The organism is Anoxynatronum buryatiense (genome assembly GCF_900182905.1).
In the GTDB taxonomy this organism is placed as follows: domain Bacteria; phylum Bacillota; class Clostridia; order Peptostreptococcales; family Tindalliaceae; genus Anoxynatronum; species Anoxynatronum buryatiense.
Genome location: NZ_FXUF01000022.1, coordinates 1 through 45,151, shown reverse-complemented (window position 1 = coordinate 45,151; position 45,151 = coordinate 1). Strand labels below are relative to the sequence as shown.

The following is a 45,151-nucleotide window of genomic DNA, read 5'->3' as shown; positions in this document are numbered from 1 at the left end:
TATTCGTTGAGTTTATTGCTTTAATCTATTTGTCTTACGTGAAAAAGAAGATGCAGGATGCTGGCCTTTTCACCAAATGGACCCTCCAGGGTCTCCTGGATGAACTTGACTCAATTGAGCTGTTTGAATCACCTGAGCATGGTCGCCTCCTGGGTGAAGTGACACAGAAACAGAAAGATATTTATATAGCGTTAGGTGTGGATCCGCCCTCGTTATAAATTCCGGGAATGCAGGTTCTATGGTCACGCGAAGTAAGTTGCCCTATTTATTGCTATTTCCAACGATGACGCTATATGGTGTCTTTTTTGTCTTTCCCTTTCTGTACTCCCTGTTCATCAGTTTCAGTGAATGGCATTTGCTGACAGGGGACATGACCTTTGTGGGGATTCAAAACTATCGACAGCTGGCTGGCAGCCACATCTTCAAAAAAACCATTGGTAACACACTGATGTATGTGATGACCACCATGCCGGTTTCCATAGTGTTGGGGCTGATGTACGCCCTGCTCATTGAACAGACAAAGAAAGCCAAGGCCCTGTACCGGTTTGTTTTCTTTATCCCGGTGGTGATCTCTGTGGCGGCAGCCAGCCTGTCTTTCAGCCTGCTGTACAATGCCCGGCACGGTCTTATTAACCAGGTGATGTCTCTGGTGGGAATTCAGGGGCCCAATTGGCTGAACGAATCAAAAAGTGCGCTGCTGGCCCTGGTGATTCTGGGCATCTGGCAGTCTTTCGGCTACAATGTGATCCTGTTTATAGCAGGCATCCAGCAGTTGGACAAAGAAATCTATGAAGCAGCGGCCATTGACGGTCTCTCGCCTTTCACACGCCTGACCCGTCTCACATTGCCCCTGCTATCTCCTGTCACCTTCTTTGTTTTTGTCATGACGACACTGTCTTCTTTTCAGGTGTTTGCAACGGTGCAAATACTGACGATGGGTGGTCCCAATAATGCCACCAACATGATGGTGTTTTTTGTCTGGCAGGAAGCCTTCAAGTTTTTCAATACCGGTCTGGCAACGGCGGCAGCCACAGTGCTGTTTGTGGCGACGATGATCCTGACACTGCTGATGGTGCGAATCGTCCAGCGAAAGGTTCATTATCAGTAAAGCAGGTACAGGATCAGTCAAGAAAAGTGCATGAGCAGTCAAAAAAATGCACTATCAATGCACTATCAAAGAGGAAACATGCATGATCAAGAAAGAAACACTCATGATCAAGAAAGAAGCATTCAGCATCACCACAAAAGAAACATCGAGGTGTTAACACGATGAACCAACATCGATTGACAGGCTGGTGGATTCACGCCATTCTCATGATCACCGCCATCCTGATACTGATACCATTTCTTTGGATGGTCAGCATTTCCCTGTCGGACTACGGCGCTGTTTTTCAACGTTTCCTGCTGATTTTCCCCACTTCGGTCAGTTTAGAAGGGTATCGGCAGGTACTGGAAAATTCGCCGTTCATGCGCTGGTTTTTCAACAGTGTTTTTGTGGCCGGCTGCCTGACCGCAGGGCAGCTGACACTGGGAGTGCTGGCGGCTTATGCCTTTGCCCGTTATCGGTTTAAAGGCAGTGAACCACTGTTTTTCTTTGTCTTATGCACCATGATGATTCCACCCCAGGCCATTCTATTTCCACTTTTTATGGTGATTAATGCCTTCGGCTGGGTGAACACCTATCAGGGAGTCATCGTGCCTCATCTGGCCAGTGGCTACGCCATTTTCGTTCTGCGTCAGTTTTTTCTCCAGATTCCCAGGGAACTGGATGAAGCTGCCCGCATTGACGGTTGCCACGGCTTTCAGGTGCTGTACCACGTGTATTTGAGAAGTGCAGTGCCTGCGATTATTTCTGTCGGGCTGATTCAGCTGGTGCGCAACTGGAACGATTATTACTGGACACTGGTGGTATTGAGAGATTCTCAAAAGATGACTCTTCCCGTGGGAATCGTCGCTTTTCGCGACGAAACCCTGGTGCAGTGGGTCCCCACCATGGCTGCGGCCACTCTGTCGGTGTTGCCGGTGCTGGTGATTTATGTGCTGGGACAGCGGTACTTTGTTCAGAGTCATGTGCACAGTGGCATTAAGTAGTCAGCCTTTCCGTAAACGCCTGTTCCATTGGATGCCAAACGAAAGAGTGAGTGTCATACCATGTGAATGGGTGACAGACGAAAGAAATAGATGATAGACGAAAGCGTGTGCGACAGATGATAATGCATGCGACAGACAAACTGATGACACAAAACAATCAATCATAGACGGATTCCACAGATAGCAGCTATTTGAAGGTTCACCAACCCAACGAGATCAAAAGGAGTGTGTGACAATGTTCTTTAAAGACATCAACCCGATCAATCCGATCAATCATGTCAATCATGTCAATCCGATCAACCCAATCAACCGGATGAAGTCGTTTAGGCTGGCTGCACTCGTGCTGGCAGTGGCCCTGTTTCTGTCGGCCTGCACCTCAGGCACAGTCCAAAACCAAGCCAGCGACACCGCTGCCACCGGCAGTGATACAGGTACATCGGCACCGGCGGCTTCAGCGGCACCGGTGAGCACCGAGCCCATCACCCTCACCTTTCTTCACGTTTTCTCTGGCCCCCGGGAAGAAGCCATGAATGAAATTGTACAGGGCTTCAATGATTCTCAGGATCGTATTCGCGTGGAACACGAAATGGTGCCCGGCTGGTACGGCGGCCTGTTGGAGCAGCTGCAGACACTGGCGGTTGCCCGGCAGCTGCCGGATCTCACCATTATGGGACTCTCAAGCCACAATTTCATGAAAGAAGGCCTGGGAGCTGTCAGTGTGCAACCCTACATTGAACAGGAAAACACTGATCTCAGCGATTTCTTCCCCAACATGCTGACCCTGGGTCAAGATGAACAGGGAGAGCAGATCGCCATGCCCTTTGCCATCAGTACACCGCTGATCTATGTCAACAAAGATCTGCTGGAACAAGCGGGTATTGACTACGTTGATCAGCCGGAAAGCTGGGAGCAAGTGCGGGAGTGGGCGAAAAAAGCGGCGCAACCATCAGCGGGGCTTGCGGGCATTGGGTTCCAGCTGGATTATGACACCTGGCAGTTTCAGACCCTGGTGGAATCTTTCGGAGGCCAAATGGCGTCACAGGAAACCCAAACCATTCACTTCAATGATGAACCGGGACAGCGGGTGATGGACTTCTGGCTCACCATGATGCATGAAGAGGGTACCTATCCCAACATCAGCGGTTCTGAAGCCGCAGAAAACTTTATCAACGGGTCATCGGTCATGATTGTTGCCACCACAGGTAATCTGGTGAACTTCACTGCAAATGCCGATTTTGATTTGGGCATTATGCTGCTGCCCACGTACGACAACATGGTCAATCGCAATCCCCGGCGTGTTCCCGCAGGTGGCAGCAATCTCTATATCATGCCCTCTGACCCAGAGCGGGAAGCTGCTGCCTGGGAATTCGTCAAATATGCCACATCACCTGAGGCAGGCGCCATTATTGTGGAAAAAATGGGTTATATGGCTGCCCGAAAAAGCCTGATTGAGCCGAATGGTCTTCTCAGCGCATACATGGCCGCCAATCCCCAGGCCACCCGGTCGTATGATCAGCTGGAGGACCTGGGAAACTGGTACAACTGGCCGGGGGTGCATGGTGCCAGAATTGACAGCCTGATGCTGGATGCCTTTGCCGCTGCGTTTCTGAAAGAGAAAACCGGCGAAGAGGCTCTGAATGGTGCCGCAGAAGAAGTCAGACAAATACTGGGGTGGTAGGCATGAAACAAAAAGTGTGCATTCTCTGCACTTCTGACCTCCACGGCCAGCTCATGCCATCCGGCAACCCTGCCGTGCAAACCGGCGAAACCCAGCCTCTCAGCAGTCTGGCTCAGATTGCCACCCTCATTGAAGCCAAACGGCAACAGGGTGACCCGGTGCTTTACATTGATAACGGTGATGCCATTCAGGGATCAGCGCTGGTGCATGTATATGGCAAAGACGGCCCCCTCGAAAACCACCCCATGGTGGAAGCACTGTCCCAACTGAAATGTGACGGTGCCGTCATCGGAAACCACGAGTTCCACTACGGCCTTGAGGCACTGCAACAGGTGGTGGCCCTCTCTCCCTTCCCCTGGCTGTCGGCCAACTGCGTTCACAGGGAAACCGGGGAACCGGCGGTGGGGTTGCCTTATATCATCCGAAAACTGGGATCGGTGACCGTTGCGGTCATCGGTCTCACCACCCGGGTGTTTCGGCAGGTGGACGAACACATCGTTCTTGAAGATGAAATTGACACTCTGGCTTACTGGATCAAACGCATCAAAAACAATCATGAGGTGGATGTGGTGGTGGTCGCCTACCATGGCGGCACACAGCGGCATGAAATCACAGGGAAATCCCTGCCCAAGCCGGAAGAAAACCGGGGGCTGGAAATGCTGGCAACCTTTCCGGAGATTGACGTGCTTCTCACCGGCCACCAGCACCGCCGGTTCGTTCAGAAGTTGGGGAGGCAGGTGGTGGTGCAGCCGGGAGCCCTGGGAACCGGCCTGGGGGCAGTGACCCTGCACCTGAGCCGGGGAGCGGCGGATGACCCCTGGACCATCACATCTGTGGAAGCAGGCGTGCTGACGGGTGACGATTCAGAAAGCCTGCAGCTGTTGGAAAATGGGGAGCTGACCGTACCACCGGCAATCAGCCTGATCGATCGGTTGGCCGCCTTCGAAAAAGAAGCCCTAAAATGGGAATCAGAGGTGGTTGCGAACCTGACAACCCCCTGCCCCATCAATGATCTGCTGATAGATATATGCATCAACGAACATCCCCTGGTGCAATGGATGCACGGAATTTTGATGGAAAGAGGCAGCACAGAGATGTCGGTACTGTCGGTCTCCAACAGCTTGTTTAAAGGATTGAAAGCAGGTGCTGTTACCCGGGGTGACCTTCTTCGCTTTTTCCCCTTTCCCGACGACCTGTGGGTGGTGCAGATAAAGGGTGAAGCTATTTTGGCCATGCTGGAGACCGCCGCAACCATTTTTGAACCAGATGACACCAGCCCTGTGGGCTGCCGCATCAACGATGCCTGGCGAAGCCCCATGGTGCGCATCCATGACTACCAGTTGTGGAAAGGCATCGATTACACCTTTGACATTGAGAAGTCCCCCGGGCGGCGACTGACTGCCTGTACCTTTCAGGGAAAACCCCTTGACCTCGAAACCCTTTACACAGTCACCACCACCACCTTTATGGCGCACCAAATGGCTTATACCCATGGCATCGACCCCTTCATCAAAGTGAAGCAGATCCCCGGCAATGTGCCGGATCTTCTGATGGAAGATGCGGCGAAGGGTGGATTGAATCAGGTGCAGGTGGTTCAAAACCGGCAGTTCCTCACAAAATCCGGGTCAGTTCACTTCGCTTCATCAGGCAATCATTTAATCTGACGAAACCATAAGGCGTCAGGTACACCCCCACAGAACATCTAACGAGCATGTATCATGTACCTACCAAGCATCAAGGAGGAAGTCCCATGGCAAGTCTGGCACTGAAAAACGTGACCAAAAAATATGGCAACACAGTGGCGGTTCAAGATTTTTCACTGGATATTCAGGATCAGGAATTCGTGGTTTTCGTCGGCCCCTCCGGCTGCGGCAAATCCACCACCCTGCGCATGATCGCCGGGTTGGAAGAAATCACCGAAGGAGACGTGTATATAGGCGAAGCCCGGGTGAATGAAAAAGCGCCCAAAGATCGAAACATCGCCATGGTATTTCAAAACTATGCCCTGTACCCCCACATGACCGTCTACGAAAACATGGCCCTGGGGCTTAAAAATCAACACGTTAACAGAGATGAAATTCATCGGCGCATCTTGGAGGAGGCCAGGATTTTGTCTCTTGAAGAACTGTTCACCCGCAAGCCCAAAGAACTTTCCGGCGGACAGCGCCAGCGGGTGGCCATCGGAAGAGCCATTGTGCGCCACCCCAGCGTCTTTTTGATGGATGAACCCCTCTCCAATCTTGACGCCAAGCTGCGGGTGCGCATGCGGGCAGAAATTGCCTCGCTCCACAAAAAACTACAAACCACCTTCATCTACGTCACCCACGACCAAACAGAAGCCATGACTCTGGGCGACCGGATTGTGGTGATGAACAACCGCACCATTCAGCAAATCGGCACCCCCGACGAAATCTATGAACAGCCGCAAAACCTCTTTGTGGCAGGCTTTATCGGATCGCCGGCCATGAATTTTCTGGAAGGAACCCTGATACAACAGCATCACACAGTGGCTTTGCAACTGGAGAACCAGGCGTTGCCCCTGATCCCTCACCAGGGTAAAAAGCTGCTGGAGCAAGTGGGAAGCAGCGGGCGGGTGATTTGCGGTATTCGACCGGAACATCTCATGCTGGAGGCCGCCGGTGTCGCATCAACATCCAGCCAGGAGCAGCATCACCAGGACCCAAGCAGGCAAAGCGAAGGGATTTCGTCGTCAATAACCGGTGAATTTGCCGGTCTCTCAAGCCAGATCAGCCTCATGGAAAACATGGGGCGGGAGATGGTGATGCATTTGCAGTGGGGAACCGACCGGAACCTTGTCATCGTGGGAAACCGGGAACTAACCTTTCAGGAGGGCCAGCAGGTGCGTTGTCAAATCAATATGGAGAAAGCCCATTTTTTTGATCCTGTCGCTGGAACGCGACTGAAATTTTAAGGAATATTTCAAAGAGCAAAAGCCTGCAGGGGAGCCTGTTTGATAAGCGAATCAAACAAGCGTCAATGCAGGCTTTTTCATGAGGCATTAAACTTTTTCATAGGCATCAGGCTTTTTCATAAGGCATTAGACGTTTCTGTCTTTTCTGAAAACTGTCCGATATTGGATAGATTTGAATGATAATGATCATTATAATGAAAATGATATTCGATATCGGTTGAAACGGCTGTGAGTCTCAGATTTCAATTATTCTCGACGAATATCTATGGAACAAAGAGACTTAGATAACATGTTTTATCAGGTTAAAGAGAAAGAGATGACAGCGCTGGTAGGTCTTGCGGGGGCCACGGCCTAATGAAAGGAACGAGGCATATGACAGAAAACACAACGAGGAATCGTCCCAAAGCCATCATTGTGGCGGGACCACCGGCTACGGGAAAAACGGCAGTAATGCTGCATGTGGTGCAGAGCTTATTGAGGAACGAACAAAAAGTGGCGGTGGTTAAAGTAGACTGCCTGGAAACGGAAGACGATAAAAAATATGCGGAGCTGGGTGTTCCAGTGGCCATTGGATTGAGCAATGATATATGCCCGGACCACTTCTATGCTGTGAATTTTGAAGAGATGATTTCATGGGCAGAAGAAAAGGAATCTCAAATATTAGTTATTGAAACGGCAGGGTTGTGTCATCGCTGTGCGCCGGGTATAGACGGAGTACTGACCTTTTGTGTGGTGGATTGCCTGTCCAGCATCAAAACACCTCAAAAAGCAGGACCAGTCGTCACCACCTCAGACGTAGTCATTGTGACAAAGGGAGACATGGTGTCTCAGGCGGAACGAGAAGTTTTCAAAGCCAGAATCAGAGAAATAAATCCCAAGGCCCTGATTACTGAAGCGAACGGCTTGACGGGTAGTGGTTGTGAAGGGCTGGCGGCCATTGTGAATCAAGAATCGCCTCTGCAGGAGATCAGTGATTCACGGCTGCGCTATCCTATGCCTACGGCAATCTGTTCGTACTGCATGGGGGAAAAACGTCTTGGCAATAAGCATCAGCACGGAGTGGTCTATAAGATGGATTTTAACACACGTGGAGGTGGGCTGTATGCTTAAGGAAATAACAATACTTGGAGGATTTCAGAAAAACGGAGAACCCGAAGCAGTACGAGAGGTGAGCATTAAGGTTGGACAGGTATACAGCATTGTGGGATTTACTGGTTCGGGCAAGAGTCAGCTGATTAATGATATTGAGCAAATATCTCAAAGAGATTCAATTTCCAGGCGCCAAATTCTTCTTGATGGCAATGCGCCGGCAGATAATGCCATGAGCAGATACGAAAAGAATTTAGTGGCCCATCTTTCACAAAATATGAATTTTATTCTTGATATGAAAGTGAGAGAGTTTTTAATCATGCATGCGGGTTGCCGTGGCTTTCAAGAACCTGATAAAAAAGCAGATGAGGTGATTGAATGCGCGAATACCTTTGCAGGAGAAGCGATTAAGCCTGGCGAAAATTTGACCCGGCTGAGTGGCGGGCAGTCCCGATCATTGATGATCGCAGATGTTGCGATTAACGGAGATTCGCCGGTTGTGCTCATTGATGAAGTGGAAAACGCTGGGATACATCGACTGAAAGCGATGGAAACACTAGCGGCACAACAGAAGATTGTGCTGGTCGTGACCCATGATCCGTTACTGGCTTTGCTGGGTGAGAAGCGTATCGTTATGGGAAATGGAGGAATGCAGCGTGTTCTTGAACTGGCATCAGAAGAAAAATCTGTGCGAAAGATGCTGGAGCAGATGGCAGGTGTCATTCAAACGGTGCAGGATCAATTACGTCAGGGAGAAAGAGTGTCTGTATGTTCGCTAATGTGAGCGTCCATTTAATCGACCATCACCCGGCAAGGCAAAGCGTCAATGCAGCTTTCAGCAAAGTTGCAATAGCCTTAATCAATAATGGAGGGAGAATGAAGGATGAACAATCAGCCTGTGAATAAAGATATAAAAGTGTATTGGAACAACCCGGCATGCCTTAACAAGGCGGTTAAAGAGAGATTGGATGCGAAAGAATCGGAGTGGAAGGTGAATAGTAGGGGAACCGTTCTTTTTGACTATTATGGATTAATTGAAGAGATGTTAATGGATGAGAGGCTTGAGCGGGATCTAAATGAGGGAGGCATAGGGGCTGACATAGTTGTGAGCACAGACATGCAACTGTTCCATCGCAAAGACATGCTTTTGGGTAACCTGCATCTCTTTGAGTCGATTAAGGACTGGTTTCCAATTCGCTCTGAATTTGCGGAGATGTCGCATCCCCAGGGCTATTTCCAGCCTTCGTTGCTTGTGCCTGTGGTCATTATCAAAAATGATGAAATGCTAAAAGAAACAGGAGAGATCCTTGGTTGGGAGGATTTACTGGATCCGGCCCTGGCGGGAAAAGTAGCAATAGCAAGCACAGACAAACCAGCCGGAAAGTCAGTTTTGAAAGGATTCTGGTATTTATATGGCGAGGAAGGCTTGATGAAAGCGAGGCATAACTTTAGCGTTTTAAGCAATCCCGCAGCGATATTTGATGCTGTGGATCGGGGAGAATATCCTTTAGGTATTGTTCCGTTGCTTTTCGCTACTGGTGCAGGCAAAAGTGGTCACGTTAGTCAAATTTGGCCTAAGGAGGGTCTCATGGTAATCATTTCTTACGTTGCTGTGAGGACCGGAGCTGGGCTTGAAGCAAAGGAATTACTTATGGAGAGTCTTTATTCAGAAGAGTTGCAGCATTTATACAGTCAACGGGGATTTATGATCCCGGTTCATGACCGCGTTGAACCTAAACAGGAATTGAAAGAGCAGAAGACGCGTTTCATATATCCCGACTGGGAGTGGGTTGAAAAGAACGATATGAATGTACTGGAATAAAACATGATCATATACTAACGCATTCCGGCTATTAATAGGTATTCATTCAATCAACCTCCGCATATCATTTTGTGCGCTTCGACAACGCATATAAATTGTATGCGGAGGTTATTGTTGTTTCGAAGACTATTTAACCCTTCACAAAAAATACGCTCACTCTGGATTCTCGTCAACACCTAACGATCTCTATCTGCCTCAACCGGGGAGACGGAATGAGTGAAAGAGGGAGGGAAAAGAGTATGCAAAATATAAATGATAATGATTGACAAAATCAATTAGATGGGGTAGAATTCTGTTTAAGTCATTGCTTAATCAAATTAATTTGAGTCAAAGTCGAACTCAAAACCCACCAAACATCGCCAATGATTTCACCAAAAGTCACCAAACATTACCGAACATCACCAAACATCACCAAACATCAAGATGTTAACACCTCAGTACCGCATCATCAGCTGTCAATCTCAGTTCAAAAGTGCTGGCGTTCAGCGAACTGAATCAGCCAATGCAGCCGGTGAAGTTAATGAAGTCAGTGAAGTCAGTGAAAGGAACGGAGCGATACGCATGGAATCCTTATTACGCACACTGAAAGCACTGGCAGATGAAACCCGGCTGAAAATGGTGATCATGCTGCTGGAAAAAGATTACTGTGTCGGCGGCCTGGCGAGGCACTTGAACATCTCCAAGGCGGCAGTGTCCCAGCATCTGAAGGTGCTGCGGGAAAGCGGCCTGGTGGTGGGTGAAAAAAGAAGCTATTATGTTTTCTATGCAGTGCAAAAAGAGCAGATCAACGGCATCTCCCGGGAACTGGAAGCCATCGCCCGCCAGGAATACCAGACGCTTTTCAAGGATCATGGCTGTCGTCACGATGGTTCCTGCGGCTACGGGGCCAACCTGACAGAAGACCATCATCAACCCAAGAAATGCGCAGGAGGATGAGCCATGGCGGTGAACAATGAAATGGTGTTGACGAAAATTCAGGAGCTCTATCAGTCGCTGTACGAGCATGACGGTTTCAGCGAAATGAAAATTGAAATGCGCTTTCTGAAAAAAGGCCAGAAAGAAATCATTCTTCACTGTGGCAAACAATATCGATATGTGGTTGACTGGCCGGAAAAATAAACGGCCGGAAGGCGGTTCTGTGAGTGAACCCTTCCATGAGGCGGTGCGAAAAAAGCATTGTCATCAGGAGGGTTCTTTTTTGTGGAGGAGGGAAAGATCACATGCTGGAAGTTCGTCAATTGGACTTTGCCTATGGAAAAAAGCGGGTGCTGCATCAAATCGATCTGCAGGCACAGCCGGGAGAAGTGATCTCCCTGTTGGGGCCCAACGGTTCAGGAAAATCGACCTTGCTGCGCAACCTGGCGGGGCTGTTGAAGCCCGATGCCGGCACCATTACCCTGCGGGGGGATCCCCTGAAAAAACTGGGACGCCGGGAAATCGCCCGACAGCTCAGCTTTCTTCCCCAGGGGCAGGAACCGGTGCAGCACATGAACGTGTGGGAGCTGGTGGCCAGAGGCCGAAGCCCCCATCAAAGAGCCGGCTGGATGATGACCAGTCAAGACAGGGAAACCGTTCAATGGGCGCTGGACTACATGGCTCTCGCTCACCTGGCCCACAGGAACGTGGCCGACCTTTCCGGCGGCGAGCGTCAACGGGCCTGGATTGCCATGGTGCTGGCCCAGGATACCCAGCTGGTCTTGCTGGACGAGCCGGTCACCTATCTGGATATCAAACACCAGTGGGATGTATTGGAGGTGATTCAGGATCTGAAAGAATCCTTTCATAAAACCGTCATCACCGTTTTTCATGACCTGAACCACGCCATGGCCGTTTCAGACCGGGTGTATCTGTTGCGGCAGGGAGAGGTTTTTGCCCAGGGACCGCCAGAAACAGTGATTACCCACAGTGCCATGCATGATGCATATGGCATACATGCCCAGGTATGCCGGGTGCAGCACTGCTGTCACCCGGTGGTGGTGCCCGCGGGCATCAAGCCTGGAAAATGCCGCCGAAACAAGGCGGCCGGGTAAATCAAACAATGGAAAACAGCAGAACACAGCAGAACACAGCAGAACACAGCCAGTATCATCAACAACACTGATTGAATCCATAACCGAGAAGCGACAACCGAGAACTGATAACCAAAAAGCGACAACCGAGAACTGATAACCGAACGGAGGAAATGACATGAAATCAACGAAAAAAACCTTACTGATCCTCTTGCTGCTGCTGACCCTGCTGGTGACAGCCTGCGGCACCACATCAAGTGCACCGGCTCCGGCAGCTGAGGCACCGGAAGAAACACCTGCTGCCGAGTCTTCCGCCGAAGCCGCTGATGGAGACGCAGCGGCAGCAGCCGAAACAGATCTTGCTGCTGGGCGCACCATCGAAGACCACCTGGGCCGGCAAGTGGAACTGCCAGACCAGCCTGAACGGGTACTGGCCCTTACCCGCAATTTTATGGAAGAACTTTTTGAACTGGGCATTACCCCCGTGGGCAAAGTGGAAGAGTACAAGAATCGCCAGGAAGGTATCGACCTTCCCAGCGTGTCCAACCAAAACAACCCCAACCTGGAAGCCATTGCCGCTCTGGCACCGGAGCTAATCTTCGCCAACACCCGGCAACATGCCGATTTGCTGGAATCGCTGGAAGAAATCAGCGGGGCAGTGGTGTTCATTGACCCCAATAAGGTGATCGACGACCCCCTTGTCTCCCGTATTCTTTTCATGGCAGAAGTGTTGAACCGAAAGGCAGAAGGGGAAAACTACATCGCCCAACTGGATGCCGTCACAGCTGAGTTGCAGGCAAAAGTCGCTCCTTTAGGGTATGAGACCGGCCTGATTCTGGAAATCGGTGATAAAGTCACCGCCGCACAGCCCACCGGCTTCTTCGGAGCACTGCTTCACCGCATGAACATTGAGAACATCGTTCCCCTGGGGCTTCCCGGCTCCGGCCAATCCACCTGGGTTGACTTTGATGCCGAAACCATTCTGGCCGAAGATCCCGACATAGTGCTGCTTCGAGCCTCAGGCAACGACAAAGACGAACACAAGCAACTGTTGGAAGACTTCAAAAACAACCCCGCATGGAGCGAACTGTCAGCGGTGAAAAATAACCAGCTATTCATACTGCCGGCTCAGATTGCTCCCGGCAATATCAGCAACGAAGAAGCCCTGCGAAGAACCGCTAAAATCATTGGAGCAGGAGAATAGACCGGATGAACACCGCCATAGCTGAACAGGTGCTGAACGCAGTCAGAAAGAAACGCATGTGGTCCCTCACCTTCATGGCCCTGGGACTGGCAGTTTTGATGATGGTGACCCTGCGGATGGGCACCGTTGAATTCACCTTCCGGCAGGTGCTGGGTGTTTTCACCGGTTCCAATGCCGACAGTCTGGCCCGTCAGGTGGTTTACAATATCCGGCTTCCCCGCATGTTAACCGCAGTGATGGTGGGCGTGAACCTGGCGGTTTCCGGGGCGTTGCTCCAGGGGGTGCTGCGAAACCCCCTGGCATCACCCCAGGTGATTGGTGTCAATGCCGGGGCCGGACTGGCGGCGGTGAGCGTGATGATTTTCTTTCCCGGCAAGCTCAGTCTACTGCCTCCCGCCGCTTTTGCAGGGGCATTGCTGGCAGTGCTGCTGGTGTACGGGCTCACCTTTCATCAACAGCTGAACACCACTGTCAGCATTGTGCTGGCGGGGGTGGCGGTCTCTGCCTTTCTCAATGCCATGACCTCCGGGTTGATGATTCTCAACAGTGATGATATTGAAGTCACCTATTCCTGGCTGCTGGGAGGCCTCGCTGGCCGGGGGTGGTCGTACGTCAGCCTTATTGCCGGCTACACGCTGCTGGGAGTATTGGTAGCCCTGCTGCTAAGCCCTAAAATCAACCTGTTTTTGCTGGGAGAAGAAGTGGGCAGCAGCCTGGGGCTGCGGGTGCGTCTGTATCGGTCGCTCATCATGATCACTGCCGCCGTGCTGGCAGGCAGTGCGGTGAGTGTGGCCGGCACCATCGGGTTTGTGGGACTCATTGCCCCCCACATGACCCGGCTGCTGGTGGGGGATGATTACCGGTATCTGACCATTGGTTCCGGGCTCATGGGCGGGCTGCTCCTTCTAACGGCAGATACCGTGGCCCGCACCGTTTTTCGGCCGGTGGAACTGCCGGTGGGGGTGATCACCTCTGTATTGGGAGCGCCCTTTTTTCTGTATCTCCTCTACCGGGGCCGGGGCCGTTGAAGGAATGATGGAAAGACGAATAAGAGGATTCGTTGAAGGATTGATTGAAGGAATTAGTGAAGGTATCAATGGCAGTCAATAAAAAAACAGAAAAACAGAAAAACAGAAAAACAGAAAAACAGAACAATAGAAAGCTGGTGAATCAATGCATGACAGCCATCAAGAAATTCGGGACGCCCTGAAAGTCAACTTTCTGGGGCTGATACCCTGTGCGCTGAAAGTTCCCTTTGAAGAACGCCTTGACCAGTTTGTGGAAGCCCACCCAGCCTATGCATCTAAAACACTGGCAGTGGTGGCCAATGCCAATCGACAGCTGGATTATTTTGAAGTGGTGGATCAGCTGGAAAACCCCGATGACCTGCCGGAGATCTTCATTGCTCCAGGATTCAACGGGTTTTACAACCATCACTTTATGCGCCACATGAAAGACACCGGAGTCTACCAAACCCTGAACCAACAGGAGAACTGTCCCCAGGCCTTGCGGGATGCGGGAGTGCTCGACCCGGAAGGCCATTATACCTTGCTGGGGTTCAATCCCACCCTGCTGATGGTGGATCGCACCTTTCACCAGGACCTGCCGGTGCCCCGGCGCTGGGAAGACCTGCTGGACCCCGTCTATGAAGGAAAAGTAGCCATTCGCGGTCACAATGACGAAGATTTTTGCGAAGGGATCTTACTCAATGTCTATCAGGAGCATGGGATGGAAGGCGTGGCGCAGATGGGCCGGTCTCTGAAAATGGGCCTGCATCCGGCACAAATGGTGAAAATGGCGGGAAAAGGAAAAGCAGAGGCTCCGGCAGTGGCCGCCATCCCCTATTCCTTCTCAAAGCTTATTCGAGAAACCGATCAGGTGACCCTGGTCTGGCCGGAAGACGGTGCCATTCTCAACCCCATCACCTGCCTTGTGAAGCAAGGCGCGCAGAAAACCATGCCAGAGCTATGCCAGTTGTTGGCAAGCGACGAAATGGCGGCCATTCTCTCCGGCGTGGGCTTTCCCCCCGTCAACGCCCATACCGCCACCGGGCTGCCCGGGGAAATCACCTACAAATGGCTGGGCTGGGATTTTCTTCGCAATCATTCCCTTGAAGATCTTAAAGACCAGACAAACCAGGTGTTTGTCCAGGCTTTTCGAGAGGTGAGTTCATGCGATTAGTCACCGTATCAGGCCCGCCCTCTTCGGGAAAAACCTCGGTGATCATCAACGTCTGCAAAAGCATGCAGCGTCAGCGCATCGGCGTGGGAGTGGTGAAAATGGACTGCCTCACCACCAACGATGACAAGCTCTATACCAAAGCAGGCATTCCCGTGAAAGTGGGCCTGTCAGGCAACTTATGCCCCGATCATTTTTTCATCAGCAACATCGAAGCCTGCTTCCAATGGGGCCAGTCCCAGGGACTGGACATCCTCTTTAACGAAAGCGCCGGCCTGTGCAACCGGTGCTCTCCCCATATCAAAGAGGTGATGGGCGTGTGCGTCATCGACAACCTCATGGGAGTGAACACCCCCCAGAAAATCGGTCCCATGCTGAAACTGGCAGACGTGGTGATCATCACCAAGTACGACATTGTTTCCCAGGCAGAAAAAGAAGTCTTCGCCTTCCGGGTACGCCAGGCCAATCCCCGGGCACATATTGTGCATGTGAACGGCATCACCGGGCAGGGAGCCGAAGAAGCCGCCACACTGCTGCAGGCAGCCGATGAAGTGAAAACCCTCAGTGGCAAACGGCTGCGGTTCTCCATGCCCGCCGCCCTCTGCTCCTACTGCCTGGGAGAAGTGAAAATCGGCGCTGATTTTCAGATGGGAAATGTGCGGAAAATGCAGTTTCACAAATAGCTGCCACCCGGCACAAACTCCGGGTAAATCCTGCTTTTATCATTTTTCACCATAGCTTTTTAAGAAAGGTGGTGCGGAGACCATGCCTGCCGCAAAGAAAAATCCTCAATCAGATCAGGCATCAACTCAAACAACAGCCGGCCATTCCCTGTCCCTCCAAACAATCTTCGCCGACGATACCCATACAACCGGCTTCTTTGAAGCCGCCGGCCTCCCCCATCCCACGAAAGGCATCACCCTGCAGCATTACCTGCATCAATTGGAGGAGGAGCTGCTGGAAGACCTGGGCATCGACAGGGAAGACCTGGTGAACCAGCTGGCCTGCTATCTTGATCACATGAAAACCCTGCAGGCCGGCAACCAGTTGCAGGTGTCTTCCGTGACCATTGCAGGGGGGCAAAACAAGCATGGTCAGCCGGAAGCCGTCACCGTGACCATTCATCAGGGCGAAATCGTCTGCATTGTGGGTCCCACTGGCTCAGGAAAAAGCCGCCTGCTGGCCGACATTGAATGGATGGCCCAGGGAGACACTCCCACCAAACGGCACATCTTCATCAATGGGCAGGTGCCTGACAAATCCTGGCGTTTTTCACTGGAACATAAGCTGGTGGCCCAGTTATCCCAGAATATGAACTTCATCATGGACCTCTCCGTCAGCGAGTTCATTGAAATGCACGCCGAAAGCCGCATGATTCCCAAGCCTGAAGTGGCGGCAAAGGTGAAAGAAATCACCGAACAGGCCAACGCCCTGGCAGGGGAAATGTTTTATTGGGATACCCCCGTCACCGCTCTCAGCGGCGGCCAGTCCCGGGCGCTGATGATTGCCGATACGGCTTTTCTCAGCACTTCTCCCATTGTGCTCATTGATGAAATCGAAAATGCCGGCATCGACCGGAAAAAGGCCCTTGACCTGCTGGTCAGCCGGGAGAAAATCATCCTCATGTCCACCCATGATCCCGTGCTGGCTCTCATGGGTTCCAAACGCCTGGTACTGCGCCATGGTGCCATTCAAAAGGTGGTGACAACCACGGTGCAGGAGCAGCAGAACATTGCGCCCCTGCAGCAGCTGGATGAGCTGATGCTGTCCTATCGTCATCGGCTGCGCAGCGGTGAAACCATCGATGAAATCGATTTGTCGCAGCTGATGGGAAGATAAGAATCGCGTTGACAATATCATATTATATGTATATGCTAAGTGCTGAGACAATTTAATACGATTTCAGGCGTGATGCCCGCGAGGGTCATCACTTAAAAGGGAAGTCTAGTGAAAATCTAGCGCGGTCCCGCCACTGTAAGAGAAGAGTTGCTTTCATTCACCACTGTGCCCAGGGCATGGGAAGGAGAAAGCAATGAAGAAGCTCAAGCCAGGAGACCTGCCTGTAATCGATGGTAGTGCCATGCCCACGTGGATCTGGGAAAGGTAGCTTAGCGTTGCGATTTTGTGCGACTCATAGCCCTTTGTTCCCCTGTGGAACAAAGGGATTTTTGCGTGGACTGCTTTCAGGTGAAGCGAGGGTAGTCCTTCCAAATTAATAAGTATAGAAGGCAAGTCCAAAATGCAATGGATTTAATCTAAATGCTAAAAAAGGCACTTTACAAATCTGCAGTAAATGATAAAATGAAAGCGTTCATTTAAATGCAAATCATTTGCAAGTAGAGAATAGGAACAACATGAGCCACCACCCACGAAAAATCAATTCAACCTGAAAGGATTTGATCAAATGAGCAAGTGCCTTCAAAAACATCACCCCATGCCATTTTCCAAGAGCAAAAGGGGCATGAAATGGACGCAACCGGCAGGGATGATCTTGCTGGCAATCGTGGCATTACTGGTCATAAATGGTTGTGCACCTCAGGAAACAGGGGATGAACAAGAGAATTCAACCCGCATCGTTCAGGATATGTGGGGCCGGGAAGTTGAAATAAAAGAAGAAGTCACATCGGCAGTCATCATCGAATGGGAGGGTTTGGCGGCAAAGTCCATGCAGATATTTGGCATTCAAGAGATGATTGTTGGTGTAGACGATTATGCCAAGAAAAACACCTTTCGCAATCATGTTGTGCCAGTGGTGGGAACTGTCCCAGACATCGGGTCAGCCTGGTCAGGGGTGAACTATGAGACCCTGGCCAACTTAAAGCCAGATGTGGTTTTCATGGAACTGTGGGTCACCAATGAGTCGGAAAAAGAGCTGCACTCAGATGCCATCAACAAAATCGAAGAGCTGGGCATTCCTGTCATCACCTTCCTGTCCCCCTCTTGCTTTGAAGAGCCACACATCGACACGGCCTGGGAGCATGTGCGTCTGGTGGGAGAAGTGTTCCAAAAACAGGAGGAAGCGGCAGCTCTGATTCAGCGAATGGATGAAAAAGTGGCTTTGATTCGCAGCCGCACACAGGGAATAGAAGCAGCAGACAAAGCCGATGTGGTGATTTTTGCCACCATGGACAATGTGATGGGCACCAAAAGCATCCAATCTTATTTTTTAACAGAAATCATCAATGCCAACAATCTCATTGAAGGCGGTGACTTTGTCAAGATATCAGAAGAGCAGCTCTTGAAGCTGGATCCTGATGTCTTGATTATCCACGGACACGACGGCTACCTGGACCCTGCGGTGGTTCGGGAGGGCAGACAGGCAGGTCTCAACTGGGGCAATGTACAACACCTGCAGGCCATTGAAAATGACAGGTTCATTAGTCTGGGATATGAAGAATGGCGGGCAACCATTGAAACACCTGTGGCACTTCTGAAAATGGCCAAAACCATTTATCCTGAACTTTTTGAAGACATTGACCTGGAAGCGGAAGAAGTGAACATGTACATGCAGGATTACGGTATGACCAGAGAAGAAGCCTTGAAGGCCATCGAAGCCCAGCAATACACTGCCATCGTAGAAGTCAACTAAACATCGGGTGAGGAGATTGTCCAGCATGAAAGTCTCTCAGAAAATTTATAAAGCACCAAAAAAAATCTCCTTTAACAATCAGAATAAAAAGAAGCTTATTGGCACGATGGGGCTGTTGCTGGTACTGGTCATGGCAGCCTCTCTCTGCATTGGAGCCTACTTCATTGATCCCAGAGAGGTTTTTCAGATTTTAAGGCACAAGCTATGGAGAGTGCCTGTTCCCAACGGAATGGCAGGCACCATCGTGTGGGATATCAGACTGACCCGCATTCTGCTGGCAGTGACCGTGGGGGCAGCGCTGGCCTCCAGCGGAGCGGTGTATCAGGGAATTTTTCGAAATCCCCTCATCGAACCCTACATTCTGGGAGTCTCCTCCGGCGCCGCCTTTGGAGCAGCTTTGGCCATTCTCTTTGAATTTCCCTACTCCCTTCAGCTGTTGGCGTTTTTCTTTGGGATGCTGGCGGTGACAGCCACCTACAGCGTTGCCAGAATGAATGGTGAAACGCCGCTGGTGACCCTGATTCTTTCAGGTGTGATCATCAGCTCCCTTTTTTCGGCCATGGTATCGATTTTTCAATATATCGGCACCGAAGAACAATTGCGACGACTGGTCTTTTGGCTTATGGGCGGGCTGTACCAGGCCACCTGGTCAGATATCAAAACCATCTTACCCGTTGTGGCGGTGGGGGTGTTGCTATTGTGGATGAACGCGTGGAAACTGAACGTATTATCTCTGGGAGAAACAGAGGCCAAAACCCTGGGCATTCATACAGAAAGAACAAAAGCTGTTTTGATGGTGACAGCAACGGCCATAACTGCTATTTCTGTGTCTCTCACTGGAATCATCGGTTGGGTGGGGCTCATGCTCCCACACGCGGCCCGGCTGATTGTTGGCCCTGATCATCGTTTTTTAATTCCTCTGGCAGCCATCATGGGAAGTATTTTTCTGGTGATCTGCGATACCCTTGCCCGCACCATCTCCACAGGGGAAGTGCCCATCGGCATCATTACCGCCATTCTGGGAGCACCTTATTTACTGTTCTTGCTGCGGCGGCGATCAAACTATATGGGAGGCTGAACAGTGACCATTCATGTGGAGCAACTTTCATTCAGCTATGGGAGCCATCAGGTGCTGCGGGAAATCAGTTTTTCAGTGCCAAAAGGACAGCTGTGCGGTCTTTTTGGCCCTAATGGAACGGGTAAAACCACCTTGTTTAAATGCCTGACAGGCGTCATGCCGGGAAAACATGAGCAGCACATTTTTCTGGAAGACAAGCCTTTGCACGGCATGCCCCCGAAACAAAGAGCACAGATGATGGCCTATGTACCCCAGGAACATACACCCCCTTTTCCTTACCAGGTGAAAGAAGTGGTGTTGATGGGGCGCACACCCTATATGGGAGGTGTGTATGGCCCTAAAACCTCTGACTATGAAGCCGCTGTTGAAGCCATGGAGAAGACCGGCATCACCTCTTTGGCAGAGGTGCCATACACCCAGTTAAGTGGGGGCCAGCGACAACTAACATTACTGGCCAGAGCCTTTGCACAACAAACAGAGATGTTGCTGCTGGATGAGCCCACCGCCAGTCTTGACTTCAAAAACCAGATGCTCCTGTGGAAAACCATTCGCAGCAATATGAAAGCAGGCAAGACAGCCATTATTTGCACCCATGACCCCAATCATGTTTTTTGGTTCTGCGATGCAGTGGTTGTGCTGGGGCGTCAGGGAAGCATCATTGCCCAGGGGCGCCCCCAAGACGTGCTCACCGACGAAGTACTGCGGGAGATATACGGTGAAATCAGCCAAGTAGAGCAAATTGGACATCGGTCGGTGGTGATGCCTTTTCTGGACACCGTGATGGATATGTAAACGGGCAGGAGGATTGAAATGAGGAAAACAGAAGCGCTGACAGAAGCTATTCGCCACAGATGGGATCATTGTGCCAGCCATTACGACGAAGGGTACGATCATGCTGTCAAAAGTGATGCAGAGAAGCAGTTGTGGATGAAATTGCTGCGTCAACTGATTGGAGAGTCGCCCAGAAATATTTTAGATATTGGAACAGGTACCGGAAATCTGGCGTTCATGCTGGCAGAACTGGGATACAGTGTTAAAGGGGTTGATCTTTCGGCAGAATTACTGGCCATCGCCAGGAGCAAACAGCCCCCACATATGGGAAAAGTGGTTTTTGAGCAGCAGGATGCCCAAGAGCTAAGCGAAACCACCGGTGATCAGTACGATGTGGTGATCAGCCGCAATGTGTTGTGGACCATCACAGATCCTGAAAAAGCCCTGAGTGAATGGCATCGCGTCATGAAACCCGGAGGGATTTTCGTTATGATCGATGCCAATTGGTTTTGCCCAACCCTTCAACAGCGCTTACTCAAAGCCATGGGAACGCTGTTGAAAAGCTTCCAAAAGAATCAGCAGCATGAAGAACAAGAAGAACAAACCTATGATCCTCACATCATGGCATCATTGCCCCTCATTGGAAAAAACGGCGTGCAGATTTTCACAAAGTTGGCCAACAATTGCGGATTTAAAAATGTGGTGCAGATTCCGCTAAAAGAAGTGGATCGGATCATGTGGCAGCAAATGCCTCTTCAGAAAAAACTGTTGAATGCCTATCACCGGTATGTCCTTCTGGGGAAAAAGCAGTGACGGAAACAGATCGCAGCAACTAAGTCACTAAAGGATGTTGTTACAAAGTTCCCTCATTGTGGTATTAACATAATCACAAGATGTATATGTGTCCGAAACACTCATTTCTTCACTGTGGGTTTGAAAACCTCCAGAAAAGGGATAGGATGCATGGTGAGTTGATTCCATGAAGAGGGGGAGATTATGTTGGCAAATCATTCATTTCAAACCAACGAAGAGATTTTGGCGGCGTTCAAACTGGTGTTACCCTATATCAACCGGGTAGTTCATGAAGACATGGCAGTGGGGCTAACCGATTTGGACAAGTACATCGGTTATTATCGAGCCGATGCCTTTGAGCTTGACCTGCCTGAGGGCAAGCCCATCAAAGGCATTAAAACCATAGAAGAAGCGTTGCGCTATAAAAAAGATACTTTTGATGACGTGCCGGAGGAAGTTTACGGGAGAGCCATCAAAACCATTTTCACACCCATTTATGGAGTGAACAATGAAGTGATCGGCACCCTCAGCTCCGGCATTGACTTTGAAGCCAATAAAAAACTCATTGAAAATGTCACGGAACTGGAAATCATTGTGCAACAGGTAACAGAGAGCATCGAACAATTGGCAGCCTCTTCGGATAATCTGGCCAGCGCAGGGCAAAACTCCGTTGAAAGAGTAACCGATCTGTCCAATCGTCAGAAAGACACTTTTGCCATTCTGGATATGATTAAGAGCATTGCCGGCCAAACGAACCTGCTGGGTCTTAATGCCGCCATTGAGGCCGCCAGATCGGGAGAACATGGCCGGGGATTTGCCGTTGTGGCTGACGAAGTGCGCAAGTTGTCACTCCAGTCTCAGGAGGCAGTGAAGAAAATCGAGGAAATTGTCAATGGCATGAATCACAGTGTACAGGAGATCAATGAAAACATTGGCACTGTCGGTGCCGTCAGCCAGGAACAGGCCGCCACAACTGAAGAAGTATTGAAAAAAGCGGAAGAGATCAACCAGCGGGTCAAGCGACTCACCCACTTCATTGATCGGTACCGATAGGTAGATCAATTGACAACGAATCAGCGAAGAGTGCATGAATTGCTGAAAGACAACAGCAAATGTGTACTGCGCTCATCACTTGGTCACATCTCAAGTTGGCAGGGTAAAAACTTCCATCAAATAAGCTTTAATCTAAAAAATCCTTTAAGAGTGTGGGCCACACCTCTTGAAAGGATTTTTTAGATCATTCTCACTTCAAGGTTTTTAGAAACCGGATTAACTGCAGGTTTTCTAATTACCAACGATACATTACAGGGGTATGATGTAATCGTTCCACTACCCTTATCGAACTCGAATAAATGTTGCTCTGGCACCACTGGTGCCTTCTTAAATTGACGCATGGATGTCTTACTATCTTCTCATAAAGTTTATTCGCCACTTTTTTTCCCCTGTATCGGGACAGGTGTAAGATATATGCCGATTCGTCGCTGGTCCATTATAGAGAAGTTTTAATCCCCCCGCTACCCCATCCAGCTCTTCTTCATCTAATTCACTGTTAAACTTTACATTCTCTTCCAACTCTTTCTGATCAAGCGTCACACCTCTGCTCTCGGCGAATGCGTTAATGTCCTCTACAGTGCCCAGCTTCGCCAGCTCTTCCCACTCTGTCTCACTCAGATTTTCTACAAACTCTACCAATCCCATAATTTAACCTCCCTTGACGATTGATTTTAGATTTTCCTTAATCAACTCTAATTACTTAAAAGCTCCACAGGTTTCTACAAAAATGTCTGCCACTCCTGGATCGTTTAGCCACTCCTACAGCCGTTCTACTTCTCGATAGTTACCTAATTTTTTATATGCTACTCTTGCGGCATCTATTAGAGAATACTGAGGCAGTATCAGGCTTTTTGCATTTATATGATCTTCGTCAAATGTTTTAATCTTCTATCAGGCGAGGAAGTTTTTCAGACAGCAGCATTTTAAACCCTTTATTTGCAATAGTTTCAGACCCAAAATTTGGAACTTCATTTCAAATTGGTTAATGCCACTCTTATTGTACTATTATAGCCTAAAACAATCAAGGAATAACACTCTCTTAACCATTGATCCTAAAAGCTTTCAGCAATATGAAAACAGGCAAGACAGCCATCATTTGCACCCATGACCCCAACCATGTTTTTTGGTTCTGCGATGCAGTGGTTGTTCTGGGGCGTCAGGGAAGCATCATTGCCCAGGGTCGCCCCCAAGAGGTGCTCACCGATCAGGTGCCGTAAGAAAAAAATGGGTTAAATGGGTGAGATCCGTGTCAACAAGCAGTTCATGACACGATGAAAAAGCCTGCCTCAGCGAAGTAAACCGCTGGGGCAGGCTTTTTTTCAGCAGAAGCAGGCTCTTTAGAATTGATCCAGTTCATTTATTTAGCTTTTTTCAGGTAGTTAGCCACCCGTTCTTCGGCGTTGGCGCGGATATTGAAATAGTAGAAAGGGAAATCAAAGGTATGGAAAATACTCGCCGGAACCGCTGGCAAATTTGAGATGGGGATTCTCGGCCAGGTAATCATCGGTGATCGAATAACTAAGGACATAGGCAGCGACCATCCGCGTATAAACATCCGGGTGTTCTTTCATGAGTCGCCTCTTTTGGGGCGCTAAGTGCGTCTCCTTGTGCCAGCAGTACATTTGTCAGAATCCTGTCAGAGGGCTTTGATATACTATAAAAGCCTGATACAACAGCACCGTAGAAACTCTAAGATTTTATAGTCAAAAGGAGATGACAAAAATGAAAAGAGTTGTATCTAAGTTCAGACGATTGTTCATCGTCACATGTATATTAATGACACTAATACTCATATTCTCAACCACGCCACATGTAGAAGCACAAGGATATTTTGAACCGAGTAATGGGCAGTTGGTAAACTTTGGTGGAAGAGAGTGGAAGGTAGCGAATAGGAACAGAAGCATTCCAGGACACGATGAAAATGGGGTTTATTTAGTCATGGCAGATAACTACGGTGCCAATATACAGTGGAATCCTAATATTGGTGACGGTGATGTCGGTGGCTCCCCTGCCTACAGTAACAAGAATGCATCATACATATTTGACTACTTAAACACGCACTTCAATCAGATTATAACAACGCCGGAAGCAAGAGGGGTCATCATAAATGCGAAGTGGGAAATCAGATCAAGTACTTGGGAAAATAGGATGCATGGACTTTACACAGGTACCAGCACTGGGTCAGGAGCAATAGAACCACTTGATTTTACACAAAAACTAGGCTTGATCTCCGGGAATGAATGGTTTCCGTATAGGGCGAGAATTGGATATCCAAACAGTTCCTTTTGGACGAGTTCACCAATACAAGAAACTCCCACCGGCGTATTCGCTGCGACTACCAATGGAGAACTTGCCAACCCCCATGTAGCCCATTTTGCCGGTGTGCGTCCTGCGTTGTTCCTCCCATCTTTTATACGAGTTGACTCTAATGAAGATGGAGCAAATGTGATATTTGCATTTCCGCCCACTCAACCAGGAATAGTTTCTGTTTCTGGCACTCAAATCACGGATCAAGCGCTAACCATTTCATGGGGAAGTATCAGTGACTGGGGGACGGGGACAGAAGCGTCAAGGAGTTATCGTGTGGAGATTGATAGAAATAAAGCAGGATACGTCTTTTATGCTAACACGGGAATAACGAATCATCAAACGTACACAATCCCCGCAGGTACAACGCATACCAGGTTTAGAGTAAGTGCTGAAACAGCAGATGGACGTTCGATTTGGCGTGAGCAAACAGGCGGCATGCAAATCATGCCCAATACGCCGATAGTAGAGATTCAAACACCACAGTCAATCACCCTAAGTGATTTGGGAGCAGGTATCGAATATCATAGAAGTGGGGGGAACTGGCAAGAGAGCAGAACGTTTACAGGGCTAACCCCGGAAACCAGCTACACATTTACCGCAAGAAGAAAGGTAGACGGCGATTACGCAGCCTCTCCATCAACACCTGCTGTGACAGGTGTAACAACACCCGCAACCTACGCAATAACAGTCGCAGATGTAGCGGGCGGAACTGCCACGGTCACTACAGACAAAGCAACGGCAGCAGCAGGGGAAACAGTGACAATAACCATCGCTAACATTGAAGCGGGCAAGCAAGTGGCATCCGTGAATGTAACGGGAGCTGTGGGAGAAGCCACCATGGGAACCCCGGGAGTGTATACCTTTTTAATGCCGACTGAAGCAGTGACGGTAATAGTGACATTAGAAGCGCCACCCAACTTAAGCGGGCTCACCTTGTCCAGTGGCACTTTAGATCCTGTTTTTCACAATGATACGGCAGCCTATACCGCCAGTGTGGGTAATGCCGTAACCAGCATCACCGTGACACCCAGCACAGCACAGGGGTCTGCCACAGTCACCGTTGATGGCATTGCTGTTTCAAGCGGCACTGCCAGTGCTGATATCTCCCTGCCTGTTGGCGCAACCACCATCAATGTGGTGGTCACCGCCGAAGATGGCACCACTACCAAGACCTACACCATCCAGGTAACCAGAGCTGCCTCTGCTAATGCCAACTTAAGCGGACTCACCTTGTCCAGTGGCACTTTAGATCCTGTTTTTCACAGCGATACGACAGCCTATACCGCCAGTGTGGGTAATGCCGTAACCAGCATCACCGTGACACCCAGCACAGCACATGGGTCTGCCACAGTCACCGTTGATGGTATTGCTGTTTCAAGCGGCACTGCCAGTGCTGATATCTCCCTGCCTGTTGGCGCAACCACCATCAATGTGGTGGTCACCGCCGAAGATGGCACCACTACCAAGACCTACACCATCCAGGTAACCAGAGCTGCCTCTGCTAATGCCAACTTAAGCGGACTCACCTTGTCCAGTGGCACGTTAGATCCTGTTTTTCACAGTGATACGGCAGCCTATACCGCCAGTGTGGGTAATGCCGTAACCAGCATCACCGTGACACCCAGCACAGCACATGGGTCTGCCACAGTCACCGTTGATGGTATTGCTGTTTCAAGCGGCACTGCCAGTGCTGATATCTCCCTGCCTGTTGGCGCAACCACCATTAATGTGGTGGTCACCGCCGAAGATGGCACCACTACCAAGACCTACACCGTCGAAGTCTTACGTCGAGAACAAACCAATGTCACCACCAGTCCAACCAGTGTAACGGGTCACGTGGCCTTTACCCAGACCTTCACCATCAGCCTTGAACATGAAACAGTTACGGGCGCTGTCTATGCTTCAGACCTTGGCGTGTCGGATGCTTTCACCGGGCTGACCATCTCAGCCCTTCAGCAGACCCCCACCACTATTACAGCCACCCTGTCGGGAAGACTGGATCAAGAAGGCATCGGAAAAATAACGATTCATGAGGATCGGCTGTCTGCCAGTACAGTACCCCTTACTGCCGAGGTGATGGTGAATCTGTTAATAGTTTCATATGATGCCAATGTGGCTACCGGCGGCAATGTGCCTGTTAGCCGCACCTATCCTATTGGCGCTTCCATCACTGTTTCTGAGAACACCGGTAATCTTGAAAAAGCTGGTCATCGCTTTGCTGGCTGGAACACCCAGGCAAATGGACAGGGAACAAGCTATTCGGCTGGCGATTCTTTTACCATGCCAAACAACCACGAAACCCTCTATGCAGTTTGGGCACCTGTGCCCCCAGCCCCTGATAACGGCGGCAACACTGGTGGCGGTTCTGGTGGTGGCTCTGGCAGAAGACCATCTGACACTCCCACCGCACCCCCTGCCCAGCCTGCCGCCTTGCCAGCAGGTGCCGCTATAACAGTGCTGGTCAACGGAGAAAAGCATATCGCAGGAGCGGAAACTTCAACAGAAGAAAAGACTCAATTAGTCGCCACGCTGAAAATGGACACTGAAAAGATAATCTCCCTGCTGAATCAGATCCAAGCACCCGGGGAAATAAACAGAGGTGCAAGAAACAATGTGGTGGAAGTTCTTGCCACCACTCAAAATGCCACTCAGTTTACCACCATCCTCACAGCGGATCTTCTCCAGAAAATGGCGCAGCTGGACATTGACTTCTCCATTGTCACTGAAAAGCTGACTTATCAGATGCCTGCCAAAGCCTTCAACTTGGCAGCCATGGCCGATGCACTGTCCGTTGATTCCGATTCTCTCCATGATATGGAAATCGAATTGCACATCACCTATGTAGGCGAAGAAACAATACAGAGGATGAATAAAAAAGCACAGCTGCAAGGCTATGAAGTGCTGTTTCCACCAGTAGCTTTCAATGTCGTTGCGACTTCGTCTGTCACGGGCGAAAAGAAAGAAGTAAGCATCACACAATTTGCCAGTTTTGTATCACGCACCATAGAACTTCCTGCAGGGCTAAACCCTGAAAAGGTAACAACAGGAGTTATCTATCACCCTGATGGGTCTTTCTCTCACATACCGACGACGGTTTTTGAGAAAGAAGGCAAATGCTATGCACGATTAAGTTCCTTTACCAATTCCACATATTCTGTGATTCACAATGCGATTATGGTTCCGTCCGTTAAGGATCACTGGTCAAAAGCCCATGTGGAAGATTTAGCGGCAAGGCTGATCATCGCCCATCCCGAAACCTTTGCACCAGATGACTTGATCACAAGGGGTGAGTTTGCGGCCTATATCACAAAGGCATTGGGACTTTATCGCCCTGGTATGGGTGAGGTTGGTGCTTTTATCGACGCACATCACTCTCACGAACTGCTGGACGCCATTACCATCGCCACGCAACACGGGATTATCTCTGGCTATCCTGATGGCAGTTTTCGTCCATCGGCCTTTATCAGCCGGCAGGAAGCCATGGTGATGTACGCGAAAGCCATGAACATGGTAGGACTTCGGGGAGAAGGGGCTTCCCGTATCACCACCTACACAGATCAAGAAGACATTGCTGATTGGGCTTATGAATATGTGAACCAAACTACCCGGGCAGGTGTCTTTAGCGGAAGAACCCCTCACACCATTGATCCTTTGGGCACCTTCACCTATGCTGAGGCCGCCACCGCTATTCGCAATCTCTTGATAAAAGCGGATTTGATTGATTAGAAACTCCGCGGTCCAATGGTTGGAGCGCATATTGGAGGAGGACTATGATGGGATTCCTTCGAAGAGAATAAAAAACGCACTGTTGAGGCGTAGTGCAAAGACGATGCTTCCTTGCAGGATATTCCAAGGCCCTGGAACGATTGATAGGGCTTTTTTCTTTTTTTGTGTGTTATGGTATAAGTAAACTCTTTTGCCCTTATCCATAGTTTGTCAGAATCCTGTCAGAGGCCATTGATATACTATAAAGAATCTTAACCTATGAAGGTGGAAACCAGTCCCATCATAATAGGATGTCCCTGGTTGGAAAGGAATCATATGATTGCCCGTATCGATGGAGTATCCAGTACAGGATGAATAAATTTGAAACAAGGAGGAATTATAATGAAAGTTAAAAAGAAAATGATGCTTGCGTTAGTGGCATTACTCATCGTAATCTACCCTATGTACGAGGGCGGTGCAGAGGCGATTAGTTATTACGAGTTCGGAACGTATGATGATGAGCCAATACTTTGGTTTAGCATGCAAGATGGTATGAAAACAATCTTCACTACTTATGAAAATCTTTTTTTTAAAGCTTATGATACAGGAGGCAGTAACGATTGGCAAGGTTCCAGTTTGAGAAGGTACATAAATGATAATATCAGTTTAAATGAGTTTGAAAAAACTATTTTAGGAGGACCGGGAGGAGGAAGCGGTGGCGTATTCGGTGATGATAAAGGTTATGGTCCATCAATCACTATATTAGGAAATGACGAGCTAGATCGAATGAACTCTTCGATACATAGTTGGCGAGGGGATTTTTGGACGAGTACACCAATTCCTGGAACAGAAGATCAAGCATATCATCGACAAAAACTGCTTCCACCGGGTATAACCGTACAATACGAGTTACCAGTTTATGTATCTGTTCGATGTGGCAGTTTTGTCATCTTAAATCAACTACCTATCAAATCTGGTACAGGTAGTCGAGAAGAACCATATCGGTTCGGATATGCAGAACTATTGATGAACCCGACAAATCCAGCAGATGGCACCGTATCAACAGTATATGCAGGCCATACATTTAGTGCTGCCGGTGGCAATGGATCCAAAACCTATGAAGTGACAGCAGGGGCATTACCCAATGGCCTTGCCCTTTCTGCAAACGGAACACTGACAGGAACACCAAATGAAGCAGGCACATTCACATTCACAGTCACAGTGACAGACAGCGCCCCCACCCCTGTAACGGACAGCCACACCTTTACCATGAACATAGCAGCAGAAGAGCTATTGATGAACCCGACAAACCCAGCAGATGGCACCGTATCAACAGCGTATACAAGCCATACATTTAGTGCTGCCGGTGGCAATGGATCCAAAACCTATGAAGTGACAGCAGGGGCATTGCCCAATGGCCTCACCCTTTCTGCAAACGGAACACTGACAGGAACACCACATACAGCAGGCACATTTAATTTTACAGTGACAGTGACAGACAGCGCCCCCACCCCTGTAACGGACAGCCACACCTTTACCATGAACATAGCAGCAGAAGAGCTATTGATGAACCCGACAAACCCAGCAGATGGCACCGTATCAACAGCGTATACAAGCCATACATTTACAGCAACCGGTGGCAGTGGATCCAAAACCTATGCAGTGACAGCAGGAGCATTGCCCAATGGCCTTGCCCTTTCTGCAAACGGAACACTGACAGGAACACCAAATGAAGCAGGCACATTCACATTCACAGTCACAGTGACAGACAGCGCCCCCACCCCTGTAACGGACAGCCACACCTTTACCATGAACATAGCAGCAGAAGACTTATTGATGAACCCAACAAATCCAGTAGATGGCACCGTATCAACAGTATATGCAGGCCATACATTTACAGCAACCGGTGGCAATGGATCCAAAACCTATGAAGTGACAGCAGGGGCATTACCCAATGGCCTTGCCCTTTCTGCAAACGGAACACTGACAGGAACACCACATACAGCAGGCACATTTAATTTCACAGTGACAGTGACAGACAGCGCCCCCACCCCTGTAACGGACAGCCACACCTTTACCATGAACATAGCAGCAGAAGACTTATTGATGAACCCAACAAATCCAGTAGATGGCACCGTATCAACAGTATATGCAGGCCATACATTTACAGCAACCGGTGGTAGTGGATCCAAAAACTATGCAGTGACAGCAGGAGCATTGCCCAATGGCCTTGCCCTTTCTGCAAACGGAACACTGACAGGAACACCACATACAGCAGGCACATTTAATTTCACAGTGACAGTGACAGACAGCGCCCCCACCCCTGTAACGGACAGCCACACCTTTACCATGAACATAGCAGCAGAAGAGCTATTGATGAACCCGACAAACCCAGCAGATGGCACCGTATCAACAGCGTATACAAGCCATACATTTACAGCAACCGGTGGCAATGGATCCAAAACCTATGCAGTGACAGCAGGGGCATTGCCCAATGGCCTCGCTCTTTCTGCAAACGGAACACTGACAGGAACACCACATACAGCAGGCACTTTCACATTCACCGTCACAGTGACAGACAGCGCCCCCACCCCTGTAACGGACAGCCACACCTTTACCATGAACATAATGTTAAATGAAACGAATATTCCGGAAAAAGGAGAATCTGGTGGTAGCTCCGGCGGAGGAGGCGGTTCCAGCAGCACCTCAGAAAGGAGTCAAGACAAACAACAGCAGGCAGAAGATACAGAAGACACAAGTGGCGCGGAAGACATTGAAGAAGTAGAAGGCTCTAAAGACTCACAGGAAGCAAGTCCTCCTAGAAAGAAGATCCTTCTTACCATCGGAAATCAAGATATCACGCTAGGAAATGAAACACATCAGCTGGATGCCATGCCCTTTATCGACGGCGAAACCAACAGAACCCTGGTACCACTCAAGTTCATCAGCGAAGCCCTGGGAGCAACAGTGACCTGGCTGCCAGAGACAAGACAGGTGCTAATTACAGAAAGAGACACAGAAATCCTGTTGACCATCGGCTCTAAAGAGGTACTGGTGAATGGCGAAATGATCCTGATAGATACCGAACCAAGGATTATCCCTCCCGGTCGCACCTTTGTACCCCTGCGGGTGATCGGAGAGCTGCTGGGAGCAACGGTGACATATGATGAGGGAACAAGAGAAATCAGTATCGCAAAATAGAAAAACCGGAACCTGAAAGACTCCAGAATTGTATTTTGGGGTCTTTTCTTATGTCTGAGAAATCAATTTTTGTGTTATCATATAGGGTGAATTAATCTGATCTGTTCAATTTTCCTATTTACCATCTGGGCACTTACGGACAAATTAATAAGAAAAAGGCAAACAAAGAGAATGTGGATGAATTTGCCTTGATATTCAGTTTTTGACAACATCATGTTTAAAGACAAAGAGGTGGTTATCACCGGCGGCGCCAGAGTGATTGGACAAGTCATGGTTCAGGCTTTCCGGGATGAAGGGGCACAGGTGTGTGTGATGAATAAGTTGCCCAACGAGTACTTCGTGGGCGATTTGGCTGAGGAGGAAGCGATCAAGATTAAAGGAGCCGATATGTCTAAAACACTGATTATCACGGAAAAACCGTCTGTTGCCCGGGACATCGCTGCAGTCATGATGAACAGGCCTAAAAAAAGCGATGGGTATCTGGAAGACGACACATACATCATCACCTGGGCAGTGGGTCATCTTTTACAACTGGCCGAGCCTGCCGCATACCATGAAAAATACAGAAAATGGCAGATGGCTTCCTTGCCGGTAATACCGAAAAATTACATCTTTACGTTAGAACCTATCCCCCGGAATATGTCTGTTCTCAGTGTTGTGGCGGCGCAAATCAAGCGCAAAGATGTTTCGACCATCGTATGGGCAACTGACTCGGCCAGGGAAGGACATTTAATCGCAGTGAATTTGGCGGCCCATCTAAAAGTTAATAAGCCATCAAAGCGATTATGGTTAAGTTCCTTGACTCCTGAGGCGATTAAAAAAGGGCTGCAGGAGGTAAAGCCCATGTCGGCCTATGAAAATCTGGCAGATTCAGCAATTGCCCGTTCTCAAGCCGATTGGGTCATTGGCATGTCTGCTACCCGCGCATTTACACTGGCTGGAAGAACTGGAAGTGGATACACAGAAAAAAGCGGAGTCGTTTCTGTGGGTCGAGTTCAAACACCTACTTTGGCCTTTACCGTCAACCGCCAAAAGGAAATCGACGCATTTGTGAGGGTGGATTATTTCGAGGTCAAGGCAGACCATGGCAATTTCACCAGCCTGTGGTGGAGCTTGAAAGAACAGACCCATCGCATAAAAACGCTGGAAACAGCGGAAGTGATTGCACAGAAAACAAAAGGGCAACCCGGTGTCATTCAAGCTATAAAAAAAGAAAAGAAGTCAACACCGCCTCCTTTTCTGTATGACCTGACATCCCTACAACGTGATGCCAACCGCAAACTGGGCTTTTCGGCCAAAAGAACCCTGGCAGCCGCCCAGGCCCTTTACGAAAAGCACAAATACATCACATACCCCCGAACTGATTCCAACCGGCTGACAGAAGACATGAAAGAGACGGTTTTCCAGACCTTAAATAAAATGAGCATCCCGGTTTATAAACCGCTGATTGATTCTTTTGTCGATAGCCTGAAGTTCACCAAAAGAACGATTGATGACAGCAAAGTGAGTGATCACCATGCTCTGATTCCTACACCCAAGATGCCTGTCCTGGAAAAACTAAACGAGGATGAACGGAAGATATATGACATGATTGCCCGACGGTTCATCGCCGCCTTCATGCCCACCCATGAATATGAAACCACAAAAGCCCTTATTATATGCCAGCATGAAGCCTTTGTGTGTAAGGGCCGGGTCGTTGTATTAGAAGGCTGGAAAGAGGCATATGTAAAAGAAACAAGTGAAGGAGATGGCAAAGAAAAAGAAGATCAGAAGCTTCCAACCTTCGTCAAAGGACAAGATGTGATCTTCCAAAATACGGAAGTCCTTAACAAGAAAACCCAGGCGCCCAAACCCTACACAGAAGATACGCTGTTGGCAGCCATGGAAAATGCCGGTAAATCCATTGACGACGAAGAACTCCGGGACCAAATGAAGGAATTTGGGATCGGGACGCCTGCCACCCGAGCTGAAATCATCGAGCGGATTATCCAGGTGGGCTATGTTGAACGACAAAAAAAATACTTAATGCCCACCCCCAAAGGCATGGCCACCATCGAAGCGTTGCCGGATGAAATCACATCTGTTGATACAGCTGGAAAGTTCGAACGGGCGCTTAATCGAATTGCCCGGGGTGAATACCCAAAAGAAAAGTTTGATCAAGGAATTATTCGGTTTGCCCATGCCCTTGTGGAAAAAGCCAAGGTGTACGCCCGGTCAGACATAAAAAAAATCGGTCAAGTGGTGGCAGAAACCCGACAAATTGAAAAGTGATAAACCAGAGTATAACCGTGTAGCATGGTCTAAATCAGAGTGGAGAGCACTGCGCCAAATGACTATCTGACGATAGCAAAGAGGGGCTTTTCGTGAAAATGTGTGCTATAAGAGCTGCTGGAGGAATATGAAATCGGGGCAATCTTTCCTGAAGGGCCATTCCTGCAAAGTCTTGAACATTTTTTAAAGGATAACCATTTTGCCTAATAGCACGGCAATGATAATCATCACGATAATCGCTACCAAACTTGAGGGTATAGCATTGGTGTATTTTGGAACAAAATGAATAATGGCCATGGTTACAATCACGAAAAAGATCATAATTCCCAGAGCCACCGGCAGCAGCCACATTTTCGTCACCATTTCAACACCGTTTGCCACCACTTCATCGACTTTGAACTGTGCCCATTGGGCTAAGAACATAACAATGGACAATCCGTTCAAAAAACCAAGCATGACTGAATAGGGGATAATCCGCGCATATTTAACTAAATTGAGAACGCCGATGCTGATCTGAATAAGTCCCATGAGCACAACGATTGCAAAAAGATATTCTAAACCATGCTGTGCAATGAGTGATGCAAACACTACTGAAATAACGTTAAGCGGTGCCCTGCGTTTGTGTTTTGCCGGGCGGCAGGTATGGTATAATATCAGTGACAGGACTGTTGGAGGTGTCTCCATGCATCAAGCTCATCAACTGGAAGAACGGCTGCTTGAAATGGAAAAAGTGGCTCAGGCTTTTCAAGTGGCACCGTTTGATATATACCTGCTGGGTGGTGCTGCCTGCCTGCTGGCGGGATATACCTCCAGGGCTACCCGTGATTTTGATTTGGTAGATCAGCAATATTCAGCTTCCCTGGCCAAGGTGCTGGTTTTTCTGAGGGACTATGATCTGCTGGAATATGAAAGCACCCTCCTCTCGCCACACTACAAAGACCGGTGCCGCCAATTGACTTCTTTTCAATATCTGAACATATACACGCTGTCAGCGGAAGACATCATCGTCTCCAAGCTGGTACGTCTCAATGAGCGCGATTGGGAAGATCTGGATGCCATGATGCCCCAGGCAAACCACCCGTTGATCTTTCAAATCATCGAAGAAGTATTGCAACGGGAAGATTTATATGAAACCAAAAAGGAAGGACTCCGCCGTCATCTGAAGAGTTTTAAGGAGAAATACCATGTATCGGATACTGTCTGAAAGTGTTAACAATTACATGAACGATCCGGCAACAGAGGGTGCCCGCCGCAAAGGAATGAGCCCCATCTGCCTGCTGGTGGACGCCCGGAGGTACCATGAACAGCGCCTCCAAAACACGCCGCTTTACCATCAAACCCAGGAACTGCTTTGCTTTCTGCGGGAGGCATCGGCTGAAAATCCCCGGCTTGAAACCCTGCTATGGCATCTTGAGTCACGAAGGATGTTACCTCCGGAAACCATTCAACTCAGCGATGAAAGCCGGGAACGATGTCAGGAACAGGTGCGGATTCTAAAACAGCTCATCAGCCTGGCGTACTGGCATTAACGCAGATGAAACAGCAGTTATTAACAGTCGTGTGAATAATGAAACACAATGAAAAAGCCTGCCTCAAAAGAAAAACGTTGAGGCGGGCTTTTTGATACAAAGAGATTCCCAATTTACCCCAACATGAGTCGCCTCTTTTGGGGCGCTGGGTGCGCTTCTTTGTGCCAGTAGCCATAGTTTGTCAGAATCCTGTCAGAGGACTTTGATATACTATAAAAGCCTTACACAATAGTACCATAGAAAATGCTAAGATTTTAAAGTAAAAAGGAGATGACAAAAATGAAAATGAAGCAAAAGTTAAGTTTAGTAATAATCCTGACGATGCTGCTGTCACTGACAGCACCAGTGGGACTGCCGGCGTATGCAGATACTGTCAGCAGTAGTTCTACTGAACATACCTTTTACATAAATGAAGGGGACATAACCATGACGGCGGGAACAGGTGGACATGATGGTATGATAGTCGTGTCACATGGCGCACCAAGTGTGACAGCGCATGTTTATGAAAATGATACACTTGTCATTACTGGTACCACCACAGCCAACAGGGTTCTTGTGGATGGTGTTAAGGCGAAGATTGCCATTCAGAATGTTAATATTCAATCAAGTGGGGCTGCCTTTGAATTGAAAAATAATGCAGATGGGACACTTACTTTGGAAGGTGCCAACATCCTTAAAAGTGGGGCATTAATGGCAGGTTTGCAGGTGAGCAGTGGAAATACAGTTACGATAAATGGAACCGGTTCTCTTAATGCGCAAGGTGGATCACAAGGCGCAGGCATTGGTGGTGGCGATAGTGGAGCAGGTGGAGACATCACCATAGAAGGTGGAGACATAACAGCCACAGGTGGAGATATGGGCGCAGGCATTGGTGGTGGGTATAATGGAGCAGGTGGAGACATCACCATAGAAGGTGGAACAGTGACAGCGAGAGGTGGAAGTAGTGGTGCAGGGATTGGTGGTGGAATTAGTGGCGTAGGTGGTACCACCACCATAGAAGGTGGAACAGTAACAGCAACAGGGGAGGCTGGCGGTGCAGGCATCGGTGGTGGCGCTTGGCAAGCAGGCGGCTCCGTCACCATAGAAGGTGGAACGGTGACAGCCACAGGTGGAGATATGGGCGCAGGCATTGGTGGTGGGTATAATGGAGCAGGCGGCTCCGTCACCATAGAAGGTGGAACGGTGACAGCCACAGGTGGAGATATGGGCGCAGGCATTGGTGGTGGCGATAGTGGAGCAGGTGGAGACATCACCATAGAAGGTGGAACAGTAACAGCCACAAGTGGAGGGCAGGGCGCAGGCATCGGTGGTGGAATTGGTGGCGCAGGCGGCACCATCACCATAAATGCAGCTGCAACAGTGAAAGCAGCTTCAGAGACTGTATCGAATCCAGCTATTCATACATTATCGGACGATATTGAAGCTGCAAGTACAGCAGCGATGTTTATGGCAAATCTCTCAGGGCAGAAACCTGCAGGAACGCCTACACACATTCATGTTAAAGACGTTTTTAATCCAATGACCAGCTTTTCGCCAACCAGAGCTTATCAAAGCATTGCTGTTACAGTACCGGCCGACACAAGCTATCAGGTTAAAACAGATGGTCATTACCAACAGCATTTGACAAGTCCTTTAACAGAACCATCCACAGATTTTGTTATTGCAGGTGCTGGATTAGCAGCCTTTGATGACGTAGAGAATGCAGCTAACCCGCCCATCGTTAACGATGAACAAGCTCCTCCAACGGGACTGGCAGGCATCGCCCCTACATCCACAGCCAATAATGATGGCAAAATAACAGGGACAACGACGACCATGGAATACAAGCTACATGCAAGCAGTACATGGCTTGAAGTAACAGGAACAGAAATCACAGGATTATCAGCAGGAACCTACAATGTACGTTATAGAGCCAAAGTTGGCTTTCACGCAAGCCCAAGTATTACGATAACAATACCCACATATACAGCACCGTCAACAGGAGGCGGCGGCTCTGGTTCATCCTCACCCCGGCCACCTGCCACACCATCAGCATCAAAGGACATAACAATTATTGTCAATAATGAAACACAAAAATCAGGGACAGAAACCAGAACCGAAATAGATGGGCGAACAGAAATCAAATTGGTCGTGGATTCTCAGCAGATGAAAAATCATCTTGAAAACGCCATTAAAGAAAACAATGGTACCAACGAAGTCATCATACCGGTGACAAACACAGGCGATATAATCAAAGTCGTGCTAACCGGTGATATCCTTAAAAAGATGGAAGATCATAATGTTACACTTTCCGTGAGAGAAGAAAAGATTGAGTATCGCATAGACTCTGCAAACTTTACCATTGAAAAAATAGCCCAAACCATGGGAATCTCGTTGGACAGCTTACAGTCCATTGACGTGGAAATTAGCATCAACAAAATACCGGCTGCCCAGGCTGAAGCACTAAAAGAGCAAGCAACAGCATCCGGTCATGAAATCCTGTTTGATCCGGTGCAATTTGAAATCACAGCAAGGGCAACGTCTGCAGATGGCAAGGTACAAGAAGTTAAAATCAATCAGTTTAGCCATTTTGCAGAACGAATAATGGGAATTCCAGAAGACATTGACCCAAGTAAGGTTGCCACAGGCATTGTCTTTCATGCAGACGGTTCATACAGCCACGTACCAACAGTCGTATTTGAAAAGGACGGCAAGTGGTATGCAAGAATTAGTTCCCTTACAAATTCAATCTATACACTAATCGGGAACCCGATAACGGTGGCGGCAGTCGAAAACCATTGGTCAAAGGTGCCTGTTAACGACATGGCCGCCAGACTGATCATATCAAACCCAAATACCTTTGAGCCAGATCAACCAATTACCCGAGGCGAGTTTGCACAATACATCACAAAAGCGCTGGGAATCTATAGAACCGATGAAATAACAACCACTAAATTCACCGATGTCAGCAAAGAGGACAAACTTTTCAACGCCATAACAGTTGCAACAGAATATGGACTCATTTCTGGCTACCCGGACAGAACGTTTAAACCTAATGATCAAATCACCAGAGAAGAAGCCATGAGCATGTATGCAAGAGCCATGGAGATAGTCGGTCTAAAAGAAGCAGATAACAAGCGCATAGAGAAGTATAAAGACAAAGACCAAGTGGCTGACTGGGCTTATGAGGCTGTCAAAAAAACGGTTAGCATAGGAGTCTTTAGCAGAAAGACTGGGGAAACCATTAATCCGAAAGACACTTTCACCCATGCTGAAGCAGCGACAGCTGTCAGAAACTTACTGGTAAAGGCACAACTGATTAACCCGTAGTGTGGGTGTCCACAATATGGGTGGTATCCGGCATTTCCGCGGGAATGGCGTCCACCACAAGGGAACCAATGAATTCCACCCGGCCGTGGCCGTAGTGGTGATTGCCGTCAGGGAGGGTTATTGGAGATCTTGGCGCTGATGATGGAAATCACCGACGAGCTGATGTCTGTCATGTTATTAAAGGCATCGGTGATCACGGCGATGCTGTTGATGACCAGCCCCAGGGCTAACTTCACGGCAAAAGAAGCATATTGCAAAAAATGCCCAGGTAGCCTGAGAAGGAAATATACTGTTTGCGCACATCATGATTACTGACGTCTTCATGATTGTTGATCTATTTTCGGACAATTGGTTTAATCAAAGGTCTCATCACCTGGCGTTCACTAAGTTCCATCTGATCAGCAGCTTCTTTGATCTTAAGATGTCCAGCAAGGGTAAGAGAAATGATGTTGAATCGGTTCAGCTGTTGTTTGCTCAAATGATAATGCACCTCCTTTTTCATGATGGTAGTTTATCGCAGAAGGTGACATCTTCTCAAGGTAACCTTTAGGTGACATTATCACAAGATAACCACGCATTTAAAATGTTGTTGTTGAAAGGGGGCACATGAAATGTTAGCATATAGAAGTTGCTACTTGAAATCCTCGCAAACTACAGGAGAATAGCGAATTTATTGCAATTAACTAATTGACGTGGAATGTAGGTTATAAGCACTTGTTGCACAGAAGATCTTTTAATAAGGAGCGTGGGTGTATGTCAATAAAAGTTTTTTTACAAACCGCTACAAAGGAACAATGTCAGCAGATGGCTCAGTGTCTGTCCAAAGAAGAAGTACTCTCGTTGGTCCAAGCCTTTGGTGTGACCTTGACAGCAGAGGAAACCCAGGAGATGGAAGAATTCTTTGCGAAGCACCCCAAAAGTGAGTTGGCGGAAGCGGAATTAGACCAGGTAGCCGGCGGATGTGAGGGAAATGCGCCAGGCGTTCCTCCGTGCCCTTTCCCTGCAGACTTGGTGTGGCCGTGGTGGTGATAGCTACCAGAGGGGCAGGATTGTTGAAATCACTGCTCCATGTGCCCCAATTCAAGCGCACACAGCGGTAGCGTTGGTTTCTACCTTGGGGGTGCATTCTTTGAAAATCCAGTCAGTAAACAATGTGGACGAACGCAACAAAAAACACTTCCCAGTGCAGGGAGGCCACTGAAAAACTCATTAAAGACCGTTATCATGAAAAAAGTGATAACGGTCTTCTTCTTGTTGTTAATATGCCAGCAAAAATAATTTAAATAAAGCAGTATTTCAAAAAGGAAATGAGGCTTTGTTGTCGAATAGTATTGGAAGAACAACATTTCTATTTGAAGGAGCATACTAATGATAAAAGGACCTCAGCAACTAACGATAAGCCAATACATGAACCTTTATGATCTCATTATTCCCAAAGATAATCTGCTTAGGCAAATTAATGAGCTTGTAGATTTTTCATTCATTTATGATGAACTACTTGTCAATTACAGTCTAGATCAGGGGCGCGGAGCTAAAGACCCGATTTTGATGTTCAAATATCTGCTATTGAAGATTATTTATGAAATTTCGGACGTCGATGTTGTTGAGCGTTCCCTCTATGACATGTCCTTCAAGTACTTTTTGAATATGACACCCGAAGACACAGACTTGATTGACCCGAGTTCGTTGACCAAGTTTCGAAAACTGCGCCTAAAAGATATGAACCTATTAGATTTGCTGATTGGGAAAACTGTTGCGATTGCCAAAGAGAGGGGCATATTGGTGAGCAAGACAATCATCGTGGACGCCACCCATACAAAGGCCAGGTATAATCAAAAGTCTGCACGTGAGGTGCTGTTGGAACGTGCCAAAGTATTGAGAAAAGAAGTTTACAGAGTTGATGAAAAGTTAAAACAAAAGCTACCCCAGAAGGTTAGTAGTGGACTGCTTGAAGATGTGATCGAGTACTGTCAAAAACTGACACACACTGTAGAAATGATCCCTGAACTTTCAGCTTTCGCAAAAGTGCAGGAACGATTGAATTACCTAAATGAAGCTATTGCAGATAACCTTGAACAGTTAGCACTTTCAAAAGATGAAGACGCTCGTACTGGTCACAAGACAGCCGATACTGCTTTTGGGTATAAAACACATCTTGCGATGAGTGAAGAACGCATCATTACCGGTGCCACAGTTACAACAGGAGAAAAAAACGACGGAAAAGAACTCCAAACACTGGTTGAGAAGAGCCAGCAAGCTGGCATGACGATTGAGGAAGTCATTGGAGACGCAGCCTATTCTGAAAAAAGAAATTTGGACTATTTCCGAGAGAATAAGATTAAACTGATTTTAAAACTCAATCCCGTTATTTCGCAAGGTGCACGCAAGCAACACAATAAGTTCGAATTTAACAAAGATGCAGGACTTTATGTTTGTCCAGCTGACCATATGGCCATAAGAAAAGCACGAGGTGGTAAGAAAATTAGAAATCAAGTCACCACATACTATTTCGATGTTGAGATATGCAAGCGGTGTTCTAATCGTGAAGGCTGTTACAAAGAAGGAGCTCATTCTAAATCCTATTCTGTATCAATTAAATCAGACCTTCACAAAGAGCAAAAGGCGTTTGAAGAAACAAAATACTTCAAAGAGCGAGCCAAAGAACGCTATATGATTGAAGCAAAAAATAGCGAACTAAAACATCAGCACGGGTATGATGTAGCAATAGCTTCGGGCTTAATTGGTATGCAGATGCAAGGGACACTCTCAATTTTCACGGTGAATATTAAAAGAATACTCAAGTTGATAGGACAATAATATAGAGAAAACTGACTAATTAATAAACAGAGCACGAACTATTCAGTGAAAAACCTGCATAGTTCATGCTCTGTTTTGATTTGCTAATATTGTTATTGAAAAAATGGTTCTTTTTCAGTGGCCTCCAGTGCAGGAAGTGTTTTTGTTTTGGGGATTTGCATGTAAACCTACATCAAAGTATCTAACAAAAAACCTCAAATATCATCCAGTTTTTTCAAGACGTTGATCCGAACTGTTTCTTGGCGGAGAAACTCCTATAAAGAATCTTAACCTATGAAAATGATAAAGACAAAGACCAAGTGGCTGACTGGGCTTATGAGGCTGTCAAAAAAACGGTTAGCATAGGAGTCTTTAGCGGAAAGACTGGGGAAACCATTAATCCGAAAGACACTTTCACCCATGCTGAAGCAGCGACAGCTGTCAGAAACTTACTGGTAAAGGCACAACTGATTAACCCGTAAACATAGTGAAGATTCAAATAATATAATAGGTATCAAAACAAACACCTTCTGGCTTTACACTACCAGGAGGTGTATTTACATAATTAAAAGAACCTGACAAATGCGCATGTCTAGCGTACAATATGTGTAAGTGATGACACACTTGGCATGCATAAAACCCAACAGCATTGATAACGCTGACCAGGAGGGATGGAAATGGTCAAACCAATAATAACATCCGTGCTTATTCTAATGATTCTATGTGCATTGCTACTGATCAACTATGCTTATAAAAGAAGAAAAATGCCGGCAGCTAAGTATTTTATCATGCTCTTGATCTCAGCAATTTTTTATGGCGGGGCATATATTGGTGAAATGAATGCCCCAGACTTAACGTCGGCTCTGGTTTGGTTTAATTTGCAACATATACCCATCCCAGTTCAACATTATCTTTGGCTGTTGATGAGCATGGAGTATGCCAGGGCTTCGAAAAAGCACTTACAAATAGCTAAATACGCAGGACTGTATCACCCTCTTTTATATATTGCGATTTTCTTTACCAATTCCTATCACGGGCTTTATATTTCCGCTTATCGCTTTGAAAGCAACGGGTATTTTTCTGTAATTATTACTGAAAAAGGGCCTCTCTTTTTTTTAATGGTCGCTTCAGGGACCCTTTTAGGTATGATAGCCATGTTTTATTACCTGCGAGGGTTACTAAGGGCCACAGGTATGCACAGATACGGCTATTTAGTCATGATAACTTCTTCAATACTACCGTGGCTTACCGTTTATTTAAATGCTACCAATACCAGTTATCTTGGGATTGATTACTTTCCGGTTGTCTCCATATTTTCGGGAATGCTGTATATCTTTGGTATCTTCTATCTTCGGGTTTTTAACACCATTCCCATAGCGACAGAGATAGTATTCAAACAAGCCAAAGAAGGGGTTATCCTCATTGACTCAACGGATTACATTGTCGATGCCAATGAAGCCTTTCTAAAAATCTACCCCGACCTGAATGTGCCTGCGAAGGGTAACTTCACTTCATTTTTAGAAAAGCATCCAGAACTTAATGGAATCTCCGATGAAAACCCCGTTCCCCAGTTTACTTTACGCCAAAATGGTCAGGCAAGATATTATTCGGCTGTAATCACCAAGATAGTAGAGGAAGAGCTGGAAATTGGCCAAATACTTACGGTCAACGATATTACCCTGTTTGTCGATAATCAAAAAGTATTGGAAGACATTGCCTCCACTGCGATTGATAAGGCAGAGATCAATGAGATTTCTTTCTTACAAGCTCAAATCAATCCCCATTTTTTAAATAACACGTTAAGTGTGATTGGTGCCATGATTAAAAGGGATCCCGAAGGGGCCCGGGAGCTTATCGGAAATCTGGGTGAATACCTTGCCAATAGATGCTACTTCGACAGCACTTCTTCAATGGTGTTAATAGAAGAAGAACTGGAAGCAGTCAGGACATATGTAGCCATTGAAAAGACAAGATTTGGTGAAAGGCTTAATTTTCAAATTATCCATACCTCTACTCCTGCACTCAATATACCTCGACTGATTCTCCAGCCACTGGTGGAAAACGCTATCTGCCATGGCATATTAAAAAAGGGAGCAGGAGGCAATATCTGGCTAATGATTGACCATGACGAGGAAAAGATAAATTTCAAAGTAAAGGACGATGGAGTTGGGATGCCTCCTGAAAAACTTCTGCGGTTAACGGCAGAAGAAAAACACAATGAAGGAATAGGAATTCCTAACATCCATAAAAGATTAATCAAAAATTATGGTGCGGGGCTTGAAATAGAAAGCAGATTAGGCGAGGGGACAATCGTCGCCTTTTCGATTCCGATCTCTGGCGCCAGAGCGTAACTATTTGTCAGAATCCTGTCAGAGCCCTTTGCTATAATGAAACTATTCTTAAGTTAAACGGAGTTGAAGTGATGATGATTAGAGCCATAGTGGTAGATGACGAATGGTACAACCTTGAAGAATCCAGTGACTTTATTGACAAAACGGAGTCGTTTCATGTTGTTGGTAAGTATCAAAATCCTTTAATGGCTCTCGAGGAAATTGAAATGACCGCTCCTCAAGTGGCATTTATCGATATCGATCTGCCTGAAATGGATGGTATTACCCTTGCTGAAAAGCTGTTAGAGACAAACGCCGCTCTGATAATCGTTTTTATAACCAGCTATAATCAGTACGCAGTCCAGGCATTTGACATCAATGCCATTGACTATATTCTAAAACCCATAAAAGCTGAACGATTTCAGCGAATGGTTGAAAAAATTAAAAATGAAATCGGCGCTCAAAGCCAGGAGTCAGCAACAATCTTTCATATCAGAGTTTTTGGTAAGCTAATGGTTACCATCGGCGATAATCCGGTTAAATGGCAACGAACCAAGGCCAAAGAACTGTTTGCTTACCTGCTAATGGAGCAGGGTCATTATATCCACAAAGAAAAAATCATTGAAGATCTTTGGCCCGAACATGATCAGGAAAAAGCACTGCAGATTTTACAAACATCCGTATGCAAAATTCGAAATCTTTTTTCTTCAATAAAAAAGTCAGTACAACTGAACTACAGTGATAACAGCTACTGTCTATGGATAACAGAGGGAGTCAGTGATTATTTCCATGTGACACAAGCCTTAAGCAGCTTTAATCGGGAGAATACGGCCACATACACTGCGGTTGAAAAGGCAGGAATTCTGTTTGCGAAAGGTTTCTTAGCAGAAGAAGGGTATTTATGGGCCACAGGAAAGGATCAACAGCTGCGGGAAGATCTTTTGATCGCCTTGAAAGAGATGATGAATGCCTATAGCACTAGAGGATGTGAAGAGGCGACCGTAAGGGTTTTAAAGGGCATCACAAAACTGGCTCCTTTTGATGAAGATTTAAATTATAGGCTGATGAACATCTATCAGAAAACAGGCAATGCCGTAGCTGCCTTTAACCATTATCAATGGTTGGAACGCACCCTGGAAGAGGAGTATGATGCGACCCCCTCGAAGCGAATAAAAGACTTATCTGTTGAGGAGTAGTGCAAAAACGATGCTTCCTTGCAGGACCTTCCAAGACCCCGGAACTGGAATCTGTTTCTGGGGCCTTGTTTTTTTATGTGAAGGAAGATTTATAACGTTTGCCAGTAACCATTGTTTGTCAGAATCTTGAGTTTGACAGAAAAATGCATAAAAAAAGCCCTGAAACCCTTCAATAACAAAGGATTTGGGGCTTTTCTTTTTTTCGGCCGGATGTACGA

The 45,151-nt window shown here is 47.8% G+C and carries 39 protein-coding genes, 1 pseudogene and 1 riboswitch; of the genes and pseudogenes, 34 read left to right on the top strand and 6 right to left on the bottom strand.

Annotated features, from left to right (window positions below):
• From QOL74_RS17665 to QOL74_RS17560, 22 genes and pseudogenes are all read left to right on the top strand, one after another.
• Positions 1–218, top strand: a pseudogene (locus QOL74_RS17665) (IS1634 family transposase); the annotation flags it as partial.
• A 20-nt stretch (positions 219–238) separates the two neighbouring features.
• Positions 239–1,108: a carbohydrate ABC transporter permease gene (locus QOL74_RS17660; RefSeq protein WP_283410828.1), complete on the top strand. Its 870-nt coding sequence runs from the start codon at positions 239–241 to the stop codon at positions 1,106–1,108.
• Between the two features lie 161 nt (positions 1,109–1,269).
• On the top strand, positions 1,270–2,091 hold the full coding sequence (locus QOL74_RS17655) for a carbohydrate ABC transporter permease (protein ID WP_283410827.1): 822 nt from the start codon (positions 1,270–1,272) through the stop codon (positions 2,089–2,091).
• A 235-nt stretch (positions 2,092–2,326) separates the two neighbouring features.
• Entirely contained in the window at positions 2,327–3,769 is a 1,443-nt protein-coding gene (locus tag QOL74_RS17650; protein WP_283410826.1) for an ABC transporter substrate-binding protein, read from the top strand.
• A 2-nt stretch (positions 3,770–3,771) separates the two neighbouring features.
• Positions 3,772–5,433 carry a bifunctional metallophosphatase/5'-nucleotidase gene (locus tag QOL74_RS17645; RefSeq protein ID WP_283410825.1) on the top strand — a complete coding sequence of 554 codons (1,662 nt, stop codon included), beginning with the start codon at positions 3,772–3,774 and terminating at the stop codon, positions 5,431–5,433.
• Between the two features lie 86 nt (positions 5,434–5,519).
• The gene (locus QOL74_RS17640) at positions 5,520–6,701 is read left to right on the top strand and encodes an ABC transporter ATP-binding protein (RefSeq protein ID WP_283410824.1); all 1,182 of its coding nucleotides are present in this window, start codon (positions 5,520–5,522) and stop codon (positions 6,699–6,701) included.
• A gap of 372 nt (positions 6,702–7,073) precedes the next feature.
• Complete coding sequence (locus QOL74_RS17635) at positions 7,074–7,811, top strand: GTP-binding protein (protein WP_283410823.1); 738 nt, start codon at positions 7,074–7,076, stop codon at positions 7,809–7,811.
• Positions 7,804–8,574 carry an ATP-binding cassette domain-containing protein gene (locus tag QOL74_RS17630; protein WP_283410822.1) on the top strand — a complete coding sequence of 257 codons (771 nt, stop codon included), beginning with the start codon at positions 7,804–7,806 and terminating at the stop codon, positions 8,572–8,574. Before QOL74_RS17635 ends, QOL74_RS17630 begins: the two co-directional genes overlap by 8 nt.
• Positions 8,575–8,673: 99 nt before the next feature.
• Positions 8,674–9,612 carry an ABC transporter substrate-binding protein gene (locus QOL74_RS17625; RefSeq protein ID WP_283410821.1) on the top strand — a complete coding sequence of 313 codons (939 nt, stop codon included), beginning with the start codon at positions 8,674–8,676 and terminating at the stop codon, positions 9,610–9,612.
• Between the two features lie 561 nt (positions 9,613–10,173).
• Complete coding sequence (locus QOL74_RS17620; protein ID WP_283410820.1) at positions 10,174–10,548, top strand: ArsR/SmtB family transcription factor; 375 nt, start codon at positions 10,174–10,176, stop codon at positions 10,546–10,548.
• A gap of 3 nt (positions 10,549–10,551) precedes the next feature.
• Positions 10,552–10,731 carry a hypothetical protein gene (locus QOL74_RS17615; RefSeq protein ID WP_283410819.1) on the top strand — a complete coding sequence of 60 codons (180 nt, stop codon included), beginning with the start codon at positions 10,552–10,554 and terminating at the stop codon, positions 10,729–10,731.
• A gap of 101 nt (positions 10,732–10,832) precedes the next feature.
• The gene (locus QOL74_RS17610) at positions 10,833–11,642 is read left to right on the top strand and encodes an ABC transporter ATP-binding protein (RefSeq protein WP_283410818.1); all 810 of its coding nucleotides are present in this window, start codon (positions 10,833–10,835) and stop codon (positions 11,640–11,642) included.
• Positions 11,643–11,799: 157 nt separating this feature from the next.
• Positions 11,800–12,825: an ABC transporter substrate-binding protein gene (locus QOL74_RS17605; protein WP_283410817.1), complete on the top strand. Its 1,026-nt coding sequence runs from the start codon at positions 11,800–11,802 to the stop codon at positions 12,823–12,825.
• 5 nt (positions 12,826–12,830) lie between these two features.
• Positions 12,831–13,853, top strand: a complete 1,023-nt coding sequence (locus QOL74_RS17600) for a FecCD family ABC transporter permease (RefSeq protein ID WP_283410816.1) — start codon at positions 12,831–12,833, stop codon at positions 13,851–13,853.
• A gap of 145 nt (positions 13,854–13,998) precedes the next feature.
• Positions 13,999–15,006 carry an ABC transporter substrate-binding protein gene (locus tag QOL74_RS17595; RefSeq protein ID WP_283410815.1) on the top strand — a complete coding sequence of 336 codons (1,008 nt, stop codon included), beginning with the start codon at positions 13,999–14,001 and terminating at the stop codon, positions 15,004–15,006.
• The gene (locus tag QOL74_RS17590; RefSeq protein ID WP_283410814.1) at positions 14,997–15,686 is read left to right on the top strand and encodes a GTP-binding protein; all 690 of its coding nucleotides are present in this window, start codon (positions 14,997–14,999) and stop codon (positions 15,684–15,686) included. The genes QOL74_RS17595 and QOL74_RS17590 overlap by 10 nt, the downstream gene beginning before the upstream one ends.
• A gap of 82 nt (positions 15,687–15,768) precedes the next feature.
• Entirely contained in the window at positions 15,769–16,842 is a 1,074-nt protein-coding gene (locus QOL74_RS17585) for an ATP-binding cassette domain-containing protein (protein WP_283410813.1), read from the top strand.
• A gap of 48 nt (positions 16,843–16,890) precedes the next feature.
• Positions 16,891–17,081, top strand: a riboswitch (cobalamin riboswitch).
• Between the two features lie 383 nt (positions 17,082–17,464).
• Positions 17,465–18,592, top strand: coding sequence for an ABC transporter substrate-binding protein (locus QOL74_RS17580; protein WP_283410812.1), 1,128 nt, complete (start codon positions 17,465–17,467; stop codon positions 18,590–18,592).
• Between the two features lie 25 nt (positions 18,593–18,617).
• On the top strand, positions 18,618–19,670 hold the full coding sequence (locus tag QOL74_RS17575) for a FecCD family ABC transporter permease (RefSeq protein WP_283410811.1): 1,053 nt from the start codon (positions 18,618–18,620) through the stop codon (positions 19,668–19,670).
• A gap of 3 nt (positions 19,671–19,673) precedes the next feature.
• A complete protein-coding gene (locus QOL74_RS17570; RefSeq protein ID WP_283410810.1) occupies positions 19,674–20,462 on the top strand; it encodes an ABC transporter ATP-binding protein in 789 nt (262 codons plus the stop codon).
• 18 nt (positions 20,463–20,480) lie between these two features.
• A complete protein-coding gene (locus QOL74_RS17565) occupies positions 20,481–21,254 on the top strand; it encodes a class I SAM-dependent methyltransferase (RefSeq protein ID WP_283410809.1) in 774 nt (257 codons plus the stop codon).
• A gap of 183 nt (positions 21,255–21,437) precedes the next feature.
• Entirely contained in the window at positions 21,438–22,286 is an 849-nt protein-coding gene (locus tag QOL74_RS17560; RefSeq protein WP_283410808.1) for a methyl-accepting chemotaxis protein, read from the top strand.
• 351 nt (positions 22,287–22,637) lie between these two features.
• Here the strand turns inward: QOL74_RS17560 and QOL74_RS17555 are convergent, their stop codons facing one another.
• Entirely contained in the window at positions 22,638–22,931 is a 294-nt protein-coding gene (locus QOL74_RS17555; protein WP_283410807.1) for a hypothetical protein, read from the bottom strand.
• Positions 22,932–23,356: 425 nt separating this feature from the next.
• Between QOL74_RS17555 and QOL74_RS17550 the strand changes: the two genes are divergently transcribed.
• Positions 23,357–23,503 (top strand): hypothetical protein, encoded by a 147-nt coding sequence (locus tag QOL74_RS17550; protein WP_283410806.1) that lies wholly within the window; start codon positions 23,357–23,359, stop codon positions 23,501–23,503.
• A gap of 216 nt (positions 23,504–23,719) precedes the next feature.
• Here the strand turns inward: QOL74_RS17550 and QOL74_RS17545 are convergent, their stop codons facing one another.
• Positions 23,720–23,857 (bottom strand): DUF3089 domain-containing protein, encoded by a 138-nt coding sequence (locus QOL74_RS17545; RefSeq protein WP_283410805.1) that lies wholly within the window; start codon positions 23,855–23,857, stop codon positions 23,720–23,722.
• 1,012 nt (positions 23,858–24,869) lie between these two features.
• On the opposite strand from QOL74_RS17545, the gene QOL74_RS17540 reads away from it, so the two are divergent.
• The 3 genes from QOL74_RS17540 to QOL74_RS17530 all read left to right on the top strand — a co-directional run bounded on the left by QOL74_RS17540 (position 24,870) and on the right by QOL74_RS17530 (position 33,773).
• On the top strand, positions 24,870–28,322 hold the full coding sequence (locus QOL74_RS17540; protein WP_283410804.1) for a cadherin-like beta sandwich domain-containing protein: 3,453 nt from the start codon (positions 24,870–24,872) through the stop codon (positions 28,320–28,322).
• A 1,005-nt stretch (positions 28,323–29,327) separates the two neighbouring features.
• Positions 29,328–31,502, top strand: a complete 2,175-nt coding sequence (locus QOL74_RS17535) for a putative Ig domain-containing protein (protein WP_283410803.1) — start codon at positions 29,328–29,330, stop codon at positions 31,500–31,502.
• Between the two features lie 213 nt (positions 31,503–31,715).
• Entirely contained in the window at positions 31,716–33,773 is a 2,058-nt protein-coding gene (locus QOL74_RS17530; RefSeq protein WP_283410802.1) for a DNA topoisomerase 3, read from the top strand.
• 183 nt (positions 33,774–33,956) lie between these two features.
• On the opposite strand, the gene QOL74_RS17525 is transcribed toward QOL74_RS17530, so the two are convergent.
• Entirely contained in the window at positions 33,957–34,457 is a 501-nt protein-coding gene (locus tag QOL74_RS17525) for a SulP family inorganic anion transporter (protein ID WP_283410801.1), read from the bottom strand.
• On the opposite strand from QOL74_RS17525, the gene QOL74_RS17520 reads away from it, so the two are divergent.
• The 3 genes from QOL74_RS17520 to QOL74_RS17510 all read left to right on the top strand — a co-directional run bounded on the left by QOL74_RS17520 (position 34,456) and on the right by QOL74_RS17510 (position 38,611).
• Positions 34,456–34,977, top strand: a complete 522-nt coding sequence (locus tag QOL74_RS17520; protein ID WP_283410800.1) for a DUF6036 family nucleotidyltransferase — start codon at positions 34,456–34,458, stop codon at positions 34,975–34,977. The two genes, QOL74_RS17525 and QOL74_RS17520, sit on opposite strands and share 2 nt — an antisense overlap.
• The gene (locus QOL74_RS17515; RefSeq protein ID WP_283410799.1) at positions 34,958–35,302 is read left to right on the top strand and encodes a hypothetical protein; all 345 of its coding nucleotides are present in this window, start codon (positions 34,958–34,960) and stop codon (positions 35,300–35,302) included. Before QOL74_RS17520 ends, QOL74_RS17515 begins: the two co-directional genes overlap by 20 nt.
• Positions 35,303–35,572: 270 nt before the next feature.
• Positions 35,573–38,611: an S-layer homology domain-containing protein gene (locus tag QOL74_RS17510; RefSeq protein WP_283410798.1), complete on the top strand. Its 3,039-nt coding sequence runs from the start codon at positions 35,573–35,575 to the stop codon at positions 38,609–38,611.
• Positions 38,612–38,718: 107 nt separating this feature from the next.
• Here QOL74_RS17510 and QOL74_RS18520 read toward each other — a convergent pair whose 3' ends face one another.
• Both QOL74_RS18520 and QOL74_RS17500 read right to left on the bottom strand, forming a co-directional pair.
• The gene (locus tag QOL74_RS18520) at positions 38,719–38,808 is read right to left on the bottom strand and encodes a hypothetical protein (protein ID WP_430383884.1); all 90 of its coding nucleotides are present in this window, start codon (positions 38,806–38,808) and stop codon (positions 38,719–38,721) included.
• A 137-nt stretch (positions 38,809–38,945) separates the two neighbouring features.
• Positions 38,946–39,089: a hypothetical protein gene (locus QOL74_RS17500; RefSeq protein ID WP_283410796.1), complete on the bottom strand. Its 144-nt coding sequence runs from the start codon at positions 39,087–39,089 to the stop codon at positions 38,946–38,948.
• 275 nt (positions 39,090–39,364) lie between these two features.
• Between QOL74_RS17500 and QOL74_RS17495 the strand changes: the two genes are divergently transcribed.
• The 5 genes from QOL74_RS17495 (at position 39,365) to QOL74_RS17480 (ending at position 44,933) form a co-directional block, all read left to right on the top strand.
• A complete protein-coding gene (locus QOL74_RS17495) occupies positions 39,365–39,640 on the top strand; it encodes a hypothetical protein (RefSeq protein WP_283410795.1) in 276 nt (91 codons plus the stop codon).
• A 339-nt stretch (positions 39,641–39,979) separates the two neighbouring features.
• Positions 39,980–41,428: an IS1182 family transposase gene (locus tag QOL74_RS17490; RefSeq protein WP_283410794.1), complete on the top strand. Its 1,449-nt coding sequence runs from the start codon at positions 39,980–39,982 to the stop codon at positions 41,426–41,428.
• A 263-nt stretch (positions 41,429–41,691) separates the two neighbouring features.
• The gene (locus QOL74_RS18515; protein ID WP_343186913.1) at positions 41,692–41,889 is read left to right on the top strand and encodes an S-layer homology domain-containing protein; all 198 of its coding nucleotides are present in this window, start codon (positions 41,692–41,694) and stop codon (positions 41,887–41,889) included.
• Positions 41,890–42,084: 195 nt separating this feature from the next.
• Positions 42,085–43,758: a histidine kinase N-terminal 7TM domain-containing protein gene (locus QOL74_RS17485; protein WP_283410793.1), complete on the top strand. Its 1,674-nt coding sequence runs from the start codon at positions 42,085–42,087 to the stop codon at positions 43,756–43,758.
• Positions 43,759–43,829: 71 nt separating this feature from the next.
• The gene (locus QOL74_RS17480) at positions 43,830–44,933 is read left to right on the top strand and encodes a response regulator (RefSeq protein ID WP_283410792.1); all 1,104 of its coding nucleotides are present in this window, start codon (positions 43,830–43,832) and stop codon (positions 44,931–44,933) included.
• On the opposite strand, the gene QOL74_RS17475 is transcribed toward QOL74_RS17480, so the two are convergent.
• Positions 44,916–45,151: hypothetical protein (locus QOL74_RS17475; protein ID WP_283410791.1), on the bottom strand; the 236-nt coding region annotated here is incomplete at its 5' end. The genes QOL74_RS17480 and QOL74_RS17475 overlap by 18 nt on opposite strands.

Excerpts from the sequence above, each read along its gene's own strand:
- QOL74_RS17590 (WP_283410814.1), top strand. The coding sequence starts at position 14,997 with ATGCGATTAGTCACCGTATCAGGCCCGCCCTCTTCGGGAAAAACCTCG.
- QOL74_RS17630 (WP_283410822.1), top strand. The coding sequence starts at position 7,804 with ATGCTTAAGGAAATAACAATACTTGGAGGATTTCAGAAAAACGGAGAA.
- QOL74_RS17605 (WP_283410817.1), top strand. The coding sequence starts at position 11,800 with ATGAAATCAACGAAAAAAACCTTACTGATCCTCTTGCTGCTGCTGACC.
- QOL74_RS17530 (WP_283410802.1), top strand. The coding sequence starts at position 31,716 with ATGTTTAAAGACAAAGAGGTGGTTATCACCGGCGGCGCCAGAGTGATT.
- QOL74_RS17655 (WP_283410827.1), top strand. The coding sequence starts at position 1,270 with ATGAACCAACATCGATTGACAGGCTGGTGGATTCACGCCATTCTCATG.
- QOL74_RS17555 (WP_283410807.1), bottom strand. The coding sequence starts at position 22,931 with ATGGGATTGGTAGAGTTTGTAGAAAATCTGAGTGAGACAGAGTGGGAA.
- QOL74_RS17625 (WP_283410821.1), top strand. The coding sequence starts at position 8,674 with ATGAACAATCAGCCTGTGAATAAAGATATAAAAGTGTATTGGAACAAC.
- QOL74_RS17565 (WP_283410809.1), top strand. The coding sequence starts at position 20,481 with ATGAGGAAAACAGAAGCGCTGACAGAAGCTATTCGCCACAGATGGGAT.
- QOL74_RS17510 (WP_283410798.1), top strand. The coding sequence starts at position 35,573 with ATGACAAAAATGAAAATGAAGCAAAAGTTAAGTTTAGTAATAATCCTG.
- QOL74_RS17640 (WP_283410824.1), top strand. The coding sequence starts at position 5,520 with ATGGCAAGTCTGGCACTGAAAAACGTGACCAAAAAATATGGCAACACA.
- QOL74_RS17520 (WP_283410800.1), top strand. The coding sequence starts at position 34,456 with ATGCATCAAGCTCATCAACTGGAAGAACGGCTGCTTGAAATGGAAAAA.
- QOL74_RS17580 (WP_283410812.1), top strand. The coding sequence starts at position 17,465 with ATGAAATGGACGCAACCGGCAGGGATGATCTTGCTGGCAATCGTGGCA.
- QOL74_RS17495 (WP_283410795.1), top strand. The coding sequence starts at position 39,365 with ATGTCAATAAAAGTTTTTTTACAAACCGCTACAAAGGAACAATGTCAG.
- QOL74_RS17490 (WP_283410794.1), top strand. The coding sequence starts at position 39,980 with ATGATAAAAGGACCTCAGCAACTAACGATAAGCCAATACATGAACCTT.
- QOL74_RS17550 (WP_283410806.1), top strand. The coding sequence starts at position 23,357 with ATGAAAACAGGCAAGACAGCCATCATTTGCACCCATGACCCCAACCAT.
- QOL74_RS17635 (WP_283410823.1), top strand. The coding sequence starts at position 7,074 with ATGACAGAAAACACAACGAGGAATCGTCCCAAAGCCATCATTGTGGCG.
- QOL74_RS17515 (WP_283410799.1), top strand. The coding sequence starts at position 34,958 with ATGTATCGGATACTGTCTGAAAGTGTTAACAATTACATGAACGATCCG.
- QOL74_RS17660 (WP_283410828.1), top strand. The coding sequence starts at position 239 with ATGGTCACGCGAAGTAAGTTGCCCTATTTATTGCTATTTCCAACGATG.
- QOL74_RS17545 (WP_283410805.1), bottom strand. The coding sequence starts at position 23,857 with ATGAAAGAACACCCGGATGTTTATACGCGGATGGTCGCTGCCTATGTC.
- QOL74_RS17595 (WP_283410815.1), top strand. The coding sequence starts at position 13,999 with ATGCATGACAGCCATCAAGAAATTCGGGACGCCCTGAAAGTCAACTTT.
- QOL74_RS17480 (WP_283410792.1), top strand. The coding sequence starts at position 43,830 with ATGATGATTAGAGCCATAGTGGTAGATGACGAATGGTACAACCTTGAA.
- QOL74_RS17600 (WP_283410816.1), top strand. The coding sequence starts at position 12,831 with ATGAACACCGCCATAGCTGAACAGGTGCTGAACGCAGTCAGAAAGAAA.
- QOL74_RS17585 (WP_283410813.1), top strand. The coding sequence starts at position 15,769 with ATGCCTGCCGCAAAGAAAAATCCTCAATCAGATCAGGCATCAACTCAA.
- QOL74_RS17525 (WP_283410801.1), bottom strand. The coding sequence starts at position 34,457 with ATGGAGACACCTCCAACAGTCCTGTCACTGATATTATACCATACCTGC.
- QOL74_RS17610 (WP_283410818.1), top strand. The coding sequence starts at position 10,833 with ATGCTGGAAGTTCGTCAATTGGACTTTGCCTATGGAAAAAAGCGGGTG.
- QOL74_RS17535 (WP_283410803.1), top strand. The coding sequence starts at position 29,328 with ATGAACCCGACAAATCCAGCAGATGGCACCGTATCAACAGTATATGCA.
- QOL74_RS17620 (WP_283410820.1), top strand. The coding sequence starts at position 10,174 with ATGGAATCCTTATTACGCACACTGAAAGCACTGGCAGATGAAACCCGG.
- QOL74_RS17575 (WP_283410811.1), top strand. The coding sequence starts at position 18,618 with ATGAAAGTCTCTCAGAAAATTTATAAAGCACCAAAAAAAATCTCCTTT.
- QOL74_RS17615 (WP_283410819.1), top strand. The coding sequence starts at position 10,552 with ATGGCGGTGAACAATGAAATGGTGTTGACGAAAATTCAGGAGCTCTAT.
- QOL74_RS17485 (WP_283410793.1), top strand. The coding sequence starts at position 42,085 with ATGGTCAAACCAATAATAACATCCGTGCTTATTCTAATGATTCTATGT.
- QOL74_RS17645 (WP_283410825.1), top strand. The coding sequence starts at position 3,772 with ATGAAACAAAAAGTGTGCATTCTCTGCACTTCTGACCTCCACGGCCAG.
- QOL74_RS17560 (WP_283410808.1), top strand. The coding sequence starts at position 21,438 with ATGTTGGCAAATCATTCATTTCAAACCAACGAAGAGATTTTGGCGGCG.
- QOL74_RS17650 (WP_283410826.1), top strand. The coding sequence starts at position 2,327 with ATGTTCTTTAAAGACATCAACCCGATCAATCCGATCAATCATGTCAAT.